Source organism: Veillonella parvula (genome assembly GCF_018378075.1).
GTDB lineage: Bacteria > Bacillota > Negativicutes > Veillonellales > Veillonellaceae > Veillonella > Veillonella parvula_K.
In genome coordinates this window covers 1-57,671 of record NZ_JAGZYE010000010.1, presented here as the reverse complement: position 1 = coordinate 57,671, position 57,671 = coordinate 1, and the positions used below count along the sequence as shown (strand labels likewise).

Genomic DNA, 57,671 nt, shown 5'->3' with positions numbered 1-57,671 from the left:
TGCTTATGAGATACTTGCGCATCACCTACAGACAAACCTTTTAGGCCTGTTTGTTCAATCAATGTACCTGCAAAGTACCCTGGTGGGCGCTTAAAGGTTGAACCTGCACTGGCATATTCCAAAGGTTGCTTTGATTCACGTTTTTCTGTTAACTCATCCATACGTGCCTTGATGGCATCCTTGTCGCCTGGTTTGAGTGTCATAATGACTTCCCCAATAACTTCATGATTATCGTGGAATACACTATGACGATAAGCAAAGTCCAAGTGAGATCCATCATACTCTTTAATATTTCCTTGGAAATCTACGGCTCTCACTGCAGTAACTACATGGCTCATTTCCCCATCATAAGCACCTGCATTCATAAATACGGCACCACCAAGTGTGCCTGGAATACCAATGGCAAATTCAAGACCAGATAAACTATTCTCCCAAGCAAATTCAGAAGCATCCTTTAACATATACCCGGAACCGATGCACAATGTGTTTTCGTTACAATCCATGATTTGGGTCATATGTCGAACTGATACGACAGCGCCACGGATACCTCCGTCTTTCACTAAAATATTAGATCCACAACCAATAATAGTTACAGGCACATCTAATTCGTGAATGGTACGAAGTGTAAAACTAAGTTCTGCCATCGTAGTAGGTTCAATAAATAAGTCCGCAGGTCCTCCAATTTTGAATGTCGTATGATGACAAAGAAGCTCCTGCTCTCGTACACGCGTACTTGGTAATTTTTCTAATAAAGCTGTTTGTAATACCTTAATGTTTTGGTTGTTGTTCGCCATGATCTAACACTTTCATCCCCTCAGTGATTGGTTCGCTAATGATTTTATAAATATCATTAGAAATCTGGCTCCAACGCATTTGCGCTTGCAAATAAGCAGCCGCTGCAGCATTTTCTTGAATTTGAGGCATCAATTCCTCTTGTTTCTTTTGCAACTCATCCGCTTCTGGAGCACCAGACAACTTAGCATATTCCCATTGCATTTGTTGAGCCATAAATGTGCGAACCAAACCCGTTGCTACTGCATCTGCTTTCACTGCTTCCTGAGCAGCCATTAACTCTTTGTACTCTTCAGATTCACGCATTGCGTGAGCTAAATCATGAGCTTTATCGTAGTTCATAATATCCTCCTCCAAACAACACCGTTAAAATCGCTACCGGTCATATAGATTTGGTAGATCTTCTAACACATACGTATAATATATTTCTCAATTATGAAAGTCTATTTATTTAGATTGAATCCAATTGCCTTCAGCCTTAAGATCTGGATAATCAAGTTGACGCATACCTTCATAAGCTATAATCGCCACCGCATTAGATAAGTTCAGAGAACGTGCTTCATCTACCATGGGTATACGAATGCATGTATCCTCTTTACCATCTAATAAACTTTCAGGCAACCCTCTTGTTTCAGGCCCAAAAACGAGCATATCACCGATTTCATATTTCACCTCAGAATGAGTATGCTTTGCTTTAGTAGTGGCATAGAAATATCTACGATCAGGATATTTCTCATATAATTCTTGAATATTTTCATGTACCTGTACATCTACCAAGTGCCAGTAATCAAGGCCAGCCCGTTTTACGTGCTTGTCATCAATAGAAAAGCCAAGGGGTTTGATGAGATGTAAGGTCATATGATTGGCGGCGCATAAACGCGCTATATTTCCTGTATTACCTGGAATTTCAGGCTCATAAAGTACTATTTCCATTTTCAATCCCCTATTCTTTATATCTATATTATTCTACAAAGGAACGGACAAAATGTCCACTTTTCCCGCCTTCTTTTTCTACAAGATATGTAGGGCCTATAATCATCCCCTTATCAATAGCTTTACACATATCGTAGACTGTTAAAAGTCCTACTTGAACCGCCGTAAGTGCCTCCATTTCAACACCTGTCTTTCCTGTCGTTTTTACGGTAGCATGAACTTTAACAGCTCTATTATGTGTAGCATCCGTACAGGCTGGACTTTCACCAGCAACAAGAGTACAATGCACCTCAACCTTAGTTAATGCTAACGGATGACAAAGGGGAATGAGATTACTCGTCTGTTTCGCCCCCATAATAGCTGCCAATTGAGCCACACTAAGAACATCCCCTTTTTTTATTGTTCCCGCCGCAATGCGTTCATAAATTGCATCATTAATAGCAATAAAGCCTTCTGCCACAGCAGTACGAGTTGTAATATCCTTATCTGATACATCTACCATCCAAGCATTTCCATCTTGATCAAAATGTGTTAAATCCATAATATATCCTTACTAATTATGTATAAATTATCACCAATAGTTTTATTTTCATTTATTATATTATACAATAGAATTAAGAATTGTATGTACAAGGAAGGAAGTGTTCCTATGAAAACAAAACTAACTTATTTTGGTCACGCTTGCTTTATGCTCACACGTGGCGATGTATCCATGATTTTCGACCCATTCTTGACCGGTAATACATGGGATATCGCTAAAAAAGAAGATATCAAATGCCAATATATCTTTGTCAGTCATGGCCATGATGATCACTATGGAGACACAGATTTTATTGCCAAAGCAAATGACGCCCTCGTTATCTCTACTGCTGAGGTAGCGGGTAAAGCAGCAGCTGCCGGTTGTCGTACACACGCCATGCATTTAGGTGGCAAGTTCGACTTTGAATTCGGTTCTGTTCGAATGGTTCCTGCCTTCCACGGCGCTGGCATCCCTGGCGGTCACGCTGCAGGTTGTATTGTAGATTTCTACGGAGATATCCTATACTTCGCTGGTGATACAGCACTCTTTAGCGATATGAAATTATTAAATCGCTTTGGTGAAATCGATTACGCACTTCTTCCTATCGGTGATAATTACACAATGGGAGTTGAAGATGCAGCCCTTGCTGCCTCTTATGTAAAAGCGCGTATTTCCATTCCAATTCACTACAAAACATGGCCTGTTATCGACCGTGAACCAGGTGTATTTACAAGTCTTGTAGAAGGCAAATATAACCAAACAGCACTCATTATCGATCCAGGCTCCTCTATTGAGCTTAACAACTAATAAAAGATCCACAGACCTAAAAATGACGCAATCCGCTGGATTGCGTCATTTTTGTATACCATTTTGGTTCAAGATTAAACCTATAAAAAAACATGCGACCTAATATACTAAATCTCTTGATTAGCCATAGAAAAGCCACCGCGATTAACCATACGTACAAACTCATCAATATCCTGAGTTTCATCAATCCCCACATAACCGAGTTCACGAACCATGCCGTACGGATTAAGCAAAGATAATTGTGGATTCTCACCGGTCAATACCCACAGCACCTTATAGCCTCTTGGCGTCTCTCGTAGTCGCTCTTCCCCTTTGCCATCTGTAAAGTATACAAGTAAATCTACACGATTTTGATTAGCCAGAGAGAATACAGGAGTAAAGGCTGTAGCACCACGCACATCGAGGCGCGGCTTCACATCCTTCACGGATTCCATCGTATAGGTGCGGCGTACTTCATTATCACATTCTACAACAGTAATACGATGGTTATAAGCATGCACGATTTGTAGCACTTGCTCTAAAGCATTCGTAAACTCCACATCAGTTATACTACCACTCATGTCGAGAGCTACCCATACATTTGCCTTATGTTGACGTAATGTGCCAGACAACTCCAAACGCTCAGGTTGACGACGATTACGACGCATCGTCGTTTTTTTGTATCCACTCGCTACCTTGCCCATTAGCTTTTTAAGGTAGAAATACCAAGGCAAGGCACGACGTGTCTTTTGGAATGTATCGATAAGGCTTTTCACATAGCCTTCCATATCTCCCTTTGAGGCTTCGTTGATATAGCGCTCCGTGATTTGGTCCATCGTATCTGTATCAATAGAATCGGATTCATCCCAAATATCATGGCTGGTTTGAGGGTCAAACTCCATAGCAACCGCCGTATCTGCGTTATCAATAGGCACGAAGAGGTCTGGTTTTTCTTTCATAACCTTATCAATAGCCTTCGCATAATATTCAATGGTACGGAAACGCTTTAATAACAAACCAAAGCGCGCATTTACATTGGCTACCGTTACCGCATCACGGTCTACATGTTCAAGGTAATCGTTTACGACCATATCCATAGCCATATGGACTGCTGTTTTGTGAAAGCCTTGGCTCAGTGCTTTTACCCGCATCAAATGAGCAGAAATGATATGAAGAACTTCACGCTTAATACCATCCTTCATCACATCAGGCGATTGGCGTAACAAGATAAATGGATTTACATATAACACATAGCCGCCCTGTTTAAGATTAATACCAAAAGCACTGGCCATATCAAAGCGAATGCGATGAGTCATTTGTAAGTAAAAGTAACCAAAGAATTGGTCCTCTTCAAGAAGCAAGCTGTTTACATCATGCAATATATTCCACAACCGTTGCTCATAGGCCGGTGTCATTACGGCTTGCTGCATAACAGAGAGGTCTGTCCCCTCCACTTGTACGTCTTCAAGAGCACGACCGATAGTACCTATATGGCTATCCGACATATTATGGTTCATAAGATCAGCCGCTATACGTTCAGGCGCCATACTATGATGTTGTTCTTCATAGCTATCTACATAGGCCTCATAAGATGCGTATATTTGCGTATACAAAGCCTCTGCTTCGCGATGTATGCGCTCTCGTTTCGCATGCCATCGATCAAGAGCCTCGATAGCCTTCGCATCATAAGAACCCGTTTTTTCCCAGCCATCGATATGAGTCAGTAAATCCGATGCATCACGTATATCGTCCTTATCTAAGTTTCGTTGCATATTTACACCTCCTTTTCTTTAGAAAACAAATTTAATATATGTCATATGCCATATATCAATTAGCATAATAATTAATAATTTACTAAAGTCGATTATCTATATATAGCTTTGATTTGGTTAACTATACACATAGAATTATTTTTGCGCTTCAAAGAAAATATCTACAAAAAGGTCATCTTCAATAGCATAAGCGTAAACGCGCTCATACGTGTTACGAAGATCTTTCATAACCGCTACGCGCAAATCCCCTGGATACAAGGTTAAAAACTCCACAAAGTGATGTACTTCCTGCGCATTGCTATTGCGATTTAAACGATGCAACATATTTTTTGCTGCTACATAAAGGCGAGTTGGGCTTTCACCTTTAACCTGCTCAGCCATAGACATAATAGCACCTGGTTTTTGAACCGCTGTTAATACATCATCAAAGGTAATAAGAGGTTCTTGATCGGACTCGATAAAGTTTACAAAAGCCTCCGCAATGAGTTTACCTACGTTACCGCGGATAACATTCATAAATATATCGCGACTATAGCTTGTGCCCTCTTGATTCTTATAAATTCTATATAGACCGGACACGCGTTCAAAGGAACGAGGTGTGGCATCGATATCGTCTTCGTGACGTTGATTTAAATATTCTGGATAGGAAGAAATAAATTCAATAACCTTTTCTTCAATACCAGCACCAATAGCCCAGTCAATCCATTGCATATAATCAGCATTCATATAAAGCCATACGAATCGATTTTGTTGTGCCGGATCCATATCGATGGTTTGGTAATCAAAGGAATCTTCAGGGTTCATAGCGGCGATGATGCGCACTTGATCACTTAAAGAAAAGCCATTAATTTCACGGTTTAGAATAAGGTTCATCAACTCTTGTTGAACTGCATGTTCTGCGCGGTTAATTTCGTCGATAAACAACAATACTTGACGCCCTTTATCTACGGCTTGTGCCACATGTTCCAATGTATGATGCACAGCGTATACTGTAGTTTTCACATCTCGTGTATTGCCATGACCATCCGTATGAGTCACCGTTTCTACAGTAGGTAAACCACCGATTTCACCTTCTTTTAAGAGGTTTCCGTCGATAGTTACTAATTCCCAGTCGTGTACCTCTGCAACACGCGTTGCGAGAGAGGTTTTACCAATGCCAGTCTCACCAACGAGCAAAGGCACTTGATTTGCAGCAAGCACTAATTCAACGCTTGCCATTGTATCTATAAAGTTCATCGTATCTCCGTTCTAATATTTCAAATATTCGCCTACTGCAATTTTCTTAACTATTTTGGTGCCATAAGCATCTATAAGTGACAACAAATCGATGGGCCATTTAGATTGACGTCCACCGATAGCTTTATTGTTGATTAACTCGCGTATATAGTCTTCATCAACTGTATCGCCGGAAATAGCATCTACAATTATAGCTTTGATTTCGTCTACTGTAACACCCAATGTATTAGGTATATAACCGACAATAGCCGCACTTACCTTAAATAGATGCAAGGCCAAGTCCTTAGTGAGGTTTGTAATCTGACGCATTGCCTGTGGATCTTGCTTTACTGCTGCTTCTAGAACAGTTACGCTAGGCTCATCAATGTAGCGCAAGGCTAAGTAACTTTCTTGCACGGCTTGTAACTGCACCGCCTCACTTGGAGTATTAATATATTGTAGGGCATCATAATTCGCCTTCACCGCTTCTAATTGCAATTCTTCAGATGGGTTTGCAATATAGCGAATAGCCCAGCCTGATTGAGCTAATGCACTTTGAATTAATGTATCAGACGGATTGTCGATATATTCTAAAACTGCCCAATCTTTTTCCACTAAAGTTTTTAACAATTCTTCTGTAGGATTTTCAACGAATTGTATAGCTCGTGGTGCTTGTAAAAGCGCCGTTTCAATAACCTTTTGAGTAGGTTCTTTAATATATTGTAACAACATGCCGTTTTGTCCCACACATGTAAGTTGCATAGCTTCTGTAGGATTTGGAATATTTCGAATCCCATGTGGGTTATTGGTCAGCGCCGTTATATATTGTTCCTCTGTCATAATAACCTTCATTTCTATATTAAAAGGCCATACGAATACGTATGGCCTATACTGAATTCTATCTCATTATATCATATTTTTTCGATATATTTATATCTCTTTCGTATACTTACTACACTGTTAATGCATCTAAATCAGAATTATTTCCTATGATTAATAGTTTTTCCTCTGCTGAAAGAATCGTAAACGGATTAGGAGGGACTTCTAAATCCTCCCCACGCCTGATTCCTACAGCATTAAGATTATATTTCTCACGCAGATTAGAATCTTTCAAGCAAGTGCCTACCAAAAATTTTGGCATATCTACTTCAATAAGGCTAATACTTTTAGATAGCTGTAGGTAATCCATTACATGTTCTCGTGTCAACGATTGAGCTAATCGTTGTGCTACATCGTATTCTGGATAGATAACCATATCGACCCCCATCTTCTTGAGCATCTTACCTTGGAGTGCATTTTCAGCTTTCGAAACCACATGAGGCATTTTCATTTCTTTCAATAACATCGAAGTCATAAGATTTGCCTGGATATTATCCCCAATAGCAACAATAACTATATCAAATTGGCTCAAAGCTAAGGCTTTAATAGCCTCTTCATCAGTAGTATCTGCTACGATAGCATGTGTGACATAGGGGGAAACCTTTTGTACAATTTCTGGATTAATATCTACACCCAAAACCTCATGATTCATAGAGGCTAACATCTTGGCGATGGTCGTACCAAATTGTCCAAGACCAATGACAGCTATTGTTTTATATTTCATGCTATATCTCCTGATAGGCTAACTATTCTACTCAATTACAACAATACATTCTCTTCTGCATACCCAATTGGCTTCGTTGGTGATGTCCTAAGAGCCCATGTACCAATAACGGTCATAACACCAACACGACCGGTAAACATAACAAGCATCAGCACCCATTTACTGCTTTCAGATAAATCAGGCGTAATTCCCGTTGTAAGGCCTACAGTCCCAAAGGCAGACGTAACCTCAAATAACAATCGGATAAAATCATAAGGCTCATCCCAGGCCAGATAACATGTGGCTATTAAAATAAGAAGGAGCGATAAAAATATAATCCCGTTGGCTTTAAGCACGGTTACTAATGAAATACGACGTTCAAAAATCTCTGTATCTGGACGGTTATTAAACAAGGTACGCGATGCAAGTATGGTTACTGCTACGGTACTAATTTTAACCCCTCCACCGGTAGAGTTTGGGCCGGCACCAATAAACATGAGAATAATGGTAACAAACAAAGTAATTGGATGTAATGCATTATAATCAACCGTTGCAATCCCAGCTGTACGCGGCGTAATCGATTGAAATAAAGAGGCCATTATTTTATTCCAAATCGGTAATGACCCAAAGGTTTTTGGATTTGACCATTCCACTCCTAAGAAAATGACGGTCCCTAGTAGAATAAGAGTCATTGTGCCTACTAACATAATCTTAGTATGAAGTTTTAAGTCAACAAATCGTCGCACCTTACGATGTGACCATATGTCAAAGGCCGCTAAATAACCAAAACCACCGATCACAATTAGCACGGCTGTATTGATATTAAATAATATGTCCCCTACCATGGCATACGGTAGATCATTATCAAAAAATACAAATCCAGCATTACAAAAGGTGGAAATAGCTTGCATGATACCTGTATACAGTGCAACCTGTCCAATATAGGGATATAGCTGAATTGTATAGATTATGCCTCCTACAAGTTCAATAGCAAAGGTATAAAGCGTTAACTTTTTCGTAATATGTAATAAACCAGTCATACCATCCTGTCCGACATCCTCAGACAAAAGCACACGATTTTTAAGGCCTACTCGTTTACCTAGAAGCAAAGCAATTATGGTTGTGAAAGATACAATGCCTAAACCACCTAACTGAATAAGGATAACCATTACAAGCTTACCAAATAAAGACCAATGATAATAAGTATCTACAGTGGCCAGCCCTGTTACCGAAACACAAGATACGGCTGTAAAAGCGGCATCTACAAGAGCCGTCGTTTGCCCCTGAGCACTCGCCATCGGTAACATAAGCAATAGGGTACCTATAATCATGACGCCTAGAAAGCTAAACGCTAATAATCGATATGGATTTTGTTGCATGTACCGTTGTACATGAGAATGGGAAATATCGTGCCACATACTGATTTACTCCAAGCCCATTAACTTATGTACAACTTGTAAACTTGGTAAAGGGCTACGGCCACCAATCCCTTGCGTATTTAAAGCTGCTACAGCGGACGCAAAAATAGCAGCCTTTTCTAGATCAGAATGTCCACAATGTTGTAATAAATCTATACCATATGTAGAGGTCTTTAACCCTTCCACGGGGGCTAACTCACTCAATAATGTAACAAGCTTTGAAAGAAATGCCCCATGAAAACTATCTCCAGCCCCCGTTGTATCAACTACATGTTCTTGAGGAAATGCTTGGCAGCGATAGAAAGTTCCATCAGGCCATACGAAATAACTACCATTAGCGCCATCCGTAACCCCTGCAATAAGTGCGCCACGTTCATGAATAATACGGCAAGCCTCTTCTAAATCAGTAGTGCCCGTATACTTTTCAGCATAATCACGAGCAACAATAACAATATGACTTGCCTTTGTAATAGATCTCATTTCTTCATCGTAGCGCTGTGCACCTCCATCGAGGGAGATAATAGTACCAACCTCTTGTGCTAACGCCATGGCAGAACACATGAATTGTCGATGCCGTCCATTGACATGTAAAATGAAAGATTCTTTAATTAATTGCTTATGAGCATCTAAAAATACTGGCTCTGGCGCAGTAGAGCGTTCAAAAAATACGGCACGCTCGCCAGTACTATGCTTTACGAGGATTGTAGCGACACCACTTTTTGCCTGTCCCTCAATATGAATAGCATCGGTATTAACATTATATTTTTTGAAATCATCTAAAATATGACGCCCCACCATATCGTCACCGATACTGTCAATCATGGCCGTACGTGCACCATATTTACCTGCAACGGCTAATGCTGTAGCTACAGGTCCTCCACCATCGGTGGTAGAAGATACAACTTGTTGTACCTCACGTCCCGTTGGGTAATGATCCACAACGATGAAGCGGTCTAATGTGCTAGCCCCAATACCTAATATATCTATTTCTTTTTGAGGACATGTACTCATACTAACCTCCTAAGCCTTTTATCAGCTATACAAGCAATATCACTTCACATCTTATAGATTTACTATCTCACTTATTGTTTTATGATTTTAACAGCAATTAGACTTTTATTGTCCTTATAGACTTATACATCTATTCCTATACATCTATTGCTATACTTTTTAAAGTCATTTAAATCTTATACCTACAGAATACCTTTCGCTCTATAAAAAGTAAACCCCAGACTACAGTCTGGGGCTACTTTGTACTACAGAGAGCACGTATATGTCACGTAATATGTCTTGTATATTATATGTTGATTATTGGGAGAGGTTGTTAGAATTAAGGTGTAACATAACAGTTTAAGACATCATACGTTCCATCATATATTCAATCTCATCAGCACTTAAATTGTACATAGCTTGTACCATTCGTTCTGCTGCTTCGCCAGAAGCACCGCTCTTAGCAATTTCAGCTTTAGCCTTAGCAATGAGAGCATCTTTACGTTGTGCTTCGGAATCTTCGTCAGTTGGTACAGAGATATTGGCTTTACCTTGGCCAATGCCACGTACCTCTTGGTTAGGATTTTCTTTAGAAGTTGTTTTTGTATCTTGTGCTGCTACTGCTTCTATAGCGAAGGAATTCTTACCAGTCATGATATATTCAACAGCTTCTAATGTACTTTGCGTAAGATTTACAGTCCAGAATTCGCCTGCATCAGTCAATTTATAAAGCAAACCATTATAGGCAACAAGACCTCGTTTTTCCCATAATTTATAGAGCCAGTTCAATTCATCTAATCTGGAATCCATTTTTACTAAGCTCATAATATTGAGGAATCCTTGTTCTAATTGACTTACTACTCGGTTGACGATAGGTTGTAAATCACTTTGTTTCATAAGGGCCATAAATGGTTTTTCACCGCGGGTAACCATATCTTCGTATGGTTTTAATGCACGATGTAACATCATGCCATAACCGTCGACGTTACCACCTGCACCACTACCAAATGGGAACATTGGGACGCCCGATTTAGCTAAAGTGTTATATAGGCTACGCTCACGATTATTAGCACTCCAATGTGCAGCACTCAATCGGCGATAAGATCGCGCATCTAGGTATTGTCGACCGAATTCGAACATATCTCCTTGCATTGCTGTTGTGGCTGCAGCTGGAACTTTACCGTTTGTAATGTCTTTATTGAGATCACTACCATCAAATACATTTAATTGATATAGGTCTGCACCATCAACACCAGAGCTTACTAAATCAGCTAAATCTTGTTCCCACACCTCCATAGTTTGACCAGGCAAGCCATAGATTAAGTCAATAACGACAGAGCATTGACCATAAGCTTTCAAAGCAGCTAGTCGTTCTAATACGGTTTCTTTCGTATCTAAACGGCCTACCATTTGACGCACTTCTGTGTTAAAAGATTGTACGCCGATGGACATACGGTTGACGCCGTTTGCCATCCAAACTTCAAGATTTTCAGGGATCAAATCGTGAATACGACCTTCTAAGGTAAGCTCGTAATCATTTGCCAATGGCAAGTACGCTTTAATCGCTTTAAGCAATCTTTCAGAATTTGTAGGTGATAGAGATGTTGGTGTGCCACCGCCGATAAATACGGCATGGATCAAACCATCTTTTAATCTCGAACGCTCACTAGCGAGCTTTAATTCACTGATAAGACCATCAATATATTGGTCTTCAACACTTTGACTCGTACCGTTTTGGAAGAAACCACAATATGTGCATTTTGTCTTACAAAACGGAATATGAATGTAAGCGCATTGCATTTCGCCCTTTTTAGGAGTGCCATTCATTAACGAATCCCAAACGGCTTGTGTTTCTTTTGGAGAAACGAGCGTACCATTGAGACCTGCATGTACAACACGTTTATGAGGAAATGCACGACTCATCGGATTATCGCATTCTAAACCTAGTTGTAGGTTTCGCTGCTTCTCCGGAATGGATTCAAAGAAACTTGCTAAACTCATACTCCAATCCCCTTTCAGAAATTAGGCTTGCAACTTTGCAAGTACAGATTTTGTAAATTCTTTTGCATTTGCAAAGTCTTGTTCATCTGGATGAGTTTCCGCCGCTTTATGTAATGCATCGCGTTCTGGGCTTTGCCCATGTGCTGATCCAGGGGGGAACATTTTATACATCATTTCGATTACTTTAGGATCGATTTTACCTTGGCATACGAAGCCGTCTACAAGAGCTTCTTTGTTAGGCAATAATTCAGATGCTTTTTCGATACTTTCACGAGCATGATCAGAATCAGCATACATACCTAATGTGGCAAAGAATACCACATTAGGATTCTTTAAAGTTTCAATCAATTTTGCCGCTTCTTTATTCGCTGTACCTCGATCCACCCAGAAACCTACGAATACTGTATCATAATCAGCTAAATTTTCAGGTGCATCTTTTACAGGAACGCAAGGTGTACCTTCAGGCATAACGGAAGCCATTGCTTCCGCTACACTTTTAGTATTTCCCGTAAGGGAAGAATATAAAATAATAGATTTCATATTTATCTCCTTTATTACTTAGATATATTTATTCTTCTTCATCTTCGCCATCGGCCTGTACTACAAAGTGTACAGGAACTTCTACCGGTTGTATATCCCCTGTTTCATTTGGATACGGAGTCGCTCGTCGCACTGCATCAAGAGCCGCTTCTACAAATATCTCATCGCCACCACTAGTTGGATATACGTCTATTAAATTACCATTAGTATCTAATTTAGCCATTACATTAATTGTAACATCTACGTTCATTTTACGCTTAATAGCCGCATAAGGAATTTGTTTTTGGCTATCTACAGCTGCATAAAAGCCCTCTACATTGAACGCTGCTTTACCTGTACCATGACCATCACCTTCACCGGTACCATCACCTGTACCAGTACCATGGCCTCTACCATCACCAACGCCAGTACCTTCACCGGTACCATGACCGCCACCAGATCCGCCACCTGATCCAGGGCCTGTGCCACCAACAGCGGAATTATCACCGGATGTATTGCCTTTATTTTCACTTGCTTTAGCTGCCACATCTACTGCATCAGGGATATCTGTTGCTGTAGATGGTTCAACATTTGCTACAACAGCCTTTGTTCTTGCCGCTACTTCATCTGCTGACAATGGTTTTGGGAACAGATCTGCTCTGTTACCTCCGCCACCACCAGCATGTCCACTGCCACCATCATCGAGCACACTTTGTGTGAGGTCGATTTCATAGGTATCCATTTCTTGAATGGCTGGAACCACTACAAAAAAGATTACAGCAATAAAGAGAGCAATAAGATGAACTACGGCGGATATAATGGCTGCTTTTTTCCATGATATGCCTAGTCCCATAGTTATCCTTTCTGTTCAGCTGCAATAGCTAAGCGTTTAACGCCAGATTGTTTTAACATGTCCATAATCGCTACTACTTGACCATGAGCCGCTCGTTTATCGGCTTGTAAGATAACACTAGCATTAGGGTTTTCTTGGATACGTTGTTTTACCATTGCCTCAGCATCGTCAATGCTCATTGGCTTGTTATCAATCGTAATATGACCCTCCGCATCTAATGTTAAAACCACTGGTAATTGAGCTGGTGCAGAAGCACTAGTAGCCTGTGGTAATTGTACAGACAAGGCTTTTTGAGCCACTGTTTGCAAGCTGTTCATCATGAAGAATACCAACAAGAAGAAAATGATATCAATCATTGGAATAATCATGAATTCCGGCTTAGTTTTCATACGAAAGCTTTGCAAGTTCATAACTATTTCCACCCTTCTCGTTTAGCTGTAACAATATTTACACACATATTTTCAATTTGGTTAATAATGGAATCCAAACGATGACTAAAGATTGTGTATACGATAAATGCCATTATGGCTACACATAAACCAGATGCTGTAGCGATAAGAGCCTCACCTACACCACCAGTAATGGCAGATGCACCGGCACCAGAGTCAAGGATACTGAAAGAACCTATCATACCTGTTACCGTACCAAGCAATCCCAATAATGGAGAGATTGTAACTGTTGCACTTAAGTAGTCCATATATTTTCGGAAGCCAACTGCATCAACCCCCATTTGATCAGCAAAGGCTGTCTTCATTGCTTCTTCGCTAGAATCATTTTTTAAACCTGCTTCCGCAATACGACTTGCAATAGAAGGGTTCTCTTTAATGACTTTATCGATTTCATCCCAACGTTGTAGTTTTGCAAATTCATTTACTGCATGAGTTACAACAAATGTTTTGCCTGCATACTTACGATAGAAGAAAGCACGTTCTGCAGCTATAGCGATAACCATGAAAGACAAGAGTAACAATGGATACATTACATACCCACCACTATGAAATAAGTGAATGACATAATTTAAATTTTCCATATTTGTAACCTTTCTGCCTGTTTACAGACTGAGCATTAGAACCTATAGGTCCCTTGAATTCGTGTATAATCGCCTAACTTAAAGCTTTCACTACCATATAAAGTATCTCGTTTATTAGTGCCCTTCGCATCAAATGTATAGAATGCTTCAAGAAGCAAGTCCTTACGCGGTACATAACCGGCACCAAATGTAAAGCTACGAACACCATCTAAATAACGATCAGGTACTGCGCCCGTACCATTGCCACCGAAGAAGGAACCATGTTCAAAGTATTTGTAATCGATGAACGCATTCCAAGATTTCGGAACATCTAAATCAGCACGCCCAATATCTAGACGAGCCATCCAGAAGTGTGGTGTGCCGCCCATTTGATGACCTTTTAGAGTAAAGTCTGCTGTGCCACGTTCATGTTGATATACGGTATTACCATTGAGGTAACGTCCTAAGTTAGAACGATTTTGACCGTAATCAACCGTAACAGCTGCATTAGCACCAAGTTGATACTTAGCACCGATACCAAATACATGAGCTACATTGGAGAAGCTGTATTCATCATTACTGTTTCCATTAGCATTTAAATATGTATGTGTTTTACCGCCAAAGGAACGTAAGTACCAAGCTTGTAAACCAAGACGAGCACCAATTTGTTTCTTGTATTGAATAAATGCGGCCTTATCGATGGCTGGTACAGTATCTTTTTCAAGAACTACACCTTCTGTTCTGATCAAGTTGCCAATGACCTTACCGATTGCTTCGCGTGGTAATTTATTTTCAGACTCTGCGTCATGTACAACTTTTTCAAGATTATACATATAGTTAAACAATGCATTAGGCATACCCCAACCATAGTAAGAACCACCTTCGCCATAATCACCAGAGGACATGGTGAAGTTCTTTTTGTAAATGGCATCTTTAGCATCATAATCACTAAATACGTATTTACCACTATCGTATTTGTAAGTCTTTGCACCTAAGAAGCCAGTGAATTCATAATCACTTGACGGTTGACCATAGTAATCATAAGATCTCTTAAATGTACCATCAGCTTGTTTCACCCAAACTTCGTCAAGCCCACTATTGTTATAATTACTCCAGTTATCTTTTGCATTATATTTGGCAATTTCTGTAATCGATTGATTAATCTCAGCTGCATGTTTATCAACATACTCTTTAGGATTTAGCAAGGCTTCTTTATTATCAGAGGATACGATAAGACCTTTTGCCTTTTCTTTCATAGATTCAGGGTACAATGGGGAATTTACGTTATACATAATGTCGCCTGTTTTATACAGTTTTTCCCCTGTTTTCTTATTGGTGATTTCATACATTGCATACCCACCAGATGGGATATCAAGGGAGAATTTAGTCCCTGCCATATCTGTAGGATATGCTTTTGTAAGAATATCTTGTAATCGACCCATAATTTGAGCTTGTTTTTTCTGAGTTTCAGCTAATTTAGCATTAGCCTTTTCAATTTCTTGATCACGGTTCGGATTACTCCATCTTAAGTCTAAGCTTTCTTTATAAGCTTCGTATTCAGCTTGCAAGTCTTTGAGCTGTTGATAGAAATAGAGGCTATCTGTCTTACCTTTGTAAGTGGAGTTATAAATACCAGTTGGACTATCTGGAGCTGCCGGATCTGTTGAGGTCTTCTTCTCACCATCAGAACCGGTTTTAGTAGCACTCTCAATATCGTATGGATAATCATCGCGATTGATACCAATCAATTCAGCTGCTGTTGGTGGTCTAAAGATAACTTTATGCACTGCATGTGTATATGCAGAATCAGTGATACCTGTACTATGTTTGAAAGTACCAACACCAATACGAACTTGAGAATCATGGCCATTCCAAACAGCACGAACGCCATCATATGATTGACCAAACCAGTAGCCACTAACGCCCATAGGCTCAGTTAAACGCCCTACGGATACGTCCCATTTCTTAACGCGTCTTGTAAGATCAACTGTATCGAGTCGTTGATGGTTGAGACCTTTGGAATCAGATTTTGTCCAGCTTGTATCTACTCCACTCATGCCACTCATGCTACCGATAACTTTGAGGTTAGTGAACTCATTGAGTCGAGCATCAAAGCCAAGGCGTAAGCGTTGTTCAAAACTATGACGATTAGCATCGTACATATTGGCTTTTGCAGAACCGATGGCAGAGTTTGCTCTAAATGGAGATTGCGGTCTATTAGAACCATCATGTGCCATCCAACGCGCTCTATAGTCGCCAACCATTGTAATACCACGTTCTTTAGTAGTATCAAAATCAGAACGAATAAAGTCAGTTAAACGAACTACATCAGCTACATTTTGTACACCAGATTCAGAATTTACCACTTCACCATTAGCTATATTAGCACCTGTAGCATTAACGTTTGCACCATTCTTAGTTTTGCCGATGGCCGTAGTTTTACTACCATCGCCACCACCAAATTTAAGGTTAACACCCATGCGGTATACGCGTTCTTGTGTGGCACGATCATCATCGCGATGGTTAAAGATATTGTTGATACCGAAATACATCATGGCATTTTTATTGAAACGTTTTTGAATCATTACATTCCAAATGCCAAATGTTTTCTTTTCATACATTTGTTTCTTATAAACGCCTGCATCACCAGACAAGATATCTGGCCAGTAGTTACCACCATTATTAAGAGTATTACTATCAAGCATATTGATATAGTAATCACCCCAGATGGAGCCATTCCAACCGGATTTAGGGTTATCATAAGTAATGCCAATATCAACTTTGTGCATTGGTTTATCCAATAATTGACGTGGCATGGATGGATCGCTTTTGTTGATGGCGTGTAAATATGTATAACCTAATTTACCAGACCAATATTTGCCGAATTTTTGTTGTACTTCCGCTTGCAACCCTGTAATTTCAGCTTTACCAATATTTTTAAAGCTATAAATCATATCCGGTGCACGTTGGTATTTCGCATCACCTTTGAGATATGGTGCGAAGTCCATAAAATCACCAGTGAAGTATACAGACATATAGTTCTTAATACGGTTATGGAATACACCTACGCGTGCATATGTATTTTTATTTTCACCTTCCAAGCTCATGTCGAAATTGACTGATTTTTCTGGTTTCAAATTAGGATTGCCAGCCCAATACCAACCGAGTTTTGCTACCCCAATCCCTACAGGGTTAGAAGCATACATTTCCCAGTTATACCACAATTCGCCCATACCAGGTTCTGTATAACCAGTACCTACATTGGCTTTAAATCTGCGATGTGTATTACCGTTAACGTTATATGTCATACCCAAGGATGCAGATACGTTAGAACCAAACAAGCTACTATTATCAAAACGCACAATTGGAGACAATGTTAAATTCTTATTGACTTGCCATGTATCAGAAATGTAAGCGTTTATTTTACGAATCGTACCACTACCAGTAGTCAAGCGTTGGTCGCGATTACGGTACTCTTCCAAGAAAGCCTTACCATTTAGCTTAGGCGCTTTCTTACGCATTTCTGGATCGTTAGACTCACCATATTTAAAATAGTCGCCTACGATATTTGCACGATGCGCCGCCATTTCAGGATTTTCCGATTTCAACCGATTTTCTAAAGCATAATATCGCTTCTTAAATTCATCCGTTACGGGCTGATTATTCGGTGATGTGCTTGACCATTCACTGAGTCTGCTTTCCGATAAACCATAATTCACATAATCATCATATGTAATCCCCGGTTTTTGCGCATCATTCGCTGCACCATAATATTCATAATCCATATCCCATTGCGGCATGCCGCCACCGGAATTAATGAATTTATAGTCATGGATGTGAGAGTAAACTTTAACACTATTATCGCCTTTACGTCGCACGAGACGATCAAGGCGGTCTACTAACAAGCTTTTATCGTAATCCCATGGATCAATGTACATCGTACTTGTATTAGGAGAACTCTTTAAGCGACTACCAGAACCTTCTTCACGAGCATAGCTAACACCATAGCTTAGCAAATGATTTTTATTGACTTGCGTATTAGCATTTACTCGAATATCTAATTGACGATGATCGATGTTATCAATATAACGCAACTCATTAGAGCCTTCATAAGCGGAACGACCTGTATAGTTAATGAGCGCTACGTCATTTTCTTTAATACGAGAGTAATTAGTTTCTACAGTCCAGTCACTCTTTCCAGCTCTAGAGGACCATTGCAGATTAGCTGTATTACGATCTGCCGTACGTTTGAAGTGTTGCTGTGGCTCTAAGTCGGAGTCGGAGTGCTTAACATCGCGCACAAGATCTTCCGTGTAACGATTAAGTCGCAATTCCACCTTATTTTTATCATTTGCCTCGTAGGTCGCTACAAGACCGATATCTGCCGCATCACCATAGTAACGAAGTACATTTGGCTTGAAGTTATGTTTTGCATAATCAAAGGCCATCCCAGAGGCACGACGTTTAACAGATGCTAGAACAGGCATAAGATCTCGTTTACTACCTGATAAACCAACCTTTAACTTGCCCATTTGACCAGAATCGGCACGAATGAAGAAGTTTTGGAACGGAAATACATCGCCATCGCTCTTGCGACGCAAGCCTTCAGCATTAAATTGTACGGATGGTTTCTTTTGTGCTTTTTTAGTGATGATATTAACTACACCACCTACTGCATCAGATCCGTATTTAGCACTAGCCGCACCTTGAATAACTTCAATTCTCTCTACGTTCTCTGTACCCAAACGTTGTACTTCATCGGCCGCACCAGAGTACTTATCAAAATCACCTAGCACTGGTTGACCATCTACGAGGATAAGAGTGTGACGCGCTTCTGCACCGCGAATGGACACGCCCACACGCCCCATAGCATCAACTGTTCTAGATACGCCTGTTTGCGTAAAAATAATGTCTTCAACGGACTTCGCCTGTTTCTTTTCAATCTCTTTCTTGGTAATGATTTGCACTTGCTGTGAGTTCAATTTTGCTTCTTCTTCTGCCCATGTGCCTTTCACATTAACAACATCTGTAGTGACAGTCGCATTATCTGCCCAAACCACTAGAGGTGCGCTAAGCCACAAGGCAACTGCACTAGACAGGATTATGGTACGCTTTGTATGTCCCCACCGGTTCATTATGCCCTCCTAAACTTATAACTAAACATATGTCTTGTATCTCCCACACAAAAATTAAAAAGATACACTTCACCAACATTAATGACATTGAATATCATTCACATTTTAATGTTAGCAAAGTGTATCTTGCATATCTACTCCGAATAGACCAAAAATATACGTTTCGGACAAATCGGATATAAATTTTTAGAATTTATACGTCATTTGGAAACGAGTATAATTCCCAAGTTTAAAGTTTTCAGATCCATATAAGGTATCTCGTTTATTGATCCCTTTTGCATCAAATGTATAGAATGCTTGTAAAAGAAGATCTTTAGTTGGCACATAGCCACCACCAAAGGTAAAGCTCTTAATACCATCTAAGTAACGGTCAGGAACAGCCTCTGTACCATTGCCACCAAAGAAGGAACCATGGGCAAAGTATTTATAGTCTACATAGGCATTCCAAGAACCAGGTTTATTCATATCGGCACGACCAACATCAAAGCGCAATGCCCAGAAATGAGGTACACCACCTACGTCACGGCCCTTGATATCGAATTGAGAGGATCCAGCCTTATGGTCATAATGAGTATTGCCATTCATGAAGCGACCAAAGTCACTACGGTTTTGTCCATAGTCGAAGGAAACACTTACATTATGATTTAATTGATACTTAGCTCCAACGCCGAAAACATTAGCCATATTGTTGAATTCATGCGCTTCTGTAGCATTACCATTCGCCGTATAGAAGCGATAGTCACTACCGCCAAAGGAGCGTAAGTACCACGCAGCTAAGCCAAGTCTAGGTGTTACCATATGTTTAACTTGAACATAGGTAGCCTTTTCAATTGGTGGAATTGTATCCCGCTCCAATACGACACCTATTGAAGGAATAACAGCACCTGTATATTTGCCTAGCGCCTCTCTCGGCAAACGACTGTTGCCGTCCGCTTTTTCAAGCATTCGGGCCAAGCTATTAAAGTACGAAGCTATCATAGAAGGATAATAGGCACTTCCTTTTACGTTAATAAGACCAGACGTGCCGGAGTCGTTAATATCAACGACATTCGCCTTATAAATAGACTTGTCCAGCCCGTCAAAGGCATTATCTTCAAATTTCATCATGTACGGATTATTGCCAAAGCTATAGGTTGCTATATCTTTCGCCTTGGCACGATACGCCTCCACGATAGCCGCCTTATTCTGATTGTACCAATTTGAAATAAACGTTTTTCCACCATTGGAAAGAACAGTGGTATCACTCAACTTCATTTCAAACAATGGGTTTTTCTTATCAAGCCCAATCGTTCCCGGTGCTATTTTCTGAGTGAAAGTACGTTCGTCTTCATACCATTGTTCATCATCTTCATCATAGTATCGCGATTTATAAGAATACGTTACTGACACATCAGGCATCTTAATCGATACAGTCTGTTTAGCCGCATCCACACCATAAGCTTTCACCGCGATCTCCTGCATCCGGCGCAACACATCAAACTGCGCAGCTCGCAACGGTTCCCGTTCTTTCGCCACACGAGCTTCCACATCCGGCAAAGATGCTTCCAACTTTGCCAACTCCGCTTTTAATGGAGCCAGTTGATCCGCGGACATGCCGTCAATAAATTCTTTAGACCAGATATCGGAAGTCATATCGTCGATTTTCTTCTTTAATGTACCTACCTCCGCATCTAAGATGCCTTCCTTATCGCGCAAGGCTTTTAATTGCTGGTAGAAATTAATAGTATTCCCTGCGTTTGGTACGATGAGTTCCTTATTGGCACCGTCCGAATCCATAGTAACACCTAAGAATTCCTCTACCGTTGGAACCCGTTTAAAATGCGTATAAATAGCATGAGTATAAGCACTGTCGCTAATTCCCGTACTATGTTTAAAGGTCCCCACACCGATACGGACTTGAGTATTCTTATTCGTCCAAACACTACGAAGGCCGTCATATTCTTTATTAAACCAATAACCTGTAACCCCCATAGATTCAGTAATACGACCAACACTATGATCCCATTTAGAACCGTGATGTGTTACATCTAGTTCTTCGAGACGTTGATGATTAAAACCTTTAGAGCCTTCTGTTTCATGACTGCTATCTACACCAGCTTGGCCAGAAGCACTACCCACAACACGTACATTCGTATTATCGTTAATACGAGCATCGACACCGACACGTATACGTTGATTCAAGCCATGTTCCTTGCGGTCCGCCAGATTCTTTGCGGCCTCGTCGGATACGTAACTTGTAGCAGTCACCCGCGTAGCAGGACGATCAGATCCAAGATGACTGTCATTACGTACACGATAATCACCTACAAGTTCCATACCTCGTTTTCTGTCTGTATCGAAAGGACGCGTAATAAAATCCTGCAGCATAACCGGAGGTAACGATTCAAACTGCTCCTTCGTAAGTTTCGTTTTACTTTCACCTGAACCGAAACCGAATTTCATATTTAATCCGATACGATATACTCGAGCCGATAAAGCCCGATCATCATCACGATGATTAAAGAGATTATCAATACCGAAATAGATTCGTGAATCCTTATCAATCTTCTTTTGAATCATCAAATTCCATATGCCATAAGTTTTATGTTCATACATATCGGCGGTTTTTCTATTATTCAAATTATATCTGATAACGGAACGATCGGAATTATTAGGATCAATATAAGATACCATATAATTACCGCCACCAGACAAGGAGTTACTATCCAGCATATGAATATAATAATCTCCCCACAGACTACCGCTCCATCCGCTAGCCTTATCCTCAAAATCCACACCGATATCCACTTTATGACGAGGTTTATCCAGTAATTCACGAGGCATATCTTTATCGCTCTTATTAAGCGCTCGTAAATACGTATATCCCAAACGGGCCTTCCAGTGTTTATTCAAAGTTTGTTTAACTTCAAATTGAAGTCCCGTAATTTGGGCCTTGCCGATATTACGGAAACTGTAAATCATATCTGGTGCATGAGCAAATTTCGCCGCTCCATATGTGGTGGATTCATCATACTGAGGATAAAAATCCATCAAATATCCCGTATTGTAAATCGACATATAATTCCGAATATTATTATGGAATACGGTTACTTTACCATAGGTATTTTTATTTTCCCCTTCCAAAGAGAGGTCGAAATTCATGGATTTCTCTGGTTTAAGGTTCGGATTTCCGACCCAATACCAACCTAATCGGGCTTCACCGCCACCGATTGTGGCATTTGTAATATTTGGGCCATACATTTCCCAGTTATAATACAGCTCGCCCATACCAGGTTCCGTATAACTGGTACCCACATTAGCCTTTAATCTGCGGTGTACATTTCCATGTACATTATGAGTCATACCGAAATTAAACGACCAGTTGGAGCCAAATAAATCACTATGATCCAGTCTTATAATTGGTGATAAAGTAGTATTTTTATTAACCTGCCACGTATCCTGAATAAAGAAATTCTGTTTCTTGATCTCTGCACGTCCTGCGGTCTGTTGATTAACGCGTTTTAAATACTCTTCTTTAAAATAAGCTCCGTTTAATTTCAACTTCGTAGAATCAAAATCCGGTACGGCGCCATAGTAAAAGCTCGGTAAATAGGCATCATAAAGTGCTGGATAATACTTACCGTTTTCATCTTTTCGGCCCTCCTTATTAAAATGATAGTCTTCAATAAATTCTTTATTCTCCGCTAATAAACGTTTAGCAAACTGCTGATATCGCGCATAAGCTTCAGGATTCCGTTTTTTCAGCGTACGCTCCGTCACGGGGCCGTCCACAAGCCCCATTGCGGCCGCTGAATCAATCCCCGCCTGGGGATCCAAATATTGAAGATATTCTTCATAAGTAAATTCCGGCAATGTGTTTGGCTTGCTTTTATCTCCGTTATACCATTCTTTCTCCTTATTCCACTGCTCTACACCGGCCTCGTTTTTTCTGAAAGAATGGTCATAAATTGTGGATGAGGGAACACCGTTTTTTACTGCCAGACTTTTATCATAATCCCAGGGGTCGATATGCCGTTTATAGGTATGAGGCGCATTTTTAAGTCTGCTACCTTCGCCTGTCTCCCGTATAAACCCAATACCATAAGACAAGAGATGTTTCTTATTGACTTGCGTATCTGCCCCGAGTGTTACGCTCCATTGACGATGATCTACATTATCCACATAGTTTAATGTATTTTTCCCTTCATAGGTACTGTTCCCGTAGTCACTGGTTAATGTTACATCATCTTCTTTGGTCCGAGTATAATTCAGCTCCGCTTTCCACGAACTCTTATTGTCCTGACCAGTATACGTCAAATTAAGATTGTTCCTATCTAAATCCCGTTTGTAATGAACCTGAGGTTCCAAATAAGAAGTACTGCGCTTTACATATCGTTCCAAGTCTTCATTATACCTATCGATACGGACTCCCAAAGACTGTTTATCATTAATATCATACGTAGCGGCCAAACCTATATTGGAATTTGTACCGTAATATCGTAGGGAATTCTTTAAAAACCCGTGATCTTCATCATTGGTCATAGCGCTGATACGACGCCGCTCGCTAGCATAAATAGGCATAATATCACGTTTACTACCGTGAATATTAACTTTTAACTTACCTAATGAGCCGGAATCAGCGCGCATAAAGAAATTGGAAAACGGTACGATATCACCGTCGCCTTTAGTTCTACGACCTTCCCCATTAAACTGAAGGCCAGCGGTCTTACGCGGTTTATTGGTAATAACATTGATAACACCACCGATGGCATCGGATCCGTATTTAGCACTGGCTGCACCTTGGATAATTTCTATACGTTCCACATTTTCTGTACCGAGACGTTGTAATTCATCACCAGCACCTTGATATTTGGCAAGGTCGCCCATCACAGGCTGTCCATCCACAAGAATCAAGGTATGACGAGGATCCGCTCCACGGATAGATACGCCGACGCGCCCCATCGAATCGACGGTTCTAGATACGCCAGTTTCGGAAAATACAATATCTTCTACGGATTTTGCCTGCTTTTTGACAATATCCTTCTTCGTGATAATCGTCGTCTGTTGAGACTCTTGTTTTGCCTGCTCTTCAGCCCATGTACCGCGAACATGAACCACATCGGTTGTTACAGTCGCATTGTCCGCCATAACCACCGGCATTTGCAACCAGCACGCTACTGCGCAGGATAGTATGACATATCTCCTTGCCCGCACCCAACTCCTATTCATTAAATTTCCTCCACACATATATTTAACCATGCATATAAAAATACACTTTACCACTATAACCAAATGACATTGAAAATCATTTACAGGTTTAATAGTAGCAAAGTGTATTATACATATCTACTCCGAATAGACCAAAAATATACGTTTAGGACAATATTTAATTTTCATAGACTATCAAACTTAGCCTAAAGCACAAAAATTTTTAGCTAGGATAATATAAGGTCCAAATTATTTAGACCTTACGATAAGCACTTGGCGTTACACCAGTAGCCTCTTTGAATGCACTAGTAAATTTACTACCATTCTCATACCCTACCGCATTAGCGATTTCTAAAATAGACTGATCTGAGTCTTGAAGCAATCGCTTCGCCGCATTAATACGACATTCTTTTAGATATTGATGTATGGTTGTACCAAATACACCTTTAAAGCAACGTTTCAGGGTAGATGTAGGAATATCAAACTGTTCAGACAAGGAATCAATAGTAATACGCTTCATAAACTGTGTTGATACATATTCACTTACAGCTTTTACAATATCTACCTGTTGCTTTCTATAGGTACTTCTCTTTTCAGGATTAGCTGTAGAGATAACAGATAATAATAAAAAGATTTCAATCACTTTTAATTTAAAATAGTGCTCTTTTATTTGATCTGACACATTATATAAACTGGAAAAAATGTGACGAACAGTTTCCGTTTCTTCCATCATCATACCAAAATCAGAATGCTCACAAAACCGATTGGCCAACTCAGTCAAATCAATTCGAGAATCACTAACAAGTGCATCTAATACGGGTTGAGCTTTTGCAACATCTACTAATAATACAATTCCTTTAAATAATTTTGTAGGAAAGTAATTTTCATGTTGATAATCAGAGCGTATATGCCAACCTAACGACATATCCCCTGGCCCCATATATAAATACTCACCAGATGAAAACTTGCACTCTATGCGCCCCTCTTCACAGTGATTTATAGCAAACGTCTTGGTATGTGATTTAGCATAAAATTGAATCGTCTCTTGCTTCACATCTAGAAACATTAGATCGATACCGTCAAACACCGTATACCTTGACATAGATGTTCCAGCATGTGAGGCCGCATGATTATGTGGATTCATACTATCACCATATACACAAATTCTATAAACATAAATTAATAATATTATATTATAGTATACTTATTGATAGTCATTGTCAACTTCAAAATAGTAATAATTCATTTTATATTTAAAAATATAAGCTAGTTAGCTTTAGTAATATAGAATAATTAATATCATCATTAAGATATAGTTAGTGTGCTATAAAATAAGCCTCATAAATTAAACTACAAGAACTTAATTCATGAGGCTATATTCAAAACTAAGGATATAAGTTTCTATTTTTTTGTTTTAATAATAAAAGCTAATGCTATGACATGAGCTACCCATATAATGCCCATAACCATTAGAGCAATAGGCATATCTTGACTAAAATAGGCACCAATTGTCATTATGGCACTAACGGATACGAGAATGGACAACTTTGCCCGCAATGTCAACGCTTTATCGCGTTCATAAGCAGCAACAGTCTTTTGATATAAACTAGACGCCAAAAACATTTTATGGAGTCGTTCAGATCCACGAGCCAAACAAAATAACGTTAGCATATAAAAAGGAACTGTTGGCAATAGTGGTAGTACGATACCTGCTGTACCAAGGGCAAAACTTATGGCCCCAATAGTCAGGAATACATATCGAACAACTACATTACGATGTTGCTCAGTTGTTTTCATTAATCCTCTTCTACATAGTTAATAACTTTACCCTTTGTTTTAATAAAGTTAGGAACAATGAGTACTAAAGCGGCAATAGCTACAATGCCATAGATACCAGCCATACCTACCCATTCATAAGCATTACCTAATACTAGACCCATTACGGCAAAGTCCGCATCACCAAAGGTTGTATTTTGGAAGCCTAATTGACCAAGAACTGGCAACGCCAAAGCTGGCAAGAATGTAATAGCCAAACCATTTAGGAAAGCGCCTACTGCTGCACCACGACGTCCACCAGTAGCATTGCCATAAATACCTGCTGTAGCACCACAGAAGAAGTGTGGCACAAGACCAGGAATAATTAATACGCCACCTACAGCACCAAGGATAAGCATACCGATAATACCACCAATAAAGGAGCTAAGGAAGCCTAATACCACTGCAGTTGGAGCATAGGTGAAGAATACGGCACAATCTACAGCTGGAATTGCATTAGGGATAATTTTTGTAGCAATGCCTTGGAATGCAGGGATTAAATCACCTAAGATCATACGCACACCAGAGTATACGATTGTTACACCAACAGCAAAGTTCATAGCACTCATAACAGCGTATAAATATGGGCTCATATCTCCGGATAAAATGGCTACAAACTCGGAACCAGCCGCAAAAGCCGCAATTAAGTAGAATACAATCATAGTCAATGCGGTAGATAATGTTGAGTCCCGTAAAAAGCCCCATTTTTCTGGTATTTCAATATCTTCTGTACTATCTTCAGCTTTACCAACATATTTAGCAACCCAAGCCGATAAATAGTAGCCTAAACTACCAAAATGACCAATGGCAATTTCATCACCATCTGTCACTTTGGATGTATAACTTTGACCAATAGCTGGAGAAATGGCAGACCATGCCCCCATTAAGAAACCACCTACAAGTATGAGTTCCATACCAGATAAACCTGCAGTACCAAGTACGGCAGACATAAGGCATGCCATAAATAAGCTGTGATGACCTGTTAAGAACACATATTTAAACTTGGTGAAACGTGCAATACATAAGTTCATCAATAAGCCTACAACAAGAATAGACATTGTTTCAACGCCAAGTACCTTTTGTGCAACAGCTACAATAGCTTCATTATTTGGCACTACACCAGTAATATGGAATCCATGTTCAATCATTTTCCCCAAAGGGTCAAGATTGCTAACGATAACACCCGCACCTGCAGCTAACATTAAATACCCGAGAATAGGTTTTAATGTGCCCGTCATTATTTTATGAAACGGACGTTTCAAGGCGATCAAGCCTATACATGACATAATACCAATCAAAAGTGCCGGTTGAGACAGCACATCACGCAAGAACTCTAATACCATTTCCATGGCACTACCTCCTATATAATTGTTACATATTATTGAGCAGCTAGTTTTAATGCTTCAAGAACATCTTCTGTAATCTTCTTTTTATTAATATAGCTACGAACAATAGCAACATTTTTATCGTCAAATTGTTCAGCCAACTCTTTTACAGTTACGATGAGATCTGCCTTACGACCTTGAGCCGCGTTAAAATCGATAGATTCAACTTGTGCATCGATACCATTTTCAGCACAAATTTCTTCAATTTTCATTTTTAACATCAAGCTAGAACCAATACCATTACCACATACAGTTAATACAGAAATCATACTTGCCTCCTTCTAAATGTTTATTGCTCGTCTAAATGCTCTGCCAAGAATGCTTGTACGTCGTCAATACTTTCAAAGTCAACGGCCGCATCTAAGAATTCTTCATCCTCAAATAAAGTAGCAATATCTGTTAACAATTGAATATGCTCATCTTTATTGGGAGCACATAAAAATAATGCGACAGATACAGGGTCATTATCAGGACTGCCAAAATTCAATGGTTTTTCCAATGTCACTAAAGCTGTCCCTACACGCTTTGCACCATGTTCTGGGCGAGCATGTGGCATAGCAAGACCTGGAGCCAATACGATATATGGACCCATTTCGCGAACGACTTCAACCATAGCCTCTGTATAAGATGGATCCGTAAAACCCGCATCAACCATCAGTTGACCACCATGACGAATAACATCCTCCCACGTCTCAGCGGGATAATGAAAGGATACATTATCCTCAGATAATAAATCTTGTATCAAACTAACACCTCCTAAACGTACTTCTGTACATATAGTTCTATTATAGCTATTATAATAAATTTTTCATATATCAAAATAACAATGAACTTATAAAAATGAATAAAGCTAACATAAGATTTTGCTATTTATAATTTAATAAACCCTTATACGTATAATACCTATACAGGTATTAATATTGTATATATATTGAAAATTCTCTATACTTAGATAAGACTTAAACTACCTAAATAAAAAATAGAATAAGGAGATTTTATGCAGACTTCGGTAAAAGTATTTGTACTCTGTCTAATCCTCTGTATTTCATTAGTAACAGCTTTACAGTTTGGCGCTAAATTCATTTCTCTAGACCAAATTATTTCAGCACTTATGTCTATGATTGATGCAAATACTACAGCATCTATGACTGATACGATTATTACAGATATCCGCTTACCACGACTTATTTACTCTGTTCTAACAGGTATAGGTCTATCACTTGTAGGTCTATTAATGCAAACTGTCACACGCAATGCCCTCGCAGATCCCTATGTATTAGGTGTTTCTTCTGGCGCAAGCACAGGTGCCGTTTTCGCTATTATCATGGGTGGCCTACCATTCTTAGGCCAGTACAATACGCCTATTTTTGCGGCCCTAGGCGCAGCACTTTCAATTATATTAGTCCTCTTATGTGTTGGTAAAAGCAACAGCCCCGTAAAACTTATCCTCATAGGTATGGGTATGACTGGTGTATTCTCAGCCTTAACAATGATGATTATTTACGGAGCCAAACACGAAGCTCAAGTGCGAAGTGCTATGTTCTGGCTACTTGGCAGCTTTGCAGGCATACAATGGAGTGATTTACCATTAACAGCAATCATCATAACCTTATTTATGCTATATATCTATACGTTCAATCAAGACCTTGATGTGTTGCTACTCGGTAATCATGAAGCAGCACAAATGGGCCTTTCCGTTAAGCAGTTACAATTAAGTATTGTTGTCATATCCTCTATTGTGATCGCCACACTAGTATCAAAGGTTGGTGTAGTTGGCTTTATCGGCCTTATCATCCCTCACCTTGCTCGGATTATAGGCGGACCTAAACATAAACATACATTACTATTTAGTGCACTCATAGGTAGCATCGTTATGATCTGGTCAGACGTATTATCGAGAGCACTCTACAGTCCAGAAGAAATCCCTATTGGTGTGCTTACATCTTTATTGGGGGCTCCACTCTTCATTTGGATTATCATGAATCGTTATAAACACAATGGTTAGTGTATATCATATCTATAGGAGATACTATGTATCAAATTAATCAGCTGTCTTTTTCTTATGAAACCAAAGAAGTGTTAAAGAATATTTCTGTAACATTTCCTACCAATAAAATAACAGCCATAATTGGACCAAATGGATGTGGTAAGTCTACGCTACTTAGCCATCTATATCGACTTCATCCATCAAAAAACAAAATCACATTAAACGAAAAACCTTTAGAGTCTTATAAAGGTCGCGAGTTTGCTCAATTGGTAGCAGTCTTAACACAATCTAGAGACGCTATGATCGATGATTTTCTCGTAAAAGATATCGTTCTCATGGGCCGGTATCCGTACAAACAACACTTTGGCACCTATAGTTCTGAGGATGTTAAAATTGCAGAGCATTATATGAATGAAGTAGGCATCACCCATTTAGCAAATGAAGAAATTCATCATTTATCAGGTGGTGAGAAGCAACGCGTATTCATTGCTAAAGCCTTAACCCAGAAACCTCAAATACTTCTTTTAGATGAACCTACTAATCATTTAGATATGAAGTATAAAGTGGCACTTATGAAGCAATTGCGTGCTTTTAAAGGCACTACAATTGTAGTCCTTCACGACTTAAATCTAGCGGCTCAATATTGCGATCATATTGTCATCATGAACAGCGGAACTATCCTAAAAGAAGGTTCCCCTACCGAGGTGCTCACACCTGAAATTCTTGAACCAATTTTTGAAGTTCCTTTCAAAACCTCTTGGGATGAAGGGCGCTATCATTTATATTATTAATTAGTAAAGAAAGGACTTACTATGTTTCAGAATTTAAGAAAGTCAAAAAAATTATTATTAATCGCTATGACATGTGCTACATTCGCTATTGCTGGTTGTGGTTCTGATACTACAAAAACTACAGCGGATAATGGAACCTCTGTAACATGGAGTGAAACATTTGATGGTACAAAAACAGACTTTACCGTAAAATCCGCCCCTACTCATGCCGTGTCCATGTCCCAAGCAACAACGGAAATGATGTTACAATTAGGCCTTGAAGACAAAATGGCTGGGACGGCTTTCAAAGAAGAAGAAATCTACCCACCTTTACAAGCGGCTTACGACAAAGTAAAAGTATTATCTGAAAAATGGCCTTCCTATGAAGTATTCATGTCCGTAAAGCCTGACTTCGCTACAGGATGGCCTGATTCTTTCAGCAAACGAGCTATACCTGCAGATAAAATGATTTCCCAAAAGGTTAATATTTGGATCCCTGAATCCATGTTATCTACTAAGGCTGACCTAGAAACCAACTTCAGCGACATGATTAAATTGGGTGAGATTTTCGGCGTAAAACCTAAGGCAGAAGAATGGGTTGCAGGTCAACGTAAAACATTGGCAGCTATCCAGGATAAACTAAAAGACTTACCTCGTAAACGCGTTTTCATTTATGACTCTGAAGACGGTCAACCATTCACAGCATTCGAAGGTTATACTACTAACATCTTAAAACTTATCGGTGCTGATAATGTAATGAGCGGCTTAGGCGTTGATAAAACATGGGCTAAAGGTTCTTGGGAAACAGTAATTGCGCAAAACCCTGATTATATTATTATCGCTGACTATGGCAATTCTATCCGCAACGACGATGATTTCCAACAAAAAATTGAAAAAATCAAGGCTAACCCTCAACTTCAAGACATCACAGCCGTTAAAGAAGGTCACTTCATTCGTGTAAAACTTTCCGAAATCACACCTGGGGTACGTACAGTTGATGCTTTAAAACGTTTAGCTGAAGAAATTCACGGCATCAAAGTAGACTAATTTAATATAACAAGATATAGAGTAATATGTAATATGTAATATGTAATATGTAATATGTAATATGTAATATGTAATATGTATTGTATATTATATTATATTATATATAACGAAGAAGGTCCCAATTCAAATGAATTGGGACCTTCTTCGTACTACTTGTATTGCACACAGCATATTGTTTAGAGAGTAAAGATGTGTTGTAGTTGAAAGATTTAGAAATAATGAATTATTGTAAAATAGATTTAAAATGTATTAAATTGTATATGCTGTGACAATGCCTGATTATTTATACTTCTCGACTATATTGTTGCCTATATCGTTTATCATTATTTGCCTTAATAGCCATGATCAATGGCTTTAGCGAAAGAAACTCTTCATCACTGAGTCGAAAGGTTCTACCAATACGTTTAATAGGATTACGTGGGCGCCCGGCACCGCGTCTAGATCCACCCCATGCCATATACATACCTCACTTTTCACTTGAAAAACTCCTTCTACCGATAGTATAACCTCGTATACATAAGTATGCAATAGCCATTCACTTTAAACAACCTCTTAACAGCCTATAAATTAGTAATAAACTTCATTTATTAGTAAAATGCATAATCAACAAAACACATATTTATAAGTATTTTTCCCTATTCAACTTGAATTGTAACATTAATGTTGCCAAATATAGATAAATCTCTTTTATAGAATATAGTATTTACAAACCAGTTTATTTCTATATTTTTAGACTATTTAGATACTATCACGTACACATATAGTAAATAGAATTTTAAAATAGAAAAGCAAATTATTTATAAATATGACAATATAGCAAGAATATTTTGATAAACAAAAAAGACTGCGTTTGCAGTCTTTTTTACTATAATAAAAAGTATATGAATTAGCCAAATAGTAAGTGACCTACTTCATAAGCAATAGCGGCAACGATGCCAGATAATGGAATCGTTACAAACCAAGCCATAACCATAGATCTTGCTACCCCCCAGTTAACGGCTTTAATACGTTTAGAAGAGCCTACACCTAGTAAAGAACCACTTACTACGTGTGTAGTACTTACAGGCAAATGTAAGAATGTAGCTGTAAAAATAGTAATCGCCGAGTTTAAATCAGCAGCGAACCCATTAATAGTTTCTAGTTTGAAAATCTTGGTACCCATTGTAGAGATAATTTTCCAACCGCCTACAGCAGTACCCATAGCCATTGCAGTAGCACAACAAAGTTTTACCCAAATCGGTACATCTAATGTATCGATGAAACCACCGCTAAGTAAGGTTAATGTGATTATCCCCATCGCTTTTTGTGCATCATTAGAGCCATGAGAAAATGCCATCATAATTGCTGATACAATTTGCATGGATCTAAATCGATCATTTAAAGCAATTGGAGAAAATCTACCGAAAATAAGCAACAATACTTTCATCACAATATAGCCACCAATCATGGCTACAATCGGAGATAAAATAAGAGACAAAAAGATTTTTAAAATCCCCGCCTCATTCAATGCGTCAAATCCTACAGACCAACCCACAGCACCGATGATACCACCAATCAAAGCATGAGATGAGGAACTTGGAATTCCCCAATACCAAGTTAAAAGATTCCATGTAATGGCACCGATAAGGGCTGCAGAAATAATACCACTATCGATAAGAGATGGCGACATTACTATATCACCACCGATAGTCTTTGCAACACCTGTACTAACCATTGCACCCAAAAAATTGAGAGCAGCGGTCATCATAATTGCCTTTTTAGGCTCAATAGCTCGTGTAGAAACGGATGTGGCAATGGCATTCGCCGTATCATGAAAGCCATTGATATAGTCAAAGGCTAATGCTAAAAATACAACTAGCCATACTAAATAATGAGCATCAAGCATACTTCAATACTACCCGGCGGAATGTACCAACCAAATCTTCGCAGCCATCGATTACATCTTCCATAGCGCTAAGGATTTCCTTCCATTTGATAATTTCAATTGGATCTGTACACTCTGTAAAGAGCTTAGCCATTTCTTCATGATAGATATTATCCGCTTCAGACTCAAGTTTCAATACTTGGTGAACACGCCCCTCTACCTTCACATGATCCTTTTTAAGACTCCCCATATAACCAATGGATTTGTTGATATGCTTAACGCATTTAACAACAATTTCACTCATGCGAATAGCACCATCACTTGGTTTGCCAACGTGATACATAACCATTTTATCCATGATTTCTTTGATATTATCCAATGTAGTATCCAGTTGGTCAATCAAAAGCTGAATATCCTCACGATCCATTGGAGTGATAAATGTTTTACGTAAACGCTCTACAGTTTCATTTACTAATTCATCGGCAGCTTTTTCCTTTGTATCAATTTCAAGAAATGCCTCTTCCTTAGAGATATCCCCTTTAAACACGCGTTCCATCATTTCCGCACTTTCATAAGTTAGTGCAGCATGCTTTTCCAAAATACTGAAAAATTTTTCTTCTTTTCCTTTTAATTTAAAAGCCATGAAGATCCTCCCGAACCAGTATTGATTGCTTCAATAATAACAATTTAATTATAGCATACTACAAGTAATTCCTAAACCAATTTACCAATCTCTATATTTTAACCCCTATGCGTATATGGCATATATAGAATCTACATCTGTGAAAGCTTTTATTGACCATATTTCCACTATATAAAGTAGAAAAAAGCAGATAGCTGACTAACATATCAACTATCTGCTATATATTTCTTAGCTATCTTTGTGTTTTTTATTAACTAATAACCATCAACTCTTAGCTATTAGCTTCTGCCGCCGCTTTAGCCGCCTCTGCCGCCTTTTTCAAATTAGGTACGGATGTAGGGCATGTAGCAGGCGTACAAGCGCCATTAGGGCCTAAATCTTCAGAACGATTTACAAAGGTAGTATGTAACATATGATGTGCTTTGTGGCTCATAGGTTTGCCATCAAAAAACTCAGCATACATTTTTTGGATATCTGGATTATCACAAGCAGCTTTTACAGTTACTTCTGCATCGCGAGTATACAAGGAAGCAATGCGAGCTTCACGAGCTTTGTCAGCCATCGGCAATTTAACGCGTGGTTGTCCACCACCACCGATACAGCCACCACGACAAGCCATTACTTCGATAAAGTCATAATGGATATTTTCTGCACGCATGCGTTCGATGAACTTACGCAAATTACCTGTACCATGAACTGCCGCTACGTGTAATGTTTTATCTCCAATCACTACGTCTGCTTCGCGAGCACCATCCATGCCACGAATAGCTTCAAATGGAATCAATGTTTGAGGTGCATCTTCACCTGTCGCCATCTTGTAAGCCGCACGCATAGCCGCTTCCATAACGCCACCAGTGTTACCAAAAATGATACCACCACCAGAGGCTTCACCCATCAATGGGTCAAAAGCAGAATCTTCAAGGTCATCAAAATTGATTTCTTCTGAGCGCAACCATTTTGCAAGTTCCCGTGTAGTAATACAGTAGTCTGTATCGCGCATTTCTGGTGTATTCCAGTATTCCGCAGAGGAGTTCATTTCATCGCGACGAATTTCAAATTTCTTAGCTGTACACGGTGTTACTGCAACGGCAACGATTTGTTTTGCATCAAGGCCCATTTTTTCAGCAAAATAAGTTTTTTGTGTAGGCGCTTGCATAGCAATCGGGCTCTTAGCCGTAGATAGGTTTGGCAAGAATTCTGGATAGAATGTTTCCGCAAACTTAACCCAAGCAGGACAACAAGATGTGAATTGAGGCAATACTGCATCACTATTAATAACGCGTTCTAATAACTCAGATGCTTCTTCCATGATAGTCATGTCCGCACCAAAGTTTGTATCAAGAATATAGTCACCACCCAATTTACGAAGAGCAGCCACCATTTTACCTTCTACAAACGTACCAGCCTCAAGGCCAAATTCCTCGCCTAAACCAACACGTACGGCAGGCGCAGTTTGGAAAATGACGATTTTATTAGGATCAGCAATAGCTGCTTTTACTTCATCAATCTCAGAACGTTCATTAATGGAATCGAATGGGCAAATAGATGCACATTGACCACAATGAATACAAATTGGATGATCCCCATTTGTTGTTAAATCATAATAATCAAATACACCCATGTCTACAGCACAAGCTTTACGACATAAGGAGCAGTTTTTACATTTAGTTAAATCTTGTACTAATGCAATATTTCCGTCTTCAATTGGCACGCGACGGTCTAAAAATTGGTACTTACTCATGAGTTCCTCCTACTTAGGTAACGTTGTTATCGTTAATCGTAGAAATTATACTATACATTGTGAGTTTTATCAATAAACTTACACGTAATTCCTTTGCATAACAGATATTAAAAAATAGCATGATAAAAGGAGTTATAGGCGTTCCTCTAATTCCATCCACCGTTCAGTGAGCACATCTATTTGAGTCTGTGTTTCTTCTCGTTCCTCCATCAGTGACTGCATTTTTTCATAATCAGTAGCCACTTGGCTTATCATAACATCGAGGCCCTTCACTAAATGTTCTAGCTTAGGCAATTCATCCATAATTTTGGCATACTCCGCTTCTTCTGCTTTATTGAGACCCTTCTTTGGTATTTCTTTGAAAGTATCTGTTTCATCACTAGCTACAACATTATCATTTCCAAGGGTATCTACCCTATTAGATTGATTATCAACAGAGTCATCGCTATCAGTCTCTCCACCTTCTACAGCTCGTACCACTTTGGAATTAGCCGGTATATTATCATTTGGCATATAGAATGGGCGCTTGCTGCCACTACTTTCATCAAGAGCATCTTTGTAGTCAGAATACGAGCCATGAACGATTTCAATATGCCCATCGCCGGTAAAGACAAACAGTTTATCCACTACGCGGTCTAGGAAGTACCGATCGTGGCAAACGGTGATGATGACGCCACTAAAGGAGTCAAGGAAATCCTCTAATACCTCCAATGTTGGAATATCAAGATCATTCGTCGGTTCGTCCAGCAATAATACGTTAGGGGCGCTCATCAACAATTTTAAGAGGTATAAACGACGACGTTCCCCGCCAGAGAGTTTTCGAATCGGTACACCATGTAATTCTGGGGTAAAAAGGAATCGCTCAAGGATTTGTCCTGCGCTCAATGTAGATCCATCACCGAGTACCATATAAGAGTGGTCCTCACGAATATAATCGAGAACGCGCATATCTTCATCAAATTCAGGTAGCTCTTGTTTAAAATGAGCAATACGAACGGTCTCACCTTTACCAATAGTACCTCTCGTCGCTTCGTAGGTGCCATCAAGGATATTCATAAAGGTAGACTTACCAACACCATTGGGCCCTACTATACCGATACGATCATGGCGTACCACGTGATAGGTAAAGTCCTTAATCATAGGACGTTCATCAAAATAAAACTCTAAATGCTCAATATCAAAGATGGTTTTTCCTAAACGTGTCTTCAGCGCAATAGGATCCATTTGATCCGGACGGCGGGTTTTCTCCATATTCTTTAATTTTTCGTAACGGTCAAGACGAGCCTTTTGTTTTGTAGTTCTAGCCAGAGCACCACGACGTACCCATTCGATTTCTCGTTTTAAAAATTGACGTCGTTTTTCTTCCGTAGCAGCTTCACGAGCCTCTCGATCAGCTTTCAAGGCAATAAATTCTTCATAATTGCCATCGTATTGATACATATGACGATTTGATAGCTCTAAAATACCATTACATACGGAATCGAGGAAATATCTATCATGGGTACTGATTAATAATCCTCCTTGACGTACACTCAAATACGACTCTAGCCAATCAATACTATCTTCATCCAAATGGTTAGTCGGCTCATCTAGTAATAAAAGATCACATGGATATAGCAATGCTTGCCCCAATGCAAGACGACGCTTTTGCCCTCCTGATAACATAGCTACCTTTTGCTCCACATCAGGAAAGCCCAATTTAGATAAAATAATGCGCGCCTCTTGCTCTACTTGCCACCCGTCTTGTTGATCCATTTGCTCCAATGCATTCATATAGTTGCGAGATATTTTAGCATCGTCTTTACCAGACTCTTGCATTTGGCGATACTCACGACTAATACGTTCAAAAGCTTTTACCATTTGCAACCGAGGATGATTTCCATCAAGAACGGCCTCAAGCAAAGTAGCTTCCGCATCAAAATCAGGTGTCTGCGCTAAGTAATAAATGCTAGCCTTACCATTACGCTCAATGGTGCCTTTATCAGCTTCCATTTGTCCTGCTAATATTTTTAGAAATGTAGACTTACCCGTTCCGTTGATGCCCACAAGACCTAATCGTTTTTCCGTGGTAAAAGTCATACTCACCTCTTTAAACAGTAGCCTTGTGCCATATGATTTCTCTATGTTCTGTAAACTAATAACGTTCATATTCCGCTCCTATTTTGTAATTCTGTTATTTATTATACTACACATTACCATTGACAGTAACAGGCGCCCTCAGTAGAATAAACGTAACATATATATTCATGAGGAGGTATGAGGAGGTCCACATGGCGACGGATATGGTTTTAGACTTTTATGAAAGTATCAACTTTGAACTTATCGACATTGATGGGTATGACACATTATTTACCGAGCTCTTAGAGGATGGCACGTATGCAACTGTGTCCGATGATGACGGCTATATGCCAGAGGACTTAGAGACACCAGTCGTATTCAATGTGTACGACGATAACGACTCCTTCCAATGGAGTGTTACCCTTGATGACTCTTACCAATTAAAAGATTTATTGGATGGTGCAGAAAGTACGGATGCTTTCTTAGTCACATTACAAAAACTTCGAAAAGAACATATTGAACAGTATCAATAGAAAAAAGCGATGGCCCTTTTGGTCATCGCTTTTTCTATATTGGTTAGCTAATTGCCTCTTGAGCTTTCACAAGCTCATCTTGTGCACTACCATCTAAAATTTCAATGAGACTATTTACAATATCAGCAGCCCCATCCACATGCCATTCGCGAGCTCGCTCAGACATTTGTTGAAGTCGCGGAGAATTAATTAACAGTGCAGTTACCACATCTTCTAAGTTATGAATATCACGAGCCCAACGAGCACACCCCCGTTGCTCTAATAGTTCTGCATTTGCCTCTTCCTGCCCTGGGATAGCATTAAAGAATACCATTGGCAATCCGATTGTAACAGCCTCCATACAGGTCAATGCACCAGGTTTTGTAACGAGTAAAGACGATGATTTCATGAGCTCAGAAATATTGGTAGTATAACCATATACGGTGGTCTTCGTCTTCATAGATTCACTAAGGACAACTAACGATTCGTAAAGAGACGTATTTTGTCCCGCTACAACGGTAATTTCACCAATACCATTTACTTCATCTAGATGTTTTAAAGCCGTCTCAAGAGAGCCTAAACCTAGGCCACCACCCATAACAAGAACTTTCACAGGTTCCTCTAAGCTATACTCTTCAATAGCATCACGGAAAAAAGATCGCCGCACTGGAATGCCAGATACATGAATACGAGATTCATCGATACCTGAAGCTACCATTTCAGGTACCATAGATTCTGTTGCAACATAGTAAACATCAATCTGTGGATAAAGCCAAAACTGATGACTACTAAAGTCTGTCATAATAGCCACTAGTGGTACATCTATATGACCTTGACGTTTTAAAATCGATGCCGCCCCACAAGGAAATGGGTGTGTAAAGACCATTACATCTGGCTCTTCTTGTTGTACTAGTTTAAGCATGCGGCTTTTAAGTAGGTACGACAATGCGGTTTGCATAATGGTCCCTCGTTTTTCCCCTTTCGATACGCGATAAATCATATCATAGAGCATGGGGAATACGTCAATCATCTTGATATAGGTACCCTTAATTAAATGCTCTACAGACATAGTTTCTGTATCAAGAAAATCAACATGGGTAATTGATGCTTGTGGCTCTTTTTCTTTCCAATATTCTTCTATGGCTCTTGCGGCTTGCATATGTCCAGTGCCGATTGAGGCAGACACGATGAGAACCTTCCTTGATGTTTCGTTATTCATAATGCACCCTTTCTCTGTGCATTATACCATAAATAGATAAAAAAAAGAGACCTCGAAAGGTCTCTTTCACATCCAATATGGATTATTTTTTGCGTTTTTTAGCTTTTGCAGCGTTAACTTGTTCTTTCAAACCTTTACCAGCTTTGAATGCAGGGGATTTGGAAGCTGCAATTGTGATAGTTTTACCGTTTTGTGGGTTACGGCCTTCACGAGCTGCGCGTTCACGAACTTCGAAAGTACCGAAGCCGATAACTTGTACTTTGCCACCAGCTGCTAATTCTTGAGCTACTGTGTCAAATACAGCTTTTACTGCTTTTTCAGCATCTTTTTTAGTTAATTCAGTTTTTTGTGCAACACTTGCGATTAATTCTGTTTTGTTCATGACAGAACCTCCTTAAAATTACAATACCTTAGAAGTGTATAAACCTCTAGGTTACTTTTCCTGCACTTTAGCCTCCTCCCAAAAAGCATCGAGCTCAGCTAATGAAAAGTCTTCCCATGAGCGATCGCTTTGGTTAACACAAGCTTCTACATGTAAAAAACGCTGTCGGAACTTTGTGTTTGTGCGATTTAGTGCATTTTCACCGCTTATTTTATACCATCTGAATAGATTAATCAAGGAAAAAAGCACATCTCCTGCTTCTTTTTCCATATTTTCTCTATCATTTTGGTCAATAGCCTCCTTAAATTCCCCCATTTCTTCGGAAACTTTAGCCCAAACAGGATCAAGCTCATCCCAGTCAAATCCTAGCTTTGCAGCCTTTTCTTGGAGCTTATAAGCCGCCATTAAAGCAGGTAAACTTTTCGATACACCATCCAATACAGAATTTTGAATATTTTTCTTTTCTTGTGCCTTTAATTCATCCCAAGTGTATGACTTTTCATCTTTTTCAGGATTAAAAACACGAGGATGACGACGAATCATTTTTTCAGCGACATCATTAATTACATCTTGAAGTGTAAAATGACCAGCTTCCTCTGCCAATTGACTGTGAAAGACAACTTGCAATAATACATCACCTAACTCTTCACGAAGATTTGGCATATCTTTATTATCAATGGCATCTACTACTTCGTAAGTCTCTTCTATAAAATAGCGGCGTAAAGATTCATGCGTTTGCTTTTGATCCCAAGGACAGCCATTTGGTGCACGCAAAGTTTTCACTACATCGACTAAAGGTTGAATATCAATATTGTTCTTCATATAGCTTTGCTTCCTCCCTATTGCGTCGAGCTTGTAAGCGCTTGCCTATGATTGGGAAATGGTATATATCATCTTTTACGACAGCTTTAGTAAGCCATAACGATAAACCATATACAAAAATAGCCACTACAATTGCTGTAGCCACAGCGCCACCATTGCCTAATAAATCAACGGTGCTCACATAGATGACTTGTGTAGCACCGCCCATAGCCATGGCAGATACTATTATTTTTAATAACTCTAATGTGTTGAGTACCGAACCTACATATTTTTTTACAAAAATATAGTTAATAAGCGCTGCAATAGCAAAGTTTAAATTCGTCGCCCAAGCTGCACCATTAATGCCCAACTCAACACTGCCTGTCAATTCATAATCTAAGAATGTCTTCACTAATAAGCCGATAAAAATCGACACCATAGGAATTACTGTCCTTCCTAATCCTTGTAAAACACCTGCAGTAACCTGCTGCCAACCGAGAAACACAATACTCAAGCTAATAACAGCAATAACAGGCCCTGCGTGGGGTGTTGCATATATTAATTGCGATATTGGCGTAGCTAGTACACAGAGACCAATACAGGCTGGAATCGTAAACATATTAGCAATTTTAATCGCCGTTTCCGCCCGTTTCACGATGCGATGTACATCACCTTGAGTATGTGCCTCAGATACGGCTGGTACAAGACTAGCGGCTAAGGACGTAGTTAGAATGATTGGCAACCCAATCAGAGATGTTGCCATCCCCGTTAAATAGCCAAATTGTGTGGTTGCTTCATTGAGATAGTATCCAATATCCATCAATCGTTTTGGGACGATAAATGTATCAATGAGTGATACCATAGGAAGCATAATATTCGCCATAGAAACAGGTATAGCAAGGCTAAACAAGCGTTTAACTACGGTGCCATTACTTTCACAAATAGCATTAGGATTCTGTTGTGAAAGCATCTTCTCTCGAACATTGCGTTGTCGGTAGTAAAAATAAATTAATACCAGTAACCCTGCCAATACGCCTGGGAATGTAGCAAAGGTCGCACCACCTGCCGCCAAATGGAGTCCACGATCAATGAAGTAGTATGCCAAACCTACCATAGAAGACACGCGAAAGATTTGTTCAAATACTTGACTCGTACCAGTAGGCACCATATACTGGAAACCTTGGAAATACCCTCTAAAACAGCTCAGGATGGTCACTACAAAAATGGCTGGAGATAATAACTGAATAGCAATTAAGGCACGTGGATCGGTGATAATATGATTATCTACGAGCCATTGCGCACTACCATATAAGGCCAAACTAAATACCAGCCCTAATATAGCGAGTACCCTTAAAGATACGGAAAATACTTGTTGTACGCCTCGCATATCATCATTAGCAAGTTTCTCTGCAATCATAATAGATATGGCTACAGGAATACCTGCAGCAGAAATACTAACGATAATTTGATAGATTGGATAGGCCATCATATATAGGCCAATTCCTTCACCACCTAAAATCCGTGCAATAAGAACCTTACTAAACGCACCGATGACCTTCACGATAATACCGGCTAAGGTTAAAATCATGGCTCCTTTTAAAAATCGATTCATAGGCCCTCCTTAGTCGGTGACTTGTGGCTAAGAGCCTTTATCACCGCTTCCGTAATGGTCAAAACAGAACCTTTCATGCCATTAAGATTCACATATAATGTGGCTGGCTTGGTGTCCATAAACTTCATTTTTTTCCATAAATCTTCTCGTACAGCCCCCATGTCCCAATCGGCCATTTTAGAATCGTCATACCAATGGATGGTGAGCTGCTTATCTCTACGGACGATACTTTTAATGCCCAGTATGCGCGCTTGCTCTTTAATTTGAGCAATGCGCAACAAACGATCTACTGGATCGGTTGGTGTACCGAAGCGATCAATGAGCTCATCCGTCATATCGTCGAGTTGCTCTTTAGATTTAATATGTAACAATCGTTGGTATACAGAAATCTTACGAGCGCTATCTTTGATATACGCATCATCAATAAACGCATCTACCTCTAAGTCGATAGCTGGATCAATGGATACATCTCGCTCAACTTCTTTATTTTGGGCCTTTGCAATCGCCTCTTCTAACATGCTCACGTACATACCAAAGCCCACGGATGCGATATTGCCATGTTGCTGTGAACCTAATAGATTGCCGGCACCGCGAATTTCTAGATCTCGCATGGCCAACTTGAACCCTGCACCGAGCTCTGTGAACTCTTCAATAGCTTTTAAACGCTTTTCAGCCGCCTCTGAAAGTATTTTATCTGGCCGATACATGAAGTATGCATAAGCACGTCTACGAGAGCGTCCTACACGACCTCGCATTTGGTATAGTTGAGATAAACCTAAGCGATCTGCATCATAAATGATGATAGTATTGGCATTAGGAATATCTAAGCCAGTTTCAATGATACTCGTGGACAAGAGTACATCATAATGACCTTCATAGAAATCGGTCATAATCTCCTCAATTTGACGGCCTGTCATCTGTCCATGAGCAATAGCATAACGCAAGCCAGGCAATGCGGATTCTAATAGTTCTCCCATGTGATTAATGGACGCGACACGGTTATATACGAAATAGACCTGTCCACCTCTTGCAAGTTCTCGTTTGATAGCATCTGCTATGAGATTCATATCGTATTCCACCACATAGGTTTGAACAGGCAATCGCTCCTCTGGCGGAGTATTGATAACAGACATTTCTCGAACGCCAACAAGGGACATATGTAAAGTCCGCGGAATCGGTGTAGCACTCAAAGTGAGTACATCGATATTGCTAGCCCACTCTTTCCACTTTTCTTTTTGTGCTACCCCAAAACGTTGCTCCTCATCTACAACGAGCATTCCTAAGTCTTTGAATACCACCTTTTTATTAAGTAATGAATGAGTTCCAATGAGAATATCAATAGATCCATCCTCTACGCCTTTAAGAATTTGTTTTTTCTCTGATGTAGTTCGGAATCGATTAAGCACATCTACTTTTACCCCAAATGGAGCAAAGCGATTTAAAAAGGTTTGGAAATGTTGCTGTGCTAAAACCGTAGTCGGTACAAGTACTGCCACTTGTTTTCCGCTCATAACAGCCTTAAAAATGGCGCGCATAGCCACTTCCGTTTTACCAAAGCCTACATCACCAGCGAGCAAGCGATCCATAGGAACAGGTCTTTCCATGGATTCTTTAATCTCTGCGGTAGCCTGTAATTGGTCTTTCGTTTCCTCATAGGGGAATGCATCTTCAAACTCTTGCTGCCATGGTTGGTCTGGCAAGAATGCAAAACCTTCTGTGATTTCTCGTTGTGCATATATCTCAACGAGTTTATCTGCTAAATCATCAATAGATTTTTTTGCCTTTGTAACAACCTTGCTCCAGTCACGGCCACCCATCTTATTAATACGTGGCACATCACCTTCGTTGCCAATATATTTTTGCAGTTGATCTAAATTATTAGCTGGTAAGAATAGTTTGTCCGTTCCAGCATAAGCAATCTCAATATAATCGCGGTGAATGCCTTCCGTCTCAATTGTTTTAAGACCAATATACTTGCCGATACCATGCATATTATGTACTACATAGTCACCAGGCGTTAAATCTGTAAAATAATTGATTTCTTGGCCCTTTTTAGGCTTATTACGAAGCTTGCGCTTTTGCTGTCCGTAAATATTACCTTCTACGACAACCACGAGATGGCTATTGGGCAATTCAAAACCATCTGTTAATAAGCCCTTTAAAATAACGACGGTGTTCGACTTTGCTATCCATGTATCACTATGAATAAATGCAATATTCTCCCCTTCAAGGGCGCGCTCAATACCTTCTCGTCGTTGCTGATTATTTAGTACTAGTACCACTTGATGATTTAAACGATGCCATTGTTTAATTTCATCTGTTAATAGGGGAATTTGACGCTCAAAGCTCGTCATCGTCTTCCCTTGAATACCAATAGGGTTAAATCCAGTGAGACCAATAGAACGTTGTTGCATAAACGTGAAAGCCACTTGATTCGTAGCATCTACAGTGCGTTGTAGTTCATTCCAATCACAATGATTTTTCCGATGTGTAGGATCTTCTTTTAAGAATTTCTTTAACGCCTCTTGAATACGACCTGGCTCGTCATAAATCAGAGTGCCCTCTTTCACATATGATAGTAAAGTACTATCTGCATCACTTTTACCAAGAAAGAAAGGCGTCACCGTATAGGATTCGATTTGTTCAATAGAACGTTGATTCTCAACAGAGAAGAAACGCAATGTATCGATTTCATCACCAAAAAACTCAATGCGAATCGGATGATCACTATTTACAGGATAAATATCCAAAATATCTCCACGCACGGCAAAATGACCACGTTGTTCCACCTGGTCTACGCGTTCATATCCAATTGTTACGAGCTGTTCAAGGGCTACATCACGTTCAATTGAATCATTCAAAGCAAAATGCAACGATTGCCCCTTCAAATAATGGGGAGATACAACATATTGTGTAACCTCTTCAGCATTGGCAATGACTACTGCCGGCTCTTGCCATGCTAATAATGCTAATGCTCGCATTTGTGCACCTTGATCTTCAAGACTACGTGCTACAGTCGTAAAGTCTACATGATCTGTTATAGGAAATGATTGGACTGGCACATTAGGCCAGAAGAAGGCTAAATCTCGCTCCCACATCTCCTTATGATCCTTATCATGGACTACGATGACTACAGGCTTTTTAAGACCTGCAGAAAAAGATTGGCTTAAGAGAAAACTTTTTTGAGATCCACTAAGACCATATATGACTGACTTTCCCTTACGCTGAAATGCGTTTAGCCCATCCACAAAGGATGGGTTCTGTGAAAGCAGTTTTGTTAATGTATTATCCATACTGCACCATATAGTATTAATTTAAATCTTGTAACTTATTAATTATAACATATTTAAAAATATCAAAGATTCATCTATTTCAATTTTCGAAATACAGAAATATTAATTGACCTTATCACTCTAGTTAATTTATTATTAACACTTTTGATTCTTTATAATTACAATAACCATATACCACAATTTTTATTATAAACAGCTATAAGCCCTAAAACTTTTAATAATATATCTTAACAAGATACATTTCTATTCTTTTATACAATCTTACTTATACCCAATACCTATTGCATAAAGTTTTATACTGGCTTTTTCTCATTTTTACTCATTCAATGATTTACTTTCTAGTGTACTCTTAATTTCAGAATCCTTATTTATATGAAATAATATCTAATATTAGTATAGCTTTTAACACTCCTATACTATAAATTCAAATATCTTTGTTATTGTTTTCAAGTAAACATAAATCTAGAAAAATAGTTATGTCCTAACAACCTTCATCTTCATTTCATTTGCTAATCACTTTTGATATAATCATTTTAGAAAGGAGGTGATTATATGACTAAAACAATAAGAGAACTACAACTACTTGAAGCGGCTATAGTTGAAGCTTTATCCCTTGACGAAATCTATGATGTTAAATTCTTGTGCAAAATTAATAATGAATTGGTATCATGCAATACACTTACATATTTTGATAATACACCATGTATTCCTATTCCTCCAGATGCCTTTTTAGGTAAGCCTAATAAATTTGAACCATTCTTCCCAATGGATATTTTACATGCTATAGATCCTAGTTTGAGCGGTTCATCATTAACCATATTCTTAGCAAATATAGTAAATTCACAAGATTTTTTACTATCTATATTTTCTGAATTAGATTTAAAATCGATTGCTAATATGAAACAGCTTGAGCAATTACCATTAACATTAAGAAATGTTACGTTTTTAAAAAATAATCAAACGTTCCCATTTATTCTTGTTGATGAAAATGAACCAATTACGGTTCTTTCTTTATCAGCAACTTTGAAATAAATTAGATTCAAATATTAATACTTAAAGGATTCCATTTGAACTTGAATATGTGAATCCTTTTTTCTTTTATACTATAATACTCTCTATTGCTATATATTCCTTAAATAGTACTTCTATAAAATTTTTTGTTCTTGTAAGTTCTTTATTTCCTTTTTTACTATTGTAAAAATCAAACATAGTATACTTATCATATTTCTCTAATTATTTTTTCTTTTCTATTCCTATTTTAATTGTATTTTTTTAATAGTATAATCACTTTATAAAGGTGGTGATTAGTTGAACAAACCAATTCAAAATCCTAATTTTAAAGCTACAATTCACGATTGTTCGGAAAAAGGAAAATTAGTATTCACAGTTAATATTCAATCAGTACTATCTCAAGGCAGTTATTTTCTTATTGCTGAGCTTTCTAATGAAACAGAAACTATAGTTGCGTGGGGTATTATTGATTCTGTAAATACTAAGGGCTTATATCAAGCTAAATACAATATGTTTGATCAAGACCCTCATAAATTGACTAAAGAAAATTTAATCATTAGACCCTCACTAACAGAAAGGTCTTTATCTTTAATGCAAAATGCTAAATTTCCAAAATAAATTAATTTCCAAAGCAACTATTACTTACAACAAAAAAGTAATTATATTAATTTGATATATCTATATCTCTTGAATATAAATATTCTTTTTGGGAGGTTTTTATGAATATAACTAAACAAATCAAAGTAATTCAAACTCTTGACGATAATGATAAAGTAGTTCTAAATGTTGGCTCTACTGATGGTATAACTGATAATCAGCGCTTTCTTATATATTCATTAGGTTCTGAATTTTTTGACCCAGATACCAATGAAAATTTAGGTCGTTTAGAAATCGTTAAAGGTACAGGTGTTGTTATTCATCTACAACCTAAAATGTGTACGGTAAAAAGCGATCGAATTGACAAAAGCATTAATACTAAAGTTATCACACAAGAGTCATCTTGGACTACTTTATCTTTCCCTGGTCAAAAAATTACTGAATCAATACCTGTCGAAACTCAATTACCATTTGATAATCCTGAAGTTGGCGACTTTGCTAAAATTATAGAATCTTACCCAACCAAATAATGCATTTTAAATTTACCATAAACATTTTCGATAGTGTACTCTCTGAATATTTACAATATACTTTTTACTTATCGCTCTTTATAAATCTACCTTGATAGAAATCAGACAAACCAAGAGTTTTAACTCTTACTTTCATTTCACAGAAATGATGCCCTCATAGTACAATAATCAAAAATATATTAATTATTATAAGTGGGCAAAAAAAAATACACCTCTAAAGGTGCAATAAAGTTGGTGCGGGAGAAGGGACTTGAACCCCCACGCCGTAAGGCGCCAGATCCTAAGTCTGGTGCGTCTGCCAATTCCGCCACTCCCGCGTCTCAACTGAAATAATAATATCATGTATGGAATTCATCGTCAATCATTTTTTTATAAATGACTTAAAATTCATACATCTAAAAATAGATTCAAAGAAAAACAACTATCTAATTACCCTTACGATTTATGTAAACCCAAAGCAACTTCTAAATCTAAAAGCTCTTAACTCTACAATTGTATATCTATTAACTAACGCTTAACACCTCATCTAATAAACCTTAACTCTACAGGTCTCAATCTAAAAGGTATTACTGATAACTAATATTTACAAAATAAAAAGAGACTGACCCAGAATCCGAACTACTAGAACCCTGGGTCAGCCTCTTTTTTAGGATGATGATGAATAAATGCATGCCCTACATTTACCATAAAATATATTAACAGTCATAACATATGTCATGCTGGTAATACCAAAAAGGTAATCCACCATGACCATAGCACGACATTTAGGTCGTATAGAACTAAAATCTAAATCAAATATAATGCAATTTAGATTCAATAGAACTAAAAAATCCTTTTTACGGGTACGTAAAAAGGAGCTATTAACTTCTCCTCCCTATCTCTCGTAGGTCAAATGGTGAATGTTGAATAGGCAGTTCTCCTGACTCGGCGTCATCGCTAATCTAGCCTTCCCAGTTTCCCAGTGACTTAATTTAGACTCGCTCGACCATACAGTGGCGGGACCGTGCCGGCCTTTAACCGGCTTCTCTATTATGCTTTTCAGCACCTATTCCCAAATATGATATTTTCTATGCCTTTATTCTAACAGTCTACATTCATTTAGTCAATACGGCAGTAGCATATTTATTAATAAAAAAATGCTATATAGGTCTGCCGTATTGTTATAACAAAATATAAAAAGTTTAACAATCTAATCATTAGCTTTATCCAACGCGATTTCTAAATAGCCATCCTGCTATGGACATGCTTATAATGATTAGGATAATCATAGGAATAAAATTAAACCAAATATCCGTCAATCCTGCACCTTCTAAATAAATCCTGCGCATTGCATCAACAGAAAACCGCATAGGATTTCCATATGTAAGATATTGCAATATTTTCGGCATGTTATGTACAGGTGTGATTAATCCGGACAATAATGCTAGTGGAAAAAGAAAGACAAAAACATATACGAGAACTTGCTGCATATTTTTTGCAATAGCCGAAATAGATAACCCCAATCCAATACTACTACTTATAAATGTAAACAACACGGCATACACAAGAAATATGTTGCCCCGAAATGGAACTTTAAACCAAAACATGGCTATTAATAACAATACAGTACTTTGAAACAGTCCTATTATCATGGGTGGTATAGACTTTGCAATCAAAATTTGCATAGATGATACAGGCGTCACCAATAATTGATCAAAGGTCCCCTGCTCTCGTTCTCTCGCCACAGATAAGCCTCCCAACATGATAACTTGTGTCATACTGATCAATATAACGAGACCTGTCAAGAAAGTCCATGAAGACTGCTGATTTTCATTGTACCAGGTACGAGATTCAATCGTGATTCCCTTATGATCAACACCTAACCAAGTCTGATTGAATTGAGAAATGATTTGCCCCATATAGGCTGCAACAAGACCTGAAGTCATTGTATTCGTTCCATTTACAATAACAGTAATAGATGTAGGTTGTTTATGCTTTAAGTTTTCTTCAAAATCCTGAGGTATGATAACCGCCATAATAACCTTGTTGGAGTCTATTAGTGGTGCGATTATATCCGGAGAGTTCGCAGATTGATACAGTTCAAAAACACCGGATGAATTAATAGTCGATTCTAATGCAGCTGCGGTCTGCGTATGACTTTCATCAATCAATACATAGGGAACCTTGTTGAGATTATAGGTTGCGGCGTAACCGAAGAGGAACCCTTGAATAATAACCGGTAACAGTAAGATTATACGAGTTTTAGGATCTTTAAAGGTGGCTAATAGCTCTTTCCATATGATGGAGACAATTTGATTCCAATACAGGCGCCAATTCATTATTCCACCTTCTTCCGCGTAATATAAATTGTCAATATTGTAAAGCAAATAGCAAAACCCGATAATACGGCACTATTTTTAATAATCAAATACCAGTTATTTCCACCTAGGAACAATGATTTCAGTAATTCTAAAAAATATGTAGGAGGTAAAAGCCGTGAAATATATTGAATCACCACAGGTTGTGAATGTGGATCAAATAAAAACCCCGTCAATATCAACGCCGGTAAAAAACTGGTAAGTAACGCCATTTGACAAGCTAAGAACTGTTTCTTCGTAAACGCAGATATAAGTAGTCCCATATTTAAGGAAACAATCAAATACAATGTGGACACGATGCAGATGATCCATAAGGAACCACGCATAGGTACTTCATAAAAGAAATACGAAACACCGAGGCAAAACAACAGCCCCAACATGGCCAATACATAATAAGGCACTACCTTAGCCAAAATAATTTCAATAGGCTTAACTGGTGTAACGAATAAAGCCTCAAAAGTACCACGTTCCCATTCTCTAGCCATAACAACCGCCGTAAGAAAGACGGATACAATCGTCATGATAATCATGATGAGCCCAGGAATCAAAAACCAGGTACTTGTATTTGCTTCATTAAACCACATGCGATGGTTCATTGTTATATATCCACCACGTAGCATAAACGGAATATTCTTAACGGCCCATAAATTAATAGCTGAGTTTACATAACTTTCTATGCTCATCGCTACCGAAGTATCGACACCGTAGTAAATTCCCTGCACTTTCCCTTGTCCACGCATAACTTGAGCAGAAAAGTCCTGTGGAATCACCAATATGGCATCTACCTTTCGTTTTTCCATCAATAGTTCCGCCGTTTTTCTATCGCGAACCGCTATAGGTTGAAAGTACTCAGAGCCGTATAAGGAGTCATACACACTCTGGGTCATAGAATCTTGCCGTTCCATAACCACTGCTATCGGCACGTGTTTAACATCCAAAGTAACCCCTGAGCCGATGAGGATAATAAGTAGTATAGGTAGCACAACACCCAACAAAATAGTGCTAGGGTCGCGCAATACTTGTAAGGTCTCCTTGTATACCAATGAGGAAAACCGTCTTATAAATCCGTTCATACGTCATCCTCCTGTTCCCGTTTTTTTAGTATGACGGAGATAAACGCTTCATCCATAGTACAATTCTCATCGCCGGCAATCCGTCTAACTTCATCAGGTGTTCCCAGTACAACGAGTTTTCCTGCATCCTGAATCATAATACGGTCACAATATTCCGATTCATCCATAAAATGAGTCGTAATAATAATCGTTGTTCCTCGCTTTGATAAAGAAGTAATCTGTCGCCAGAAATTACGCCGTGTAAGAGGATCAATACCACTTGTGGGCTCATCCAAAAAAAGAATTTTAGGCTCATGCATTAAGGCAGCCGCCATGGACAAGCGCTGTTTATAACCACCAGGCAAATCACCGGCTATCATATCTCGCACATCATTTAGACGAAACTCCTTGATAACAGCTTCTATTCGATCATCCTTTTTTTGACTGTACAAACCGTACACACCAGCAAAAAATTCTAGATTTTCCATAACGGACAAATTGCCGTACAAAGAAAACTTTTGCGCTACATATCCGAAATTGCTTCTTGCTGCCGTACGAGATTTAACGACATCAACACCGGCTACACGTAAATCCCCGCTCGTTACAGGTAATAATCCACACAACATACGAAATGTCGTCGTCTTGCCGGCTCCGTTTGGTCCAAGCAATCCGAATACTTCTCCGCGCTGCACCGTAAATGATGTATTAGCTACCGCCGTAAAATCACCGAATGTCCTCACCAAATGAGATACGGAAATTTCTACTGGACGCTCAACCATTTCATTTGGGGACAACAAACGTTTTCGTTCTTTCTCTATCACACTTTCATTCAAATCCATATCGATACTATCTAAAGGCTCAGCCCCTTGTTTTGAGGCAATTTTATCCTCTTTTAACAGCATCATAAAGGTATCTTCCAAACGGCTCTGAACTGGTTGTTCCTCCATACCGTACTCGCTAAGCCAAGGAATCGAAAGCATTTCTTTTGTTTTTATGTACCTCACGGCACCGGCCTCCGGAACGGCATCCGCCACGCATTTCCTGTCATCCATCAATGCGGCCTGTACATTTCTCATGCTCAACGACTTCGGAATCTTTACCTGAAAGCATCGTTCCTCAGACATTTGAGTCAACTCATGCGGTGTCCCAGTTGCTAAAAAGTGCCCCTTATTGAGGACGAAAACATCTTTACAACGCTCCGCCTCATCTAAGTATGCAGTGCTAACAAGTACGCTGATTCCATCTGTACGTACTAACGACTCTAAGATTTCCCATAACTCCCGCCTTGAAAATGGATCTACCCCTACGGTAGGCTCATCGAGCAATAAAAGCTCCGGAGAACGCACCAATGTACAGGCTAGGCTAAGCTTTTGCTTCATACCACCTGACAATTTACCGGCTTGACGCTTAGTAAATTTGGCTAGCCCCGTCATATGTAGTAATTTTTCAAACCGCTCCGTTCTCACATGCAAAGGAATACCGTGTAAATCTGCATAGAGATTCATGTTTTCACTGACGGATAATTCCTCATAAAGCCCAAATTTCTGAGGCATATAACTGAGTCTATCTTGAACTGCCTGTGAATGTGCTTTCACATCCATTCCGAGGACCTCTAAAGAACCAGCCGTGGCATCCAATAAACCAGCTATCAAACGAATCAAAGTCGTTTTTCCCGCCCCATCTGGACCAACCAACGCAGTTAAACAGCCTTTCCGGATTTTAAAATCCAAATGGTCCAATGCTATTATAGGATCAGCTCCGACAAGGGGGAATTCTTTATATAATTGTGACCCTTCGATTGCATATACATCATTCACTGCACACCTCTATATATCAATGGAAACAGTGGCAGGCATTCCTAAACGGAGACGATTATCCGGATCATCTACATATACCCGCACTTCATATACAAGTGTAGTACGCACATCCTCCGTTTCTACCGATTTAGGTGTAAATTCCGCTACGGAAGAAATATATCCGATTGTTCCGTGAATCGGTTCGTTCTTATATGTATCCGTTGTTACATTTGCATCCATACCGTTATAAATTTTTCCTAAATCCCGTTCGTTCACATATACACGAACCCATTTCTTAGTATTCTCAGCCAATTTAAATACAGGTGTATTCGGTGAAGCCATATCACCGACCTGTAATAATCGGGCCGTTATAACACCGTCTATCGGGGACGTTAATACAGATTGGTTCAACAAGAACTCCTGACGGGCCAGTTCGCTTTTCATCGCATCCAATTGGGCTTGGGCCTGTGCTATATCTTCCTGTCTTGGCCCTGCGACAGCTAAATTGTATGCTTGCTGAGCCTCATTTAATTTGGCTTCCGATACTTTCACCTTCGCCTGTATATCATCTACAGACTGTCGACTAACGGCCTTACCATTTGAAGCATTATAGGATTTTTGTAACTTCTCTGCTTCCTGTTTCGATTGCGCTAACGCAGCTTCTGCAGATGTAACTCGTGCCGATGCTTGAGCGATTTCTTCTGGTCTACTGCCGGCCTGCAACTTGGCCACTATAGCTTCCTGTGCTACAATGGTAGCCTTAGCCTGCTGTACAGTAAGATTCAATTCATCAGAATGTAAATACCCCAAAATCTGCCCTTGGCTCACCACCGCACCTTCATCCACCAAAAGGCTGGCAATCCGGTCACTTCCCCGAAATGCAACATTAACTTCACGCAGATTCACATTGCCTTGCAACACAATATGATGAGAGGCAATGTACGCTTCGTATTGATTATAAGCATAATAACTTACTCCACCCAAAATTATTAGAAAGGCAATCATTATACCTGCGCACTTTTTTCTATTATTCGCCATCCACCCTTTAATGACATCAAGTTTCTCTTTCATAATCATTCCCCGTTTCTCACACTATTTCTTAGCATGCGAGTCCGCCTCTGCCTCCTGATCCATGTCCATGGCTTCCCAACCACCGCCTAAGGATTTGAATAAACGAACGGTATCAGCAAACTCTTGCCCCCGACTCATGATATATTGCCGCCTTGCAGACAATACATTTCTTCGTGCATCAAGAACACTTAAGTAATCGCTAAGACCGGAGTCAAAATTGGTTTGCGCCAAAGATTCCGCTTGCTGTGCAGATTCTACAGCAGATTTCAATTCCTCGGACTTAATATGATCCTGAGATGCATCCGTTACCGCATTTCGAACCTCCCCTACAGCTTTCAAAACAGTCTCTTCGTAAAGTGCCAAATATTCCTGTTCCTTTTCTGTTTGTATCTTTATATTCTTACGAATAGCACCGGCATTGAAAATAGGCATAGTGATAGATGGTCCTATTCCTATCATTTTACCGATAGCCGAAATAAGACCTCCCGATGAAAACGACTCCAAGCCTATACTGCCATTTAGTGAAAACCTAGGCTTAAGGTCAGCCTTTGCAGCCTTGGTTTTCTGTTGTTGCGCCGCAATACGTCGTTCCGCCGCCTGAATATCAGGCCGTTGTCGTAAAGCTTCCGCCGGTATGCCGATAAACATGTGTGGATCCACCGTAGGTAATGAAGTATTTTCCATCAATAACCCGTCAATCTCGCCTGGAACTGTTCCCGTCAATATAGAAAGAGCAGCCATTGTGGAAGCTATATTTTTCTTTAATGAAGGAATCTCCGCTTGAGTCTGAGATAATGCATATGTAGCCTGTTGCACAGGTAATTCATTAATAATACCAGACTGATTATTTATCTTAATCAGTTCCAACGCTTCCTGTTGACGCTTCACATCATCTTCTGTTATGCGCAATTGCTCCTGTAAAGTTCTTAACGACATATACTGTAATGCGGTTTCCGCGCTCAAAGATACCCAGGTGGAATATAAATCCGCCTGTGATGCTTGTAACGAATTCGATGCAGCACGTGATTTTGCTTTTTGTCTTCCGAATATATCAATTTCCCATCGCGCATCAATTCCCAATTTACCGGTTTCTACATTTCTCGTCATCTTATCAGATATAGGTAAATTCTTTATCGCTTCTCGGTCTGAATCCCATTCACCCTGACCTCTATTAGCCGACCATGAACCGGAAGCATCTAGCCAAGGTAATCGCTGTGCTTCAGCAATACCCAACTGTAACCGTCCTTGTCTAACTCGAGAACGAGCTACCTCTAACTGCCGATTATTTTTGAGGGTCAAATCAATTAATTGATCCAATACGGGATCATTAAAAACCTTCCACCAGTGGGCTAACTCTTCTTCACTGACCGCGTTCCCTTCCACAACCGCATACGGTAAGGGATGTTTTCCCGCTTCTTCTACCCAAGAATGTTCATTCAATTCTTTAGTTGCTTTTTGTTTCTCTGAAAGCTTAGTCTCATCAGCAGCAGTACTCTTTTTCTTCTTTTTTTTGCCATCTTTGTAATACGATGCAATAACAGGACTGCCTTGGTCAGAATCGTCAACAGTTTTTTCAGACTTATGCTGTATTATCGTATTATCTCGACGCGTTTGATTCGTATCTCTATTTGATTGACTAAAGCTGATGCCAGCGCTAGCACTCCAAGCCCCTAATGCTAAACATATATAAACAATTAAAAGTTGTTTTCTATTCGTCTTCATAGCAAACCTCTTTTCATTTCCATATATATCAGTATCATTATATGTTCATCTTATAATATAAAACCATTATGTATCAATAATATGAAGTATCATTTCAATCTAACTTGAGTTTTATCGAACTTTCACATAAAATAAAAATGTATTAATATAATTCAAGTGGAGGCGATTATGTATATCGGTGAAATCATTAAAAGCTATCGCGAACAACATAATATGACAGTTGAAGAATTCGCAAATAAATCGAATCTAAGTCAAGCAGAAATCACCCAATTGGAAGAATTATTTCAAAGTGATAGAACAACACCTTATCCTGTTGCAATGCGACAAATTAAAAGTATAGCTGAAGCCATCGAACAGCCAATCCCCATCATTATGAATCTTATTTCTGCAGATCAAGAAATTGTCGTTAACGTAGTAGCTGAATCAGATCAGCCACATGCGAAATAATAAAACTTAGTTAATTAAATAAAGATCATTAGCTCATAAAAGGACCCTACATAAATATGTAGGGTCCTTTATATACATATAAAAAGCAAAATAAAAAAGCACCACATTACTGTGATGCTTTAATTTGGTGACCCAGAAGGGATTCGAACCCCTGGCCTTTTGATTCGTAGTCAAACGCTCTATCCAGCTGAGCTACTGAGTCATGTACAAGGTACTCACTTATATTAACATAATGATTGCGGCTACGCAAGCATTTTTTAATATTTTTTGAGTAATTTTATGGACATGCGGCCCGAAGACCGCCATCCAAATTTTGGCAGGGGCAGTAGGACTTGAACCCACAACCAACGGTTTTGGAGACCGCTACTCTACCAATTGAGCTATACCCCTATATTCATCAAGCTTTGCTTGATACTTGATTAGTTTAACAAATATTACATACTATGTCAAGAAATATAGGCTTATTAATCAATAAATAATAAGAAATATTAAAGGAAAAGAGCCCTCTTTCAAGGGCTCTTATGTCTACCTAACTTTTACCTTTATATATACGGGAGATGGTATATATAATTAGAGAGTTTTGTATATGTATTGTTTTGTTTATACACAGGGAGAGTATTGTTGTGTATTTAAGTGTTGTTTTATGTGTTGTATTGTTTTGTGTTGTTTGTATTATTTGTAAAAGGGACAGGTAAAAGTTATTAGTAGTAGACCTCCATTTCCTTAGTTGATCTCAATCAACTATAGCTAGTATATAGATAGTTCGTGAAAACATAGTGAAAGTGATATGAAATATAATCAAAACGAGTAATTTTTGGTACATTTTGGTATATTATTAAATATCAGAAAGATAGCTATAAAGCACGTATTTACTAGGCTAGATAGGGACCTATATAAAAAAGTGATAATTCTATGCATGAATAGAATATGTAATAAATAGTAATTATTAAAATTTATAATTAGACCTTCATTAATTATTTATTATCAATTAACTGATAATATAATTAAAAAATAATGAACTAAGTGATGCAGTGAATCTATCGTCGTTTTATTCTTATTACCTTTAACTTGCCCTACTCACCAGGTCTCCTGGGAGGATAGAAAGCCATACATAAAAAAAGACACACCCTCAGGTGTGCCTTTGCTTCAATCAGCAGCTTCCTATCCTCCCAGGCCGTCTCCAGCCAAGTACTTTCGGCGTTTATGAGCTTAACTACTGTGTTCGAGATGGGAACAGGTGGATCCTC

The 57,671-nt window shown here is 39.0% G+C and carries 46 protein-coding genes, 3 tRNA genes, 1 rRNA gene, 1 pseudogene and 1 riboswitch (1 of these 52 running past the window's edge); of the genes and pseudogenes, 9 read left to right on the top strand and 42 right to left on the bottom strand.

Going from position 1 to position 57,671, the window contains the following annotated elements; all coding sequences use genetic code 11:
• From murB to moaC, 4 genes are all read right to left on the bottom strand, one after another.
• Window positions 1-794, bottom strand: the 5' portion of a protein-coding gene (gene murB, locus KH286_RS08840) for a UDP-N-acetylmuramate dehydrogenase (RefSeq protein WP_118091658.1). It extends 136 nt beyond the left edge of the window; the window shows 794 of its 930 coding nt (coding positions 1-794); its start codon is at window positions 792-794; its stop codon lies beyond the left edge, outside the window.
• Entirely contained in the window at window positions 769-1,134 is a 366-nt protein-coding gene (locus KH286_RS08835) for a YlbF family regulator (protein WP_008714407.1), read from the bottom strand. The genes murB and KH286_RS08835 overlap by 26 nt, the downstream gene beginning before the upstream one ends.
• A gap of 105 nt (window positions 1,135-1,239) precedes the next feature.
• Entirely contained in the window at window positions 1,240-1,725 is a 486-nt protein-coding gene (trmL, locus tag KH286_RS08830; protein ID WP_004696651.1) for a tRNA (uridine(34)/cytosine(34)/5-carboxymethylaminomethyluridine(34)-2'-O)-methyltransferase TrmL, read from the bottom strand.
• Between the two features lie 28 nt (window positions 1,726-1,753).
• Window positions 1,754-2,266, bottom strand: a complete 513-nt coding sequence (gene moaC / locus KH286_RS08825) for a cyclic pyranopterin monophosphate synthase MoaC (RefSeq protein WP_008714409.1) — start codon at window positions 2,264-2,266, stop codon at window positions 1,754-1,756.
• A 108-nt stretch (window positions 2,267-2,374) separates the two neighbouring features.
• Between moaC and KH286_RS08820 the strand changes: the two genes are divergently transcribed.
• Window positions 2,375-3,052: a metal-dependent hydrolase gene (locus tag KH286_RS08820; RefSeq protein WP_008714410.1), complete on the top strand. Its 678-nt coding sequence runs from the start codon at window positions 2,375-2,377 to the stop codon at window positions 3,050-3,052.
• 107 nt (window positions 3,053-3,159) lie between these two features.
• On the opposite strand, the gene KH286_RS08815 is transcribed toward KH286_RS08820, so the two are convergent.
• The 18 genes from KH286_RS08815 to KH286_RS08730 form a co-directional block, all read right to left on the bottom strand.
• Window positions 3,160-4,803, bottom strand: a complete 1,644-nt coding sequence (locus KH286_RS08815; protein WP_118091657.1) for a VWA-like domain-containing protein — start codon at window positions 4,801-4,803, stop codon at window positions 3,160-3,162.
• 135 nt (window positions 4,804-4,938) lie between these two features.
• Entirely contained in the window at window positions 4,939-6,039 is a 1,101-nt protein-coding gene (locus tag KH286_RS08810; RefSeq protein WP_118091656.1) for an AAA family ATPase, read from the bottom strand.
• A 12-nt stretch (window positions 6,040-6,051) separates the two neighbouring features.
• Window positions 6,052-6,858 carry a hypothetical protein gene (locus KH286_RS08805; protein ID WP_118091655.1) on the bottom strand — a complete coding sequence of 269 codons (807 nt, stop codon included), beginning with the start codon at window positions 6,856-6,858 and terminating at the stop codon, window positions 6,052-6,054.
• A 112-nt stretch (window positions 6,859-6,970) separates the two neighbouring features.
• Window positions 6,971-7,621: a potassium channel family protein gene (locus KH286_RS08800; protein ID WP_008601569.1), complete on the bottom strand. Its 651-nt coding sequence runs from the start codon at window positions 7,619-7,621 to the stop codon at window positions 6,971-6,973.
• Window positions 7,622-7,656: 35 nt separating this feature from the next.
• The gene (locus tag KH286_RS08795) at window positions 7,657-9,018 is read right to left on the bottom strand and encodes a TrkH family potassium uptake protein (RefSeq protein WP_118091654.1); all 1,362 of its coding nucleotides are present in this window, start codon (window positions 9,016-9,018) and stop codon (window positions 7,657-7,659) included.
• 6 nt (window positions 9,019-9,024) lie between these two features.
• Window positions 9,025-10,029 carry a carbohydrate kinase family protein gene (locus KH286_RS08790; RefSeq protein WP_278617835.1) on the bottom strand — a complete coding sequence of 335 codons (1,005 nt, stop codon included), beginning with the start codon at window positions 10,027-10,029 and terminating at the stop codon, window positions 9,025-9,027.
• A gap of 339 nt (window positions 10,030-10,368) precedes the next feature.
• The gene (gene hutW, locus KH286_RS08785; RefSeq protein WP_278617834.1) at window positions 10,369-12,009 is read right to left on the bottom strand and encodes a heme anaerobic degradation radical SAM methyltransferase ChuW/HutW; all 1,641 of its coding nucleotides are present in this window, start codon (window positions 12,007-12,009) and stop codon (window positions 10,369-10,371) included.
• Window positions 12,010-12,030: 21 nt separating this feature from the next.
• On the bottom strand, window positions 12,031-12,549 hold the full coding sequence (locus KH286_RS08780; RefSeq protein WP_008601576.1) for a flavodoxin family protein: 519 nt from the start codon (window positions 12,547-12,549) through the stop codon (window positions 12,031-12,033).
• A gap of 28 nt (window positions 12,550-12,577) precedes the next feature.
• Window positions 12,578-13,381, bottom strand: coding sequence for an energy transducer TonB (locus KH286_RS08775; RefSeq protein WP_004696671.1), 804 nt, complete (start codon window positions 13,379-13,381; stop codon window positions 12,578-12,580).
• Between the two features lie 2 nt (window positions 13,382-13,383).
• Entirely contained in the window at window positions 13,384-13,791 is a 408-nt protein-coding gene (locus KH286_RS08770) for an ExbD/TolR family protein (protein ID WP_004698605.1), read from the bottom strand.
• 2 nt (window positions 13,792-13,793) lie between these two features.
• Window positions 13,794-14,411 carry a MotA/TolQ/ExbB proton channel family protein gene (locus tag KH286_RS08765; protein ID WP_004696674.1) on the bottom strand — a complete coding sequence of 206 codons (618 nt, stop codon included), beginning with the start codon at window positions 14,409-14,411 and terminating at the stop codon, window positions 13,794-13,796.
• A 35-nt stretch (window positions 14,412-14,446) separates the two neighbouring features.
• Window positions 14,447-19,525 (bottom strand): TonB-dependent receptor plug domain-containing protein, encoded by a 5,079-nt coding sequence (locus tag KH286_RS08760; protein ID WP_278617833.1) that lies wholly within the window; start codon window positions 19,523-19,525, stop codon window positions 14,447-14,449.
• 186 nt (window positions 19,526-19,711) lie between these two features.
• Window positions 19,712-24,733 carry a TonB-dependent receptor plug domain-containing protein gene (locus KH286_RS08755; RefSeq protein WP_187658823.1) on the bottom strand — a complete coding sequence of 1,674 codons (5,022 nt, stop codon included), beginning with the start codon at window positions 24,731-24,733 and terminating at the stop codon, window positions 19,712-19,714.
• A 232-nt stretch (window positions 24,734-24,965) separates the two neighbouring features.
• Window positions 24,966-25,856 (bottom strand): helix-turn-helix transcriptional regulator, encoded by an 891-nt coding sequence (locus KH286_RS08750; RefSeq protein ID WP_278617832.1) that lies wholly within the window; start codon window positions 25,854-25,856, stop codon window positions 24,966-24,968.
• 257 nt (window positions 25,857-26,113) lie between these two features.
• Window positions 26,114-26,509, bottom strand: a complete 396-nt coding sequence (locus tag KH286_RS08745) for a YbaN family protein (protein WP_278617831.1) — start codon at window positions 26,507-26,509, stop codon at window positions 26,114-26,116.
• Window positions 26,509-27,876, bottom strand: coding sequence for a PTS ascorbate transporter subunit IIC (locus tag KH286_RS08740; RefSeq protein ID WP_278604423.1), 1,368 nt, complete (start codon window positions 27,874-27,876; stop codon window positions 26,509-26,511). Before KH286_RS08740 ends, KH286_RS08745 begins: the two co-directional genes overlap by 1 nt.
• A 29-nt stretch (window positions 27,877-27,905) precedes the next feature.
• Window positions 27,906-28,181, bottom strand: a complete 276-nt coding sequence (locus KH286_RS08735) for a PTS sugar transporter subunit IIB (RefSeq protein WP_024061110.1) — start codon at window positions 28,179-28,181, stop codon at window positions 27,906-27,908.
• A gap of 20 nt (window positions 28,182-28,201) precedes the next feature.
• Entirely contained in the window at window positions 28,202-28,657 is a 456-nt protein-coding gene (locus KH286_RS08730) for a PTS sugar transporter subunit IIA (RefSeq protein WP_004696688.1), read from the bottom strand.
• A gap of 252 nt (window positions 28,658-28,909) precedes the next feature.
• On the opposite strand from KH286_RS08730, the gene KH286_RS08725 reads away from it, so the two are divergent.
• Genes KH286_RS08725 through KH286_RS08715 form a run of 3 tightly spaced genes read left to right on the top strand, consistent with a single transcriptional unit; the run spans window position 28,910 to window position 31,716 of the window.
• The gene (locus KH286_RS08725) at window positions 28,910-29,917 is read left to right on the top strand and encodes a FecCD family ABC transporter permease (RefSeq protein WP_123137753.1); all 1,008 of its coding nucleotides are present in this window, start codon (window positions 28,910-28,912) and stop codon (window positions 29,915-29,917) included.
• 26 nt (window positions 29,918-29,943) lie between these two features.
• On the top strand, window positions 29,944-30,690 hold the full coding sequence (locus KH286_RS08720) for an ABC transporter ATP-binding protein (RefSeq protein ID WP_155085994.1): 747 nt from the start codon (window positions 29,944-29,946) through the stop codon (window positions 30,688-30,690).
• 21 nt (window positions 30,691-30,711) lie between these two features.
• Entirely contained in the window at window positions 30,712-31,716 is a 1,005-nt protein-coding gene (locus KH286_RS08715; RefSeq protein WP_278617830.1) for an ABC transporter substrate-binding protein, read from the top strand.
• A 283-nt stretch (window positions 31,717-31,999) separates the two neighbouring features.
• Here KH286_RS08715 and KH286_RS08710 read toward each other — a convergent pair whose 3' ends face one another.
• The 5 genes from KH286_RS08710 to KH286_RS08690 all read right to left on the bottom strand — a co-directional run bounded on the left by KH286_RS08710 (window position 32,000) and on the right by KH286_RS08690 (window position 38,112).
• Window positions 32,000-32,173, bottom strand: coding sequence for a hypothetical protein (locus KH286_RS08710; protein ID WP_004697552.1), 174 nt, complete (start codon window positions 32,171-32,173; stop codon window positions 32,000-32,002).
• Window positions 32,174-32,602: 429 nt separating this feature from the next.
• Complete coding sequence (locus KH286_RS08705) at window positions 32,603-33,601, bottom strand: inorganic phosphate transporter (RefSeq protein ID WP_008601598.1); 999 nt, start codon at window positions 33,599-33,601, stop codon at window positions 32,603-32,605.
• Window positions 33,594-34,223, bottom strand: a complete 630-nt coding sequence (locus KH286_RS08700; protein ID WP_004697557.1) for a DUF47 domain-containing protein — start codon at window positions 34,221-34,223, stop codon at window positions 33,594-33,596. The genes KH286_RS08705 and KH286_RS08700 overlap by 8 nt, the downstream gene beginning before the upstream one ends.
• A gap of 271 nt (window positions 34,224-34,494) precedes the next feature.
• The gene (locus KH286_RS08695) at window positions 34,495-35,964 is read right to left on the bottom strand and encodes a [FeFe] hydrogenase, group A (protein ID WP_278617829.1); all 1,470 of its coding nucleotides are present in this window, start codon (window positions 35,962-35,964) and stop codon (window positions 34,495-34,497) included.
• Between the two features lie 132 nt (window positions 35,965-36,096).
• The gene (locus KH286_RS08690) at window positions 36,097-38,112 is read right to left on the bottom strand and encodes an ABC-F family ATP-binding cassette domain-containing protein (protein WP_195394602.1); all 2,016 of its coding nucleotides are present in this window, start codon (window positions 38,110-38,112) and stop codon (window positions 36,097-36,099) included.
• Window positions 38,113-38,234: 122 nt separating this feature from the next.
• Here KH286_RS08690 and KH286_RS08685 point away from each other — a divergent pair, with 122 nt between their 5' ends.
• Complete coding sequence (locus tag KH286_RS08685) at window positions 38,235-38,555, top strand: hypothetical protein (protein ID WP_008714437.1); 321 nt, start codon at window positions 38,235-38,237, stop codon at window positions 38,553-38,555.
• A gap of 43 nt (window positions 38,556-38,598) precedes the next feature.
• On the opposite strand, the gene KH286_RS08680 is transcribed toward KH286_RS08685, so the two are convergent.
• From KH286_RS08680 to mfd, 5 genes are all read right to left on the bottom strand, one after another.
• Window positions 38,599-39,753, bottom strand: a complete 1,155-nt coding sequence (locus KH286_RS08680) for an MGDG synthase family glycosyltransferase (RefSeq protein ID WP_120055528.1) — start codon at window positions 39,751-39,753, stop codon at window positions 38,599-38,601.
• 82 nt (window positions 39,754-39,835) lie between these two features.
• Window positions 39,836-40,135 (bottom strand): HU family DNA-binding protein, encoded by a 300-nt coding sequence (locus KH286_RS08675; protein ID WP_004696710.1) that lies wholly within the window; start codon window positions 40,133-40,135, stop codon window positions 39,836-39,838.
• A gap of 51 nt (window positions 40,136-40,186) precedes the next feature.
• Window positions 40,187-40,957: a nucleoside triphosphate pyrophosphohydrolase gene (mazG, locus tag KH286_RS08670; protein WP_278617828.1), complete on the bottom strand. Its 771-nt coding sequence runs from the start codon at window positions 40,955-40,957 to the stop codon at window positions 40,187-40,189.
• Window positions 40,941-42,548: a putative polysaccharide biosynthesis protein gene (locus KH286_RS08665; RefSeq protein ID WP_278617827.1), complete on the bottom strand. Its 1,608-nt coding sequence runs from the start codon at window positions 42,546-42,548 to the stop codon at window positions 40,941-40,943. The genes mazG and KH286_RS08665 overlap by 17 nt, the downstream gene beginning before the upstream one ends.
• Window positions 42,545-45,841: a transcription-repair coupling factor gene (gene mfd, locus KH286_RS08660; RefSeq protein WP_008714441.1), complete on the bottom strand. Its 3,297-nt coding sequence runs from the start codon at window positions 45,839-45,841 to the stop codon at window positions 42,545-42,547. Before mfd ends, KH286_RS08665 begins: the two co-directional genes overlap by 4 nt.
• Window positions 45,842-46,393: 552 nt before the next feature.
• On the opposite strand from mfd, the gene KH286_RS08655 reads away from it, so the two are divergent.
• The 3 genes from KH286_RS08655 (at window position 46,394) to KH286_RS08645 (ending at window position 47,979) form a co-directional block, all read left to right on the top strand.
• Entirely contained in the window at window positions 46,394-46,873 is a 480-nt protein-coding gene (locus tag KH286_RS08655) for a hypothetical protein (RefSeq protein WP_008714442.1), read from the top strand.
• Between the two features lie 276 nt (window positions 46,874-47,149).
• Window positions 47,150-47,470 (top strand): hypothetical protein, encoded by a 321-nt coding sequence (locus KH286_RS08650; RefSeq protein WP_278617826.1) that lies wholly within the window; start codon window positions 47,150-47,152, stop codon window positions 47,468-47,470.
• Between the two features lie 101 nt (window positions 47,471-47,571).
• On the top strand, window positions 47,572-47,979 hold the full coding sequence (locus KH286_RS08645; RefSeq protein WP_008714444.1) for a hypothetical protein: 408 nt from the start codon (window positions 47,572-47,574) through the stop codon (window positions 47,977-47,979).
• A 232-nt stretch (window positions 47,980-48,211) separates the two neighbouring features.
• Here the strand turns inward: KH286_RS08645 and KH286_RS08640 are convergent.
• The 7 genes and pseudogenes from KH286_RS08640 to KH286_RS08615 all read right to left on the bottom strand — a co-directional run bounded on the left by KH286_RS08640 (window position 48,212) and on the right by KH286_RS08615 (window position 55,977).
• A tRNA-Leu gene (locus KH286_RS08640) sits at window positions 48,212-48,296 on the bottom strand.
• Between the two features lie 575 nt (window positions 48,297-48,871).
• A riboswitch (cobalamin riboswitch) is annotated at window positions 48,872-49,043 on the bottom strand.
• Between the two features lie 138 nt (window positions 49,044-49,181).
• Window positions 49,182-50,297: an ABC transporter permease gene (locus tag KH286_RS08635; protein WP_008714445.1), complete on the bottom strand. Its 1,116-nt coding sequence runs from the start codon at window positions 50,295-50,297 to the stop codon at window positions 49,182-49,184.
• On the bottom strand, window positions 50,297-51,409 hold the full coding sequence (locus KH286_RS08630; RefSeq protein WP_042986461.1) for an ABC transporter permease: 1,113 nt from the start codon (window positions 51,407-51,409) through the stop codon (window positions 50,297-50,299). The genes KH286_RS08635 and KH286_RS08630 overlap by 1 nt, the downstream gene beginning before the upstream one ends.
• Entirely contained in the window at window positions 51,406-52,167 is a 762-nt protein-coding gene (locus tag KH286_RS09645) for an ABC transporter ATP-binding protein (RefSeq protein WP_370801419.1), read from the bottom strand. The genes KH286_RS08630 and KH286_RS09645 overlap by 4 nt, the downstream gene beginning before the upstream one ends.
• Window positions 52,168-52,707: 540 nt before the next feature.
• Window positions 52,708-53,205: pseudogene (locus tag KH286_RS09640) on the bottom strand (ABC transporter ATP-binding protein); the annotation flags it as partial.
• Between the two features lie 9 nt (window positions 53,206-53,214).
• Complete coding sequence (locus KH286_RS08620; RefSeq protein ID WP_252306394.1) at window positions 53,215-54,189, bottom strand: efflux RND transporter periplasmic adaptor subunit; 975 nt, start codon at window positions 54,187-54,189, stop codon at window positions 53,215-53,217.
• An 87-nt stretch (window positions 54,190-54,276) separates the two neighbouring features.
• Window positions 54,277-55,977, bottom strand: coding sequence for an efflux transporter outer membrane subunit (locus KH286_RS08615; RefSeq protein WP_278472769.1), 1,701 nt, complete (start codon window positions 55,975-55,977; stop codon window positions 54,277-54,279).
• Window positions 55,978-56,145: 168 nt separating this feature from the next.
• Here KH286_RS08615 and KH286_RS08610 point away from each other — a divergent pair, with 168 nt between their 5' ends.
• Entirely contained in the window at window positions 56,146-56,424 is a 279-nt protein-coding gene (locus tag KH286_RS08610) for a helix-turn-helix domain-containing protein (RefSeq protein ID WP_128114310.1), read from the top strand.
• A gap of 125 nt (window positions 56,425-56,549) precedes the next feature.
• Here KH286_RS08610 and KH286_RS08605 read toward each other — a convergent pair.
• From KH286_RS08605 to rrf, 3 genes are all read right to left on the bottom strand, one after another.
• Window positions 56,550-56,626 (bottom strand) — tRNA-Arg (locus KH286_RS08605).
• Window positions 56,627-56,738: 112 nt separating this feature from the next.
• A tRNA-Trp gene (locus KH286_RS08600) sits at window positions 56,739-56,814 on the bottom strand.
• Window positions 56,815-57,572: 758 nt separating this feature from the next.
• Window positions 57,573-57,671: ribosomal RNA gene (rrf, locus tag KH286_RS08595) — 5S ribosomal RNA — on the bottom strand; the annotation flags it as partial.

Coding starts and splice junctions, on each gene's coding strand:
- KH286_RS08835 (WP_008714407.1), bottom strand. CDS start 1,134: ATGAACTACGATAAAGCTCATGATTTAGCTCACGCAATGCGTGAATCT.
- trmL (WP_004696651.1), bottom strand. CDS start 1,725: ATGGAAATAGTACTTTATGAGCCTGAAATTCCAGGTAATACAGGAAAT.
- moaC (WP_008714409.1), bottom strand. CDS start 2,266: ATGGATTTAACACATTTTGATCAAGATGGAAATGCTTGGATGGTAGAT.
- KH286_RS08820 (WP_008714410.1), top strand. CDS start 2,375: ATGAAAACAAAACTAACTTATTTTGGTCACGCTTGCTTTATGCTCACA.
- KH286_RS08815 (WP_118091657.1), bottom strand. CDS start 4,803: ATGCAACGAAACTTAGATAAGGACGATATACGTGATGCATCGGATTTA.
- KH286_RS08810 (WP_118091656.1), bottom strand. CDS start 6,039: ATGAACTTTATAGATACAATGGCAAGCGTTGAATTAGTGCTTGCTGCA.
- KH286_RS08805 (WP_118091655.1), bottom strand. CDS start 6,858: ATGACAGAGGAACAATATATAACGGCGCTGACCAATAACCCACATGGG.
- KH286_RS08800 (WP_008601569.1), bottom strand. CDS start 7,621: ATGAAATATAAAACAATAGCTGTCATTGGTCTTGGACAATTTGGTACG.
- KH286_RS08795 (WP_118091654.1), bottom strand. CDS start 9,018: ATGTGGCACGATATTTCCCATTCTCATGTACAACGGTACATGCAACAA.
- KH286_RS08790 (WP_278617835.1), bottom strand. CDS start 10,029: ATGAGTACATGTCCTCAAAAAGAAATAGATATATTAGGTATTGGGGCT.
- hutW (WP_278617834.1), bottom strand. CDS start 12,009: ATGAGTTTAGCAAGTTTCTTTGAATCCATTCCGGAGAAGCAGCGAAAC.
- KH286_RS08780 (WP_008601576.1), bottom strand. CDS start 12,549: ATGAAATCTATTATTTTATATTCTTCCCTTACGGGAAATACTAAAAGT.
- KH286_RS08775 (WP_004696671.1), bottom strand. CDS start 13,381: ATGGGACTAGGCATATCATGGAAAAAAGCAGCCATTATATCCGCCGTA.
- KH286_RS08770 (WP_004698605.1), bottom strand. CDS start 13,791: ATGAACTTGCAAAGCTTTCGTATGAAAACTAAGCCGGAATTCATGATT.
- KH286_RS08765 (WP_004696674.1), bottom strand. CDS start 14,411: ATGGAAAATTTAAATTATGTCATTCACTTATTTCATAGTGGTGGGTAT.
- KH286_RS08760 (WP_278617833.1), bottom strand. CDS start 19,525: ATGAACCGGTGGGGACATACAAAGCGTACCATAATCCTGTCTAGTGCA.
- KH286_RS08755 (WP_187658823.1), bottom strand. CDS start 24,733: ATGAATAGGAGTTGGGTGCGGGCAAGGAGATATGTCATACTATCCTGC.
- KH286_RS08750 (WP_278617832.1), bottom strand. CDS start 25,856: ATGAATCCACATAATCATGCGGCCTCACATGCTGGAACATCTATGTCA.
- KH286_RS08745 (WP_278617831.1), bottom strand. CDS start 26,509: ATGAAAACAACTGAGCAACATCGTAATGTAGTTGTTCGATATGTATTC.
- KH286_RS08740 (WP_278604423.1), bottom strand. CDS start 27,876: ATGGAAATGGTATTAGAGTTCTTGCGTGATGTGCTGTCTCAACCGGCA.
- KH286_RS08735 (WP_024061110.1), bottom strand. CDS start 28,181: ATGATTTCTGTATTAACTGTATGTGGTAATGGTATTGGTTCTAGCTTG.
- KH286_RS08725 (WP_123137753.1), top strand. CDS start 28,910: ATGCAGACTTCGGTAAAAGTATTTGTACTCTGTCTAATCCTCTGTATT.
- KH286_RS08720 (WP_155085994.1), top strand. CDS start 29,944: ATGTATCAAATTAATCAGCTGTCTTTTTCTTATGAAACCAAAGAAGTG.
- KH286_RS08715 (WP_278617830.1), top strand. CDS start 30,712: ATGTTTCAGAATTTAAGAAAGTCAAAAAAATTATTATTAATCGCTATG.
- KH286_RS08710 (WP_004697552.1), bottom strand. CDS start 32,173: ATGGCATGGGGTGGATCTAGACGCGGTGCCGGGCGCCCACGTAATCCT.
- KH286_RS08705 (WP_008601598.1), bottom strand. CDS start 33,601: ATGCTTGATGCTCATTATTTAGTATGGCTAGTTGTATTTTTAGCATTA.
- KH286_RS08700 (WP_004697557.1), bottom strand. CDS start 34,223: ATGGCTTTTAAATTAAAAGGAAAAGAAGAAAAATTTTTCAGTATTTTG.
- KH286_RS08695 (WP_278617829.1), bottom strand. CDS start 35,964: ATGAGTAAGTACCAATTTTTAGACCGTCGCGTGCCAATTGAAGACGGA.
- KH286_RS08690 (WP_195394602.1), bottom strand. CDS start 38,112: ATGAACGTTATTAGTTTACAGAACATAGAGAAATCATATGGCACAAGG.
- KH286_RS08685 (WP_008714437.1), top strand. CDS start 38,235: ATGGCGACGGATATGGTTTTAGACTTTTATGAAAGTATCAACTTTGAA.
- KH286_RS08680 (WP_120055528.1), bottom strand. CDS start 39,753: ATGAATAACGAAACATCAAGGAAGGTTCTCATCGTGTCTGCCTCAATC.
- KH286_RS08675 (WP_004696710.1), bottom strand. CDS start 40,135: ATGAACAAAACAGAATTAATCGCAAGTGTTGCACAAAAAACTGAATTA.
- mazG (WP_278617828.1), bottom strand. CDS start 40,957: ATGAAGAACAATATTGATATTCAACCTTTAGTCGATGTAGTGAAAACT.
- KH286_RS08665 (WP_278617827.1), bottom strand. CDS start 42,548: ATGAATCGATTTTTAAAAGGAGCCATGATTTTAACCTTAGCCGGTATT.
- mfd (WP_008714441.1), bottom strand. CDS start 45,841: ATGGATAATACATTAACAAAACTGCTTTCACAGAACCCATCCTTTGTG.
- KH286_RS08655 (WP_008714442.1), top strand. CDS start 46,394: ATGACTAAAACAATAAGAGAACTACAACTACTTGAAGCGGCTATAGTT.
- KH286_RS08645 (WP_008714444.1), top strand. CDS start 47,572: ATGAATATAACTAAACAAATCAAAGTAATTCAAACTCTTGACGATAAT.
- KH286_RS08635 (WP_008714445.1), bottom strand. CDS start 50,297: ATGAATTGGCGCCTGTATTGGAATCAAATTGTCTCCATCATATGGAAA.
- KH286_RS08630 (WP_042986461.1), bottom strand. CDS start 51,409: ATGAACGGATTTATAAGACGGTTTTCCTCATTGGTATACAAGGAGACC.
- KH286_RS09645 (WP_370801419.1), bottom strand. CDS start 52,167: ATGGTTGAGCGTCCAGTAGAAATTTCCGTATCTCATTTGGTGAGGACA.
- KH286_RS08620 (WP_252306394.1), bottom strand. CDS start 54,189: ATGATTGCCTTTCTAATAATTTTGGGTGGAGTAAGTTATTATGCTTAT.
- KH286_RS08615 (WP_278472769.1), bottom strand. CDS start 55,977: ATGAAGACGAATAGAAAACAACTTTTAATTGTTTATATATGTTTAGCA.
- KH286_RS08610 (WP_128114310.1), top strand. CDS start 56,146: ATGTATATCGGTGAAATCATTAAAAGCTATCGCGAACAACATAATATG.